Raw genomic sequence first — 57,523 nt, forward strand, 5'->3', positions numbered from 1 at the left:
TTTGGGGCGGTTACTCGCCTTATTTGGGGTCAAACGTATCTAATGATGGACACTTGCCGTCGAGTCTGAAAGCCTATTTCTATGTCGTAACCATGCTGCCTTCTTCTGATCTCACGGTAGACGGAAATATTTCGACGTTTGACGAAACAAATCGTGTCGGGAATCACCTTGGCTCGCTGGATTTAGGGGCTGAGTTCGATATTGGTGATTGTACATTTCTGGTTTATCGGCAAAATCCCTATGATACGGGAGCCATCTGGTACTTGACTACGATTGCCGACGGATTGAACGGGCTAAGTATCCGACGTAAACACAGAGGACGTAGATTTATTTCGGTAGATCGTGGGCTGATTGAATTTCTTTATACCGCCAATCAGGGTGGTAATCAGTTTGTTATTGACAATCCACAGCTTCGGGGCAAAGTAGACTATTTTAATAATTCGCAATATATCGATGGTTGGACAACTCGCGGACATATTATTGGAACGCCTTTTATTACTCCAGAAGGCGACATTCGCCCGAATATGCCGTATGGGCCTATTGCCAACAATCGCGTATCAGTACTTCATGCCGGGCTTAGTGGGCGTATTGGCGAGAGTGGTACCTGGTTAATAAAGTTGTCAGAGAGTCAAAATTTGGGAACCTACAATGCCCCGTTCCCTAGCCCACTAAATCAGTTTTCGGGTTTAGCACAAGTGTCAGCACCGCTACAAATACCGCTGCTTGGCGATACTCGATTGAACATGAGTGTGGCCGTAGATCAGGGAAGCCTACTACCTAATGCTGTAGGATTTTATGCTGGACTCCGCAAAAATTTATCCCTTAAGTCGCCAGCATCTCCCGAGCATCGCTAACGTGTTGTCTCTCTGTTTTTCCGATAGGGCCAACTACCGCTTGATACCGATCTGATACGACTGGAATGTAGCAATTTCGGGTAATTGTGGGCCTGTAAATAGGTGTGGGACAACTTTGAAAATGAGAAAGGGCGTCAATTAATTGACGCCCTTTCTCATTACACAATAACAAACTCAAGTACTATTTAATCGAATCTTTCTTGGTTGTGTCACTCATCATGGTTGACGATGAATCCCCAGCCATTTTGGTTGAGTCACTCATCATTGATGTGGTGTCTGTTACCGTTGTAGACGATTCCGTTGATTCCGTTTTCGTGCTGGAACAAGCTGTAGCCAAAGCCATCATCGAGAGAAAGAAGAATGCAGATTTTGCCATGTTGATGCTGAAATTATAATGGTTAGTATGTTTCTACCCTGTTAATTCATGAACAGTAGAAAAGTAACCCATGTAACTTCTTAAATTTCTAGATTTCGCCAACTATTTTAACACAAATCGTCGAAAATTTAGTTGATGTACTCTATACAAACAGTTTTTTAACCGGGTGTTTTTTTAGCTTAACGCCAACAAGTAATTTTGACTTTGTAGGTTAAATGGCTTAAAAAATAATTGATCTGGTTGACAAGGCAGCACTTAAAATAAGTCTTTTAACTGTTTCGTTAACGCCCGGAATTCACTTATTTCATACCACTCATCGGTACCTAGATTAAGCCATTGACCATCGCGTTTAGGCCGTTTGAGCTGAGCCTCATCGGGGTCGTAATCGTGATCATATACCTGACTCATTAGATGTTGTAGTGTTGACCAGGGTAGTATTTTTGTTTGCTCGCGCTGGTTTTCAACACGCTTTATTTTAACCGTACGCTCCGCAAAGGAAGCTGTTACCTGTAATTCCTGTTCGCCTTGTGGATCGTTGAAATTTAGGTACACTAGCTCAAATGGGCGCTCACGGCCCATAGACTCATAAGAAGCCTGAATCAATTCCTGCATCAAATACTGCCAATCATCACCTTTGGCTGGCTTTCCCTGGATTTTGTTGCCGCCATCGGGGTCAATGGTAATTTCCCAGAAATCATCGTCCTCGTCCAACTCATCTTCTTTGATCGGTTGCAACCGTGTCTTACGCACTAAGTTGGCTATGGTTTTCCACCAGCTTTCGGGTAGTTGGCCCGACCACGAAAAATCATCGTCACGCGTGTAGCCTTCGGCGATTAACTCGTCGTCGTCAATATCGTCCCGGTCTGGATAGGTGATCGCGAGATTTACCGCCACGGCGTTGGTAGCAACTGGATTAATTGTCAGTGTATAAAAATAGGCGTAAGGTGCGGGCAGCGACCGGGCCGTCTGGTAGCGAATCTGAAGACTTTTGAAGGACATAAAACGTCAATTAACAACTCCGGCAAAGTTAGCGGATTTGGGCCACTGTTGCCTTCTGATCAATCTTGCCGGTAGGCGTTTCAGAAAATTGGGTTACTGTAATAAGTTCTTTCGGTACGGCGTATGGCCCCAGCTTCTCCCAAACGGCTTCCTGAACGGCCATCCATTGTTGACTATTAATTGGTAGCTGCTCCGTGAAGACAACGACCCGCTGACCCAGTCGCTCATCCGGCAATCCCGTTACAAAAAGACGTATGCCTGAAATGGTAGAGAATTGATCAACCGTTGTTATTACGTTCTGAATCACCTGCTCAACCTGTTCGGGCTGCACCTTAACTCCGCCACTATTAATAACCCGATCGGCCCGGCCCAATAACCTGAATTGTCTATTTCCCTTCGTAGAACTATCAACTAAGTCAACAACATCGTTGGTCTGAACACGTTCGAAATTCGTTGCGGCTGAGGTAATATGAAGGCAACCCCGCTCGTCGGTACCAAGTTCAGCACCAGTAAGGGCAGTAAATAATTCGCTGGTATTTGGGCCATTGAGCCGCCGGAGGGCAATATGTGAAACGGTCTCGGTCATCCCATAGGTCGCATAGACGGGAGCTGTAATGACTTGCAACGCTCGCTCTAAAGCTGGACTTGTAGCGGCTCCACCAACCAGAATAGCCTTCATGCCATTCAGAATTGGTAACTTATCAACCTGATACGCCGGATTGTTTGACTCTAAAATAGTTTGTAGTTGTAGCGGCACGAAAGCTGTAAAAGCAAAGTGGTCGGTGGCTGGATCAAGATTTAGCAGCGGGTTACCTGATGGCTCAATAATCGTCATTGGCAGACCAAGTTCCAACCCCCTGACAAGCATCATGATACCCGCTACATAACGGATATTCAGGCAAACGAGCGAGGTATCACCGGCCTGTAAACCAAGTGTTTGTCCGGTCAAGTGGGCGCTGGATCGCATTTGCGCCCGTGTAAGCTGAATTGGTTTGGGCGTTCCTGTTGAACCGGATGTGTATAGAGTAAATGTCTGTTGTCCCTTGAGCCAGGCCCGGCAAAAAACCAGTGCATCATCTTCGTAAGGCGTTTGGGGAATTGGCCAGAAGTCAGGACGAGCGGGGTCAAGAATCATATTTTATTGATGAAGTATACAGAAAAATGGGCTGCTTCATCATCAACTATACACGCGTACTGTACCCGCTACAAGGTTTACCTCAACCGAATACTGAGTGAGCGGTTTTGTGGCCGGGCCAATAATTACTTTGCCCGTAGTGTCGAACCGTGACAAGTGAAGTGGACAGTAAAATTGATTTTCGACGGATTTATACACTAATTCTGTGCCCTGATGGGTACAATTTGCCGAAACAGCCACAAACTGTCCAGCTTTCGTTTGGGCAACAATAATATCATTCGTAATCACATAGCCACCTTTCGTAAGTAGGTTTTCGTTGACTTTATCGTCTAAACGAAGTGTAAAATTAATTTTCTGACTAGGATCCGGCGTTGGATCTCCGTTGCCCTGCCCGGCGCAACCCGCCATACAGCGCGTTAACAGAATGGCGCCAATGCTGGTACCCACAAGCCTCAGAAACTCGTGGCGGGGCATTAGAACATTGTCCATTGGGTAAAGGGTGGTTTCCATAACTGTTTTAGCGTACTTTTGCGGGGATACACCCATTTTCGGGTGTAAATATGCGTTATTTTTTGTCATTCAACGACAGCAAACAAAGACGTTTGTCGGGTAGTTACCCAACTAGCACATATGGAAGAAGCGAAAGTATTTATCAATCCGATTTCTCCGGATAAAGTTGCCGAATCACCAGGCCTGCTGGCGTATGCACATACGGCAGGCGGAGCTGTCATTCGGCCTGAAGACAAAGGCAAAATCACTGGTCGGGCTGTAGCCGCGATGCGCGAGCAAACGGATATGCAACTGAGTCAGTTGTATAAACAAATGCAGTTGTTAGCCGAGCAAGCTACGGCTATTCGGCACCGCGTGGAGGTATCGGAGCGGATTTATTCAGCCCACATGAGTTTTGAGCCGGTTATAGGCCATACCTACTATTTCTACCAGCGCAAAGGTACCAACAGCACGGATGTTTTGTCGATGATCGGTCCAACCGAATGGGGACGGAAATTTCCCTTTGAACGCTGTCTGGCCACTGTGCGCATGATGGCCGACCATACATGGGATGTGCAGTATCACGAAACCAATTACGAAATGTAGGCGAATGCCTAATGAATACGAAAAATGTTCATTAAGCATTCGCCTACATTCACCATTTATATGCAAAGCAACTACCCCTGGCAACCAATTAAGGAATACCAGGAAATTCTGTTCAGCTATTACGAAGGCATAGCTAAAATTAGTATCAACCGACCTCATAAGCGCAACGCCTTTACTCCTTTGACCGTTACAGAAATGTCGGAAGCGATGGAATTGGCGCGGCAGGATGAACGCGTGGGCGTTGTTATTCTGACTGGCGAAGGGGGAGAAGCCTTTTGTTCCGGGGGTGATCAGTCTATTCGCGGTCACGGCGGTTACGTGGGCGAAGATAAAGTGCCCCGCCTGAATGTGCTGGACCTGCAAATGCAAATTCGACGTATTCCGAAGCCGGTTATTGCAATGGTAGCGGGTTATGCTATCGGTGGTGGGCACGTACTGCACGTAGTCTGCGACTTGAGCATAGCTGCCGAAAACGCTCGTTTCGGACAAACCGGCCCTAAAGTTGGCTCGTTCGATGGTGGTTTCGGCGCGTCGTATTTAGCAAGGGTAGTAGGTCAGAAAAAAGCTCGGGAAATCTGGCTGCTGTGCGACCAGTACGATGCTCAGGAAGCACTGGACATGGGCTTGGTTAACAAGGTTGTTCCGCTCGATAAACTAGAAGAAGTGACTATCGAATGGTGTCGTAAGATACTTGAAAAAAGTCCGCTGGCGCTTCGAATGCTCAAAGCTTCCTTCAATGCGGAACTGGACGGTCAGGCAGGTATTCAGCAATTAGCTGGTGATGCGACTTTGCTCTATTATTTAACCGAAGAAGCGAAGGAAGGAAAGGATGCCTTTCTGGAGAAGCGCAAGCCGGATTTTAGCAAGTTTCCAAGGTTGCCATAAGCTATCTAAATATTACTTTTCAATCGACTTAAAAATGCCGGTTGCGGACACTTAAACGCCTGAAGGTTGAGTGTCCGCAACCGGCATTTTTGGCTAGCTACTTACGTGTTCTAAGTCACAGGTTGACTGTATGGATAGGGATAGGCTATGGTTTAGGCAGGGCTTCTAACTCATATTTAATCCGGAAACACACATAATTTTGGGCTTGTCTTCGTTAGCTGTTAGCGTGCTTATCCTTATCGCTGCATAAGGGGCAATTACCGTATACGCTATGAAAACGACCATTACCATTGGCTTACTGGCGACTATAGCTTTGGGGCTAGCCGTTTTTTCCTGTGATACGAAAGATACCGATACCTCATTTAACCCGATCCTAACGGGCAAAATGCGTATTGCATTCGATAATATAGTCGGTACGACAGACCTGAAATTAAACACAGATACGTACCAAAATGCAGTCGGCGAATCATTTGTTGTGACAAAATTCAATTATTTTGTAAGCAACATCCGGCTTCGAAAAGCTGACGGTAGCGAGTACGTTGTCCCGCAGGATAGTAGTTATTTCCTGATTCAGGAAGAAAAACCAGCCTCACAAACAATTACATTGGCGAACGTACCGACGGGTAATTATACCGGAGTGACTTTTATGATTGGCGTCGATAGTCTACGCAGCCTGGCCGACATTAGTAAACGAACGGGTGTACTCGATCCTGGTCTTAACGATGGTATGTATTGGGAGTGGAATTCGGGCTATATTTTCCTGAAACTGGAAGGCACATCTGCTGTAGCACCTGCTTTACAAAATAATGCCTTTTTCTATCACATTGGTGGTTTCGGGGGTGGCTACAACGGCAAGAAAACGATTAATAACCTACGCACCATTACGATTCCGTTCAAAACCGACGTGGCACAGGTACAGGCCAATGCCATTCCATCGGTGCGGCTCACTGCCAACGTGTTGTCCTTGTTTAATGGCGCAACGAAACTAAGCATTGCCCAGAACTCATCGGTGATGTTTGATCCATATTCGACCAATATTGCTGACAATTACGCGCAGATGTTTAGTTATGACCGGATTCAGGCCAACCAATGATGTCGCTTCGTACGATATCGCCAAAACGGATTGGGTTGGCCGTGAGTGTGCTTCTATTTGCGCTGGCGGTTTCGTGCCAATCCAATAAGGGCAACGATCCCGTACCTGACCCTACGATACCCCCGCCGGGCGGTGGAGTAACGTATCAGACAACGCCTGTAACACTTCGGAAGCCTGCTAATTTTCCGGATATAGCGTATAATTTGAGTCAGAATCCACTAACGGTTGAAGGTGTGGCCCTCGGTAAAACGTTGTTTTATGATGCCCAACTCTCGCGCGATACGACCATTAGCTGTGGATTTTGCCACCAGCAGTTCGCCGGTTTTGGTCACTCCGATCACCCGTTGAGCCACGGTATTGGCGGAAAATTTGGAACCCGAAACGTACCGGGTTTGCAAAATCTGGCCTGGAGCCGCGAGTTCTTTTGGGATGGGGGCGTTACGAGCCTGGACGAGTTGCCAATTTCGCCAATTCAGAATGTAGTTGAGATGGATTTAAAATTTTCTGATGCCCTGAGCCGGGTACAGAAAAGTCCTACATATCCGGCCCTGTTCAAAGCCGCTTTTGGCTCCGATACCGTTACAACTGCCCGTTTTCTGAAAGCTATTTCGCAGTTTTTACTGACGCTTGTATCAGCCGATTCACGCTATGATAAATACGTCAGGAAAGAATCTGGAGGAGATTTAACGTCAGATGAATTGGCGGGTCTTACCTTGTTTCAACAAAAATGCGCTACCTGTCACGCTACCGATTTATTTACTGACAAGAGTTACCGAAACAATGGTCTTCCCGTCGGCGCTATAAACGATCAGGGACGCTACACTATAACATTAAACGAAGCTGACCGACTGAAATTTAAGGTACCGAGCCTTCGAAATGTAGAGAAAACATTTCCTTATATGCACGATGGCCGTTTTGCAACGTTAGAGTTCGTACTCAATCACTATACCAGCGGTGTTAAAGACAGCCCATCCCTCGATCCGGCCTTGAAGGGAAACGGACAACTTGGTATTGCCCTAACGGATACTGAGAAGAAGCAGGTCATTGCATTTCTGAAAACGCTGACCGATGACGCATTTATTAACAATCGGGCGTTTAGCGCAAATTAATGCGCGTGGCTTAGTCGGTGTTGCCGGATATTTAGCAAGTGGGTGATTACCAGACCAGCCGAGGCTACGTAAGCCATATACTGGAAAAATGGGGCTGTATCTTCCAGCAGAAGAGAAACGCTAAATAAGCCCAAAAATCCCCAAAGACTTCGTTTGATAGCCAATGGCGCATAATGCCGAGTGGCAAAGTAGACGGCTACGATATTTACCCCGATAAATACATAATCCAGGCTCAGATAACCAACACGAACGGATGAATTTTGGAATAATGAGCTCGTTAGCAGCAGTATAGGCGTAATAAGGCAGTGAATAATGCACAGCACCGAGCCAGTAATGCCGATGTAGTCAGCTTTGCGGGAAAGACTATCTGTTTTCATGAGTACACACAAAAATACGATGCTTTGGGCAAACGTACTTCACCTTAACTCACATTCTTGCAACAAAGTTGCGTAATGGCTGAACTATGATCTACAACACGTAGTCTAGGGTAAATCAATTTGCTTTTGTCAGAAGCGAATATCCCATTAGCTTACCGTTCTTGTTGTAAGTCTCCGATTTGATGTCGAATAGTTGGTTATTAGTCCGATAGCTGACAACCTTCATTGTACTACGAATAGGCATACCCATCACTCTGTTCTCCATATTCATGTCCGACGAAATTTTATAGGCATCGAACGTGCCAGCGGGCGTTGTAATAGGGGCCTGGCTCTCCACCTGCCGGTTCGCCATTGTCATATTCATGGTCATCATAGTGGTACCGTTGTTCGCCATCTCGAGCTCCATCTGACCGTCACTCAATTTTTGTCCCACACTGAGTTTTCCAGGGTACACTAACTTGTTACTTTTAAGTTTCATCTCCATGTCTTTCATGCCGCCACTCTGCATGGCCTGCATCATGCCAGACATATCGGCTATGAGTTCGTTACCCGTGCACGTGTAATGAATGCTATAGGGTGGGCGTTGTTTACCTTTCTCATCCTCAAACTGGGCCGTAATATCCATTATGGTTGAGCCACCCTCTTTATGGACGTCTTTAACCTGATAAACAACTTTGCCCGCAGGCTTATCTTTTGCATTAAAGTGGCTCAATTCAAAATTCATACCTGTCTTAAATGTCATGCCCAAACAATCCTGAGCCTGACTATTGTTTAATGTGGCTGTGGCAAGAAGTAGTGAAAAAATAAGCGTTTTCATATAAATAAACATAAGTTGGTCTGTAGAAACCAAAGGTAACTTATGCCATAAACATATTGCCAAGTCCTTGAGGGAACGGGTAATGATTTATGATAAATGGGCAAATCTGGATGGCTAGGCCCATATCATACTCATTACGCCCATGAGCATGATGAGTTTGCAGAGACCACTGAGATAACCAAAATCGCGCCGGGTGTCGGCCATTATGAGTCGGTAGGTGAGCCAGGCAATGGGGAAAAGCAGTAGCCCAAAAATAAAGGTAAGCCGAACGTTATGGAGCGAATTAGCGATGAAAAAGAGGCTTATAAGAAACACCCCGATCAATACGTAAAGTAAATACTTGGTTCGGCGAAGACCCCAGACAATCGGCAATGTTCGGCAACCGAAGCGAGCATCGCCCCGAATGTCCTGCATATCTTTGATGATTTCACGAACGAGCGAAATGCCAAATGAAAATAAAGCATAAATGAGGAGCATCTCGGTATTTTGGCGGTAATAAACGGCCATAACAACCAGCGACAATGCAGTTAACAGCGAAATAACAACATTACCGATGAGCGGTTGCCGCTTGAACTGAGCCGAGTAAAACCACAATAGCGACACCGACAGAACATCTGCCAGAAAAACCCACCGGCTTAGGTAAAGCCCAAGTAAACAGCCCACTACATTAAGTACCTGATGTACACCCATGGCTACCCGTCGTTTGAGGTAACGCCCAATAACAACCCGTTCGGGCTTATTGATGAGGTCAATCTTGATATCAAAATAGTCGTTAATAATATAGCCGGCGGCTGCAATACAAACGGTTGACAATGAAAGAATCCAGATGGTTGGATCGGTGAGCGATTTTATGATCTCTGACTTTGGCCCAACAAGAAACAGCCGCGCCAGAAGCTGCGTCAACACAACAATTAGCAGATTCTGTACTCGAATGAGCCGCAGAAAGCCGGATGTGAACGCCGAGAAAGGAATGGACTGCCGAGCAACCATAACCGTTTTTTTACAAAAATAGGTTTTTTAGAGGGAGGAGGAAAACAGGGAGACAGAAGAATCCAACAATAAAAAAGTATTTCCTTCTTTCTCTCCTTCTTTTTTAGGGATTCTTTTTGCTCTTGTTTGTTGTTGAAAGACAAACTCGTTCTCTCACGCATGAAAATTGGCATTGTGTGCTACCCGACCTTTGGGGGCAGTGGTGTTGTAGCCACTGAGCTTGGCAAAGGGTTGGCCAAAAATGGTCACCAAGTTCATTTTATTACCTATCAACAACCACCCCGACTCGATTTTTTTAACGAGAACGTCTTTTATCACGAAGTAAATATACCAACATATCCACTCTTTCAGTACGCACCCTACGAGTCGGCGTTAGCCAGCGCAATGGTCAACGTTGTTCTGAATGAAAACGTTGATATACTGCACGTTCACTACGCCATTCCGCACGCATCGGCTGCGTATATGGCTAAAATGATATTGCGTTCGCAAGGCCGTAATGTGCCCGTCGTAACAACGCTGCATGGTACTGATATTACCCTGGTCGGTAAAGATTCTTCCTACGAACCCGTGGTTACGTTTAGTATCAACGAGTCTGATGGAGTAACGTCGGTGTCGGAAAATTTGCGACAGGATACCTACAAACATTTTAACGTTCATCGGGAGATTGAGGTTATTCCCAATTTCGTCGACTTGAGCCGTTTTAAACGTCAGCAAAAAGAGCACTTCAAAAAAGCTATCTGCCCAAACGGTGAAAAACTGATTGTGCATACCTCAAATTTTCGGCGGGTAAAGCGCATCGACGACGCCGTAATGATGTTTCATCACGTTATACAGCAAACACCGGCAAAACTCCTGCTTGTGGGCGACGGTCCCGAACGGGCTAGAATAGAGCGGCTTGTACGCGACCTCGGTATCTACGATCAGGTGCGTTTCCTGGGTAAATTAGATGCTGTAGAAGAAGTACTGTCTGTCGCTGATTTGTTTGTGATGCCGTCCGAAAATGAGAGTTTTGGCTTGGCCGCACTCGAAGCATTGGCTTGCGAGGTACCACTTATCACGTCAAACGCTGGCGGACTGCCCGAACTGAATATTCAGGGAGTAACAGGCTTTTTGAGTCCCGTTGGCGATGTTGCCGATATGGTTAAAAATGCGCTCTACGTTTTGGATGATGCGCATTTGCCAACCTTCAAAGAAAACGCGCTGGCACGAGCCAAAGAATTTGAGTTATCGCGTATCTTGCCGCTTTACGAAGCTCATTATGAGCGGGTACTACAGGCATCACAGCCGTTGGTATCGTAGCTTTTGGGAAACCCCAGACCTAAGTCCGGCGGTCGGTCGCTGCCAGACAATTCATACCTGTTTATAAAATGCCTGGCAGCGACCGATTGCCGGACTTAATCTGGAAGTTTTGAATGAATCCAAACATACCTCAAACGGACCGCAAGCGTGTAGTTATCGTTGGTGCTGGTTTTGGTGGCCTGAAGTTAGCTACCCACCTGTCGCGCCGGAAAGAGTTTCAGGTAGTATTGTTGAATAAACAGAACTACCATGAGTTTCAACCTCTTTATTATCAGGTTGCTACGGCTGGATTAGAGGCTAACTCTATTTTGTTTCCTCTGCGGGCAGTGTTTGGTAATTGCAAGAACGTACATATCCGGATTACTAACGTAACAAGCATTCGTCCAGCTGATAAAGCTGTTGATACAGAATTGGGCCCTGTTACGTATGATTATCTGGTAATGGCGACGGGGGCCGACACTAATTTCTTCAATCAGCAAAATATCATCGAAAAAGCGCTGCCAATGAAGTCGGTAGCCGAAGCCATTTCCTTGCGGAATCGGATGCTCCAAAACTTCGAGGATGCGCTGAGTGTCGAAACTGTCGACGAACGTGAGGGCCTGATGGATGTAGTTGTAGTAGGCGGTGGACCAACGGGCGTTGAGCTTTGCGGCACACTGGCTGAGATGCGCCGTACCGTACTGCCCAAAGATTATCCTGAACTGGATTTTAAGATGATGGATATTTTCCTCATCGAATCGGGGGCCGAATTACTGGGACCAATGTCGGTACAGTCGCAAGAGCATTCATTGGCCTACTTACAGAAATTAGGTGTTCATGTGCGACTTAACACCCGTGTGAAAGACTTTGATGGCCGCATTGTGACCATGAATGATGGCTCCACACTACGTACCAATAACCTGATTTGGGCGGCTGGCGTCAAGGCTAATCCGCTGGCCGGTTTACCACCGGAAGTAATTGGGCGGGGTGGGCGTGTGCTGGTTAACCGATACAACCAGGTACAGGGTTTCACGGATGTGTTCGCCATTGGCGACGTGGCTATGATGACCGAAGAGAAGTGGCCAAGTGGTCATCCTCAAGTGGCGCAGGTGGCCATCCAGCAGGGTAAGCATCTGGCTAAAAACATGCTTCACTGGGTTCATAACGAACCAGCCGTTGATTTTACTTATCGTGATCTCGGTACAATGGCGACCATTGGCCGCGGGCTGGCTGTGGTTGATTTACCTTTTTTAAAGTTTCAGGGATTCTTTGCGTGGATAACATGGTTATTTGTTCACCTAATGTCGATCGTTGGTGTAAAAAACAGGCTATCAATCTTCCTGAACTGGATGTTTAACTACCTAACCTATAATAACTCATTGCGGCTTATTATTCGTCAAAAATTGCCAAAAGGCAATATTGCCGCTATGCAGGAGAAACTATCCGACCAATTGGAGGTTAGTAAGACGTAAGGAACATAGTAAACCAAATTTACTATGTTGGTCAAAAAATTTGATTTTCGTTGTACTTTTGTACCAATATTATTTTGTCAATGTCTTTTAGTTCTATGGAGTCAACTACTGAAAAGCTACAAACTATGGCCGGTCATGGTAAAACCCGGCCTAAAAATAGCGGAAGTAAAAAGCTATTCGATAATCCGATTCTGGAAGCCCTTTCGCGGACACATATTCTCGTGCCCATTTCGATGTGGCTGGTCTTATCTGTATTTCTAGGTTGGTATGCCTTTACACATACCGATATGGGAACCAGTACCATTGCCGTATTATTCGTAACGGGCTTGCTGGTATTCTCTTTATTTGAGTACGTGTTGCACCGTTATCTGTACCATTTAGCGCCAACGACGCCGAAACGCGCCCAAATACAGTACACATTCCACGGTATTCACCATGAGTATCCGAAAGACAAGACCCGGCTGGCGATGCCTCCGGCTCTGGCTATTTTTGTTGCCGGTGCATTTTTTGGCTTGTTCTTCCTTCTTATGGGCGAAGCTGCTTACGCGTTTTTCCCCGGTTTCCTGGTAGGTTATTCGGGTTATCTGGCTGTGCATTTTATCGTTCACGCCTATGCACCACCAAAGAACTTCTTTAAGACCTTGTGGGTAAATCATAGTGTACACCATTACAAAAATCCTGAGAGCAATTACGGCGTGTCTTCGCCATTCTGGGATTATATTTTTGGGTCGTTTCAGAAATAAATCAGTAAGTTATTCAAGTAAAAAGGCAGTGTCGAACTAATTCGACACCGCCTTTTTACTTATTTATTGCCTGCTACGCTAACAGGATAGGTTACTTTAACTTCTCGTTGTTAAGGTGCCGGGTTGCATCCCGACTATTTTTTTTATCCAGATTCTTCTCAAACGCTTCCGTCAGGTCAACGCCGGTTTGGTTAGCCAGACAAATAAGCACCCATAATACATCGGCAAGTTCATCGCTCAGGTCTTTGTTCTTATCGGATTCTTTTTCAGATTGCTCACCGTAGCGTCGGGCAATGATGCGGGCTACTTCGCCCACCTCTTCGGTCAGCATAGCCATATTCGTCAATTCAGTAAAGTACCGAACGCCAACCGTTTTAATCCAGTCGTCAACGGTGGTTTGGGCGTCTTTGATGGTCATGGTAGTGTAGAGGTCAGCCTAGCGAATTATCAACTTATCAGATGGCTCAACCAGAAGGTTAACTCAATCTTTAGTTTTTCTCTGGTATAAATGTTAGTGAACTGAATTGACTCTCGTCAAAAACCTCTTGAGCGAGCGTTTGTAACTGCTCGGCGGTTACGGCTTTTATGTCGTTGAAAATTTCATTCAGGGACTCAACCCGATTAATATCGAGCAGACTTTTGGCCATCATCAACATAAAACTATTGTTGCTTTCTTCAGCCATCGCCAGTTGCCCAATTAACTGCTCTTTGGTCTGGTGTAACTGTAGCGTTGTGAGCGGTTGCTCGCGCAGCCGTTTCAACTCTTTTATAATTAATGCCTGTGCTCTGTCAACTTTTTTAGGATCAGTACCGAAGTAAATGCCTAGAAAACCAGTATCTAAATAAGGCGTATAACTGGCATCAATCGAATAAACGAGACCAAATTTTTCGCGTAGATTCAAATTTAATCGGGAGTTCATGCCGGGTCCGCCAAGAAGATTGACAAGCATGAAAAAAGGAAGCCTTCTCGGGTCGGTTAAGCCGTAGGCTGGTCGGCCGATAGCACACTGAGCTTGCGTAATGGGCCGTTCTACCCGAGTTTGACGCGGTACGTAATTCGTGGGCAGATTACGCTTGCGGTCTGAGTGTTGCGCCGGTATATCACGAAAATATTTCTCAGCTACTTTTACTACCTGTTTAAACGATAGCTTGCTTACCGAAGCAAACACAATGCGGCTGGTATCGTAGTTCTCCGTAATAAATTGCTGGAGGTCTTCACGTTTGAACGAACCGACGGTTTCGATAGTACCCAGAATATTGCCACCGAGGGCGTGATTCGGGAATACAAGTTCGTCGAAATCATCCTGAATAGCATCTTCTGGCGAATCGTAATACATTGCCATTTCTTCGAGAACAACCCCTCGTTCCCGCTCAATTTGTTTTTCAGGAAAAACCGAGTTAAACGTGATGTCGGCTAGTAATTCTGTCGCTTTCTCAAAATGTGCATCCAGAACAGAGGCATGAAAACATACTTTTTCTTTTGTTGTGTACGCATTTAATTCACCACCAACGATTTCTAGGCGAGTAATAATGTGGTAGGATTTTCGTTTCTCCGTACCTTTGAATGCCATATGCTCCCAGAAATGGGCCAATCCCTGCTGATGTGTTTGTTCGTCGCGGCTACCGATGTCGAGCATAATGCCACAGTGGGCAATTTGTGTATGCGGTATTTGTTTGTGCGCAATCCGAATTCCGTTGGGTAAAGTGTATACTTCGTAATCTTCCATTCTTAGCTTTTACGCATTGAGCGTACTAATGATAACCGCTACCAATCCGCCCAGGTTCCTGATTATTCAGACCGCTTTCATCGGCGATGTAATTCTGGCTACAGCCCTGCTTGAACAACTGCACGAAGCGTATCCTGATGCAGTGCTGGATATATTGGTGCGCAAAGGTAATGAGGGTTTACTGGCTAATCATCCCTTTCTGAATGAAGTCCTGATTTGGAATAAAAAGGAATCTAAATATCAAGATTTATGGCGGCTGATGAGCATTATTCGCTTCCGGCATTATGATGTTGTGCTCAATATGCAACGATTCAGCACAATGGGGCTTCTAACGGTTTTGTCGGGCGCAAAATATACTATTGGCTTCAACAAGAACCCACTTTCCCGATTTTTTACCCATCAGGTCGAACACCGGTTTGAGCCGGGTGTACATGAAGTAGACCGCAATGCAGGCTTACTCAGGGCAATGGGAATAACTGGAGGGTTCACACGCCGGCCTAAGCTTTATCCGTCTGTTACTGATTATGAGGCTGTCAGAGACTACAAACATGAACCTTATATATGCATCGCACCGATGTCAGTTTGGTTTACGAAGCAATATCCGTCCGAACGTTGGGTTGAATTGATTCGGACTCTACCAGACGATATTACTGTGTACTTACTGGGTGCGCCAACGGATGCGTCAGCTTGTGATGCCATTAGAGCGCTGGCTGGACCAAGGACGGGCATACTAAATCTGGCGGGCAAATTAAGCTTGTTGCAATCGGCTGCTCTGCAACAAGGTGCCGTAATGAACTATGTCAACGATTCGGCTCCGTTACATCTGTGTTCGGCCATGAACGCGCCAACAACAGCTATTTTTTGCTCAACAGTACCCGAGTTCGGTTTTGGCCCCTTAGCCGATGTATCGCGCGTGGTGCAAACACCGGAACTGCTTGATTGTAAACCCTGCAATTTGCATGGCCGCACTATTTGTCCACTGGGTCATTTTCGGTGTGCGTGGGGAATTCGGGTGGACGAGTTAGCGCGGTTAGACCTATAAAATACCCTTTCAGGAGACGCGTAGATGCAAATTCAGGATTTGGCTCATATTTATTATGTAATGTGCTCATACGCACTCTATGTAAACTAAGAAATTATCTTTTGTCGTGATTATTTATACTTTATATTGAATATATTGTTTTATTGGAATTATATATAAGCAATAAAGGTAATTGACCGAATATTGTTTGATGATAAAGGTTTCTTGCTATATATTTGATCTGTCAGCTCTGGCAGTACAACAAAACAACTCAATTACGACTCATCTACCCACTTTTTTGAGCCGTAAACTCATCAATAGTTATTCTTCACTTATTTATTGATACGGTAAGACCAACGTTCTGCTATGTCTATCAATCGTCGTGACTGGCTACGGGCCAGTATGTTGTCTGGCTTAACTCTAGCCGCTGCTCCATCTGCCTTCTGTGAGCCAGAACCAGAAATGCCAAAAGGTTATGACGTTCCGAAAGGAGCGTTGAAAGCCCGGTTATCGGCTAACGAAAACCCTTACGGCCCTTCCCCTAAAGCGCTTAAAACCATTACGGAGGCTGCGCCCGATGGCTATCTTTACGCAATGGAATATGCCAAACAGTTTCGCAAATTAGTTGCCGATACTGAGGGCGTTCCGGAAGACCATGTGTTGCTGGGTGCTGGTTCGGGTGAGTTACTAACGGCGGCTTCGCTTTGGGCCGCTTACCGGGCCAATGCTGGTCGGACGATTGTTGCCCCTGACCCAACATTTGACGCATTACCGCGTACGGCTGTTAAGCACGGCATCACGATGGACCGTGTTCCGCTGGTAGCAGCCGACGGTTATGACATTAATTTGAATAAACTTAACGAGCGCGTTGGCAGTCAGACGGGGATGGTTTATTTGTGCAACCCCAATAATCCAACGGCTATAACGGTTGATCCAGCTAAACTTCGCGCCTTCTGCGAAGCCGTCGGTGCGAAGACGCCAATTCTGGTTGACGAAGCTTATATCGACTACACCCCCGACCCAAAAGCCTACTCAATGGTAGATTTGGTTAAAAAGGGCAGTAACGTTATTGTCACCAAGACATTCTCGAAAGTACATGGTTTTGCTGGTCTTCGGGCGGGCTATATGATTGCTAAACCGGAATTGCTGGAGCAAATTGCCAAGTTTGCAACTGGTGGCAGCTCAATGAGTATGACCACCTTACGCGCTGCAATTGTTAGTTTACAGGATAAAGACTTCGTTAAATTCTCGCTCGGCAAGACGCAGGAGTCGAAAGACTATTTACACAAAGTACTGAAAGAAACTAACTACGAGCCGCTTCCATCAGGTGCTAACTTCGTGATGTTCCCAATTCGGATGAAGGGCGAAGATTTTGTAGGCCGGATGATGGAGCAGGGTGTGAGCATCCGCCAATGGAAATTTGACGGTCAGTACTGGTGCCGCGTTAGCCTTGGCACAATGCCACAGATGCAGGCATTTGCCGATGGGTTAAAAGTAATTTCGTAATAAACATAATCCGGACCTCTGATTCGGGAAGTCGAAGGGCAACTAGGTAGAATAGAATAGCTGCTACGTTTTTAGCCTTCGACTCTCCGAACCAGAGGTCCGGTTTGTAAATTAATAGTCGTACTTGATACCCATTTTCTTCGCCATATCGGAGAACACTTGTGGATCGAAATCCTCGTCGCCGGGCGCACTTAGTTGGGATTCTTCTTCAAGGTCAGGTACTGGATAACCTGGCATTCCACCCTCAACAACATAGCATTCCTGACCATCGTCGGGGTGCGGACCATTCCAAATAAGACCTGCCTGCTGGTAATCGTCCTGACTGAAAGTATATAACGATAAGTGCTGTTTCTGTTCCATGAATTTTTTGGCTTCAGAGAATGCATTGTTGCTCAGATTAGGAATTGGCAGTAGTTTCGTTACTTCCACACCCGTTAGTTTTTCCAGGGCTTTGGCATAGGCAACTACATGCAAACCTCCACGCACAAGCAGATAGCCAACCATCATGCGGGCCGTTGGGTCCGTCACCATTTCGTACGCCTTTATTTTATTGGCTCGTGCGCCACATTCCAGAAAGAAGTTATGCAGTAAATCTGATTTCAAATTACCGCTGCTGAACACATTCTGACCAGTCCAAAAATTACCCATCGAATCAACGGGCAGTGAGCCCTGCCCACTGGCGATATAATGATACGTATTGCGTGCATTGACCGCATCGGCAAGTGGAGCTGGAACGGGGTCATGTCCGCGCTTAGTAACACCTGTCAGCAAAAGGTTAATAGCGTATGATACCACTTCAATATGCCCATATTCTTCCCCGGCTATGCTGGCTATAATGTCGTAGAATGGACGAATTTTCTTGCGACCCCGGAAATTGAACGACTGAAACGTATAGTTCATTAGGGTTGACATCTCCCCAAACTTGCCACCCAATAGCTCCTGAAGAGCAGCTGCATCGTTATCAGGTGGATTGTTTGGTTTTGGCAACTCAATTGGCAAGCGGTCAATTTTTAATATTATAACCTTAGAGTTTCGTTAGTTGAACTAAGAACGTTTGTTCACTAAATCAACTTAACCCATAGGTAATAAATAGTTAGGAAAAACGATTGAAGGAAGCTAAATGAGAGTAAACGATCTGATCACGCTAAATCAGACCGTTTACCCAAGTCCGTGCCACCGTATTGATAGCACAGCGCACTGTGTTCATTTCTAGTATCATATACACCAAGGCTTTTAATTGAAGCCTTGTAAGCTCAATTTTTTATGGCTACGGGACGGGTTGGGTCAATACGTAGCCACAACAAAGCACTGACCAGCAAACAACCTGCAATCATGAACAGTGGGTAATTGAAGTTATTGGTTTGTTTGACGATGATTCCGAATAGAATCGTAATGAAAAAGCCACCTAACTGACCGGCAAAATTCATTGCGCCCGTCACCGAACCCGCGTTACGCTGCCCAATATCCACGCATACGGCAAACGCAACGGGTAAGGCCAAATCTTTTGATAACACGCACATCGCCAGAAGATAGCCAGCCTGTTCATTGTCGGTGGTTAATCCTGCTAAGAGGAAGAACAAACTCGATAACCCCAGTCCACCCACGCCTACTGCCCGACGGCCTATTTTTAGCCCGTAACGTTTGCTTAGCGAATCACTTAGGACACCGCCGACCAAACAGCCAATGGCACCCAGAAAGTAGGAGAGCGAGATGAAATTTTTCGTTTGATCTTCGGTCATGCCACGCCCTTCCTGAAAATAAACTGACGACCAGTTCGTGAAGAAATACGACCCATAAAAAAAGAGGTGGCACATCAGCATCAACGCCCATAAATCAGGATTACGGATAATAGTTTTCCACGAAATAAGGTGATCTGCGTCTTTTATATTACGCCCCATTTCAATCTCCCGAACTTCTTCATCGCTTATACCCGATTTTGTGGCCGGTTCATCACGGAACCAGATATACCAGCCAAGGGCCCAAACGGCACCCAGCAACCCTAATGCGCCAAAGGCCCAACGCCAGCCTGCCCAGTGCACCAACGGGATAACGAGCAGGGGAGTCAAGGCTCCACCCAGTCGCCCGGCAGCCCAGATAACGGATTGTGCCCGTCCCACCTCAACGGCTGGAAACCAGCGCGCAATAACGATTGATGCGTTTGGATAAGCACCCGCTTCTCCGGCCCCGAATAAGAACCGGACCACCAGCAGATAAATAAAATTGAACGCAGTGCCCGTAAGCATGGTAAAGCCTGACCACCAGAGAACTACACGTGTCAGCACACGCCGGGGGCCAATCTTATCGCCGAGAGAGCCTGTCGGTATCTCAAACAGGGCATAGGCCAATGAGAAGGCACCGAGTATCCAGCCAAACTGCTGATTGTCAAGATTTAAATCCGTTTTTACGTATTTGCTAACCACGTTCATACAAACGCGGTCGAGGTAGGTGATGGTTGAGAGTAGAAATAAACCCGTAAGAACACGGTAGCGAACTTTCATAGAGAGCGGGGGAATTTAGAGTACAAGAGAACACGTAGGTACAAAGCTATAATTTCAATCAAACTTAAAAATACTTATCCTGTCATTACGTACAGATTGATGGTGGCCGTACTTTTACAATATGTCAACTGTAACCATTTCTCCCCTCGCCGAAAGCCTTCCTGCTTTTCTGGATTCCTACGATTTTTCGTCCGTCGCCGTCATTGCCGATAACCATACATTCCGTTTCTGCTACCCCGATTTAAAAGCGTTTCTGCCGAAACATACGCTTGTGAGGATTAAGTCAGGGGAGGAGCAGAAGCACATCGCCACCTGCGAAATGATTTGGGATGCCCTGACGCGGGCTAATTTTGACCGTCATGCACTGGTATTGAACCTTGGCGGTGGCGTTATCGGCGATATGGGCGGCTTTTGTGCGGCTACATTCAAGCGTGGTATTGCCTTCGCGCAACTGCCTACTACGTTGCTCGCGCAGGTGGATGCCAGTGTTGGTGGTAAACTCGGCATAGATTTTAGGGGCTTCAAAAATCATATAGGTGTTTTCCAGCAACCAAACGCGGTATTGATTGACCCAACCTTTCTGACCACGCTTCCGGAGCGAGAACTTCGATCCGGCTTCGCAGAGGTAATCAAGCATTGTCTCATTGCCGACGCGGCCATGTGGGATGAAATTCGTCGGCGTGATCTTGACGAGCAGAATTGGTCTGCTCTGGTGGCTCATTCGGTCGCTATCAAACAACATATTGTCGCGCAGGACCCAACGGAGAAAGGGTTGCGTAAGATTCTGAACTTTGGTCACACCCTCGGCCACGCCGTTGAAACATACTACTTAACACAACCTCGCAAACGGCTTTTGCACGGCGAAGCTGTTGCCGTTGGAATGATCGCCGAAGCGTTTATTGCTTTTCATAAAAAGATGATCGATGAAAGGCTATTAACGCAAATCGAAGAATATATTTTTGCCGTATATGGAAATGTACGATTAACGGAAGATGATATCGAACCGATTCTGACGTTGACGTTGCAGGATAAGAAAAACCGGGGTCGTGAGGTGCGGATGTCGTTGCTGGACGGGCCGGGAAGTTGTGCGTTTGATATCGCCACTACAGCTACAGAAATGCGCCGGGGACTTGAGTTTTACCGAGGCATAAATAAGCAATAAAATTTGGCTCTATCTTGTTGTTTACGAAACATTTACGTTTATATTTGAGTTCGACCCAATGTTATCACTACTATTTATTTAATATAAATTATCTATTGAAAATTTTTTACAACCGAGAGTATGAAAAAGTGTGTAGGGATTCTATTTGCGCTGGCTGTTGTCGTTATGGCAGGCTGCTCATCGAATAGGCTGTTCGTAGAGCATGACTATAGCTATGAGGGCCACTTCAAAAACTATGAATCATTTAATTTCTTAGAATGCGAATTTGTCGATTCTACACTTCTCTGCTCCGACATTCAGGATGCTATCCGGCATCAGATGGAAGCTCGGGGCTATCGTGTTAGTAACCGCAGTCCAAATCTGTTAATTTCTTATAATATATTCCGGTCTGACCTACGCTTTCGGGGCTATCAGCAGCCGGTTATTAAAGACTGGGTTGTGCGTGAAGATGACGACGCCACCTACAAGCGTATTGACTACAACCTCGATGAAGGTACACTGATGATTTCGCTGATCGACGCCGAATCTTATCAGGTTATCTGGAAGGGCTACGCATCTAAAATGCTGCGAAACCAGAACTTCAAAAATAACTACTTCAAAGGTATAGTCAGGTCCATATTCGACCAATATCCACTAATGGCTACAGCTCGGTAGGTAATGTGGGTGGGAACAGGACATACATTAATGCAAAAGGCGAGATAAATAGTCTCGTCTTTTGCATTTTATACCAGTTTCAGTTGCGATGTATGTGAATAAGAGGAGGACGAACAAGATCAATAAATACATGCCTACCCGCGTTACTTTGTCAGTTCCTTAAAAATTCCTTCCAGTGAATTTTCCTGTTGACGGAGACCCACAAGTGTTAGATTCTGATCGGCGGCAAGGCGAAATATAGCTGCTCTTAAGTCAGTAGTCAATCCAGCCGTAATTCTATATTGGCCGTGCCCTATGAATTCCACTTCTTCAACGCCTGGCACTGAGGCCAGTACATCAGGATTGACTAACTCACCTTCAAACTCGGCTACGACCACGACGCTCTTTCCCGCTGATGCGCTTCTAAGTTGACTGAGTGGACCATCGGCTACAATTTGGCCCCGATTGATAATGACAACGCGGTCGCAAATGGCTTCAACTTCCTGCATTATGTGGGTTGAAAACAGGACCGTTTTATCTCGCCCGGCATCGCGAATGACTTGTCGGATTTCAGCCAACTGGTTCGGGTCAAGGCCCGTAGTGGGCTCATCCAGAATCAGTACGGGTGGATTATGCAGCAAAGCCTGCGCCAGTCCGACACGTTGCCGGTAGCCTTTGGAAAGTTGCCCGATGCGCTTGTGCTGCTCGCGCCCCAGACCAACCAACTCAATCATATCGGTCATACGGCGGCTCAGATCGGCTCCGCGCATCCCGTGTAGTGATCCGGCAAAGCGTAGATATTCCTTGACGTATAAATCCAGGTATAGCGGATTATGTTCAGGCAGATAGCCAACGCTCCGGCGGACTTCCATTGGCTGTGTTCGAACGTCGAAACCGTTCACCTCCACCGTGCCATCAGTGGGAGGGAGGTAACCCGTTGCAATCTTCATGGTTGTAGACTTACCCGCCCCGTTAGGACCCAGAAAGCCGACGATTTCACCCGGTTGCACCGTTAACGAAATCTGATCAACAGCCCGTTGGTGATTGTATTCTTTCGTAAGATTCTGGACTCGGATGGACATATTTCTGCTGAATGCTAAATGATAAACGATGAATAGAGCTCCAATGGCATGTGCTCTATGTGAATGTAACGAACAAAAAACCGGAAAGAATTTCTATTTTTATCGGTTTAACATCAATAGACACCGTTTTTCTTTAGCTAGCCTATGTCCCTTTTTCGCAAAAAGACCGTAACCCAAATCCTAAGTGATGCCGCCGAAGGTGAATCCAGTAAGTTGGTGAAGACATTAGGGGTCCGCGATTTGACATCGTTTGGCATTGCAGCTATCATTGGAGCCGGTATTTTCAGCACTATTGGTTTGGCAAGCTATAATGGTGGACCGGCGGTATCCCTGCTGTTTGTATTTACGGCCATTGCCTGCGTATTTACCGCCCTAAGCTACGCACAATTTGCCAGTACCGTGCCCGTAAGTGGTAGTGCCTATACGTATGCGTACGTCGCTTTTGGAGAGATATTTGCCTGGATTATTGGCTGGGCGCTTATTCTCGAATATGCCGTTAGTAACATGGTCGTTGCCATTTCGTGGTCGGAATATTTCACCTCCATGCTTAGCGGCTTTGGTGTTACCTTCCCTAAATACCTTGCTACAGATTACGGTTCGGCCTCACGCGCATTCCAACTGGTACAAGAAACTAAACAGGCGGGCATTGCTCTGACTACCTTACCGGACAACACGCGTTTGCTGGCTGATGCATATGCCAATGCGCCCGTGGTTGGCAATCTTCATTTGATTGCTAATCTTCCCGCTGGGGCCATTACAGTGCTGATTACCGCGTTGGTGTATATTGGCATTAAGGAATCACGGGCGGCAAGTAATATTTTGGTTGTGCTCAAATTAGCCGTAATCGCTTTGGTAATCGGTGTAGGGGCTTTTTATGTAAAACCGGCTAACTGGTCGCCATTCGCGCCTAATGGAATGTCGGGCGTGCTGAGTGGAGTGGCTTCCGTATTCTTTGCCTTTATCGGGTTTGACTCCATTTCAACTACTGCCGAAGAGTGCAAAAATCCCCAACGCGATCTTCCCCGCGCCATGCTTTATTGCCTGGGCATCTGTACCGTTCTATACGTGCTGATTACACTCGTGCTGACGGGTATGGTCAACTACAAAGAATTAGGTGTGAGCGATCCACTGGCCTACGTATTTCAAAAGGTAAATCTTGATTTTGTGGCTGGAGTTATTTCGGTAAGTGCGGTCGTCGCTATCACGAGTGCGCTGTTAGTGTATCAACTTGGGCAGCCGCGTATCTGGATGACTATGAGTCGCGATGGACTCCTCTGGAAACGCTTTTCGACTATTCACCCCAAATACAAAACGCCTTCGTTTGCCACTATCGTCACGGGATTTCTGGTAGCCATTCCGTCTTTATTCATGGATTTGAAATTCTTTGTTGATCTGACCAGCGTAGGAACATTCTTCGCCTTTATTCTAGTCTGCGCTGGCATTTTGTTCTTAGACGCCAAAGGGCTGACAGCGCAATCGAAATTCAAAGTGCCCTATATAAACGGTAAATACATTATTGGTGCGATATTACTGGCCGTAGTAACTTATGCGCTGACGAATGATAATCTACTGCAAACGCTGGAAAATAAACCATTGCTGGTGGTATTCTGGGGTGTCTGGATCGTGCTAGCTGTGCAAGGCTTTCGGCATAATTTCTCATTGTTACCAGTAATCGGCGTGCTAACGAACCTGTATCTGATGACTGAATTAGGGGCCAGTAACTGGAAGATTTTTGGTATCTGGCTGATTATTGGCTTAGTGATTTACTTCTCGTATGGATTCAGGAAGAGCAAGCTGGCTATACGAGAACGGGAGGACGCTGCAGGAATATAACAAGGCTAATTCAGGCAGGCTACTACTTATAGAAAACGATTTACGCTACTTCCCAAAGAACATAATGTGTTGCTGCGGCAAGCGGTCGTCGTTTTTTAGTAGTTTCAGCCCTACAGCTTTCATTTCTTTCGTTGCCTGTACGACGCTTAACTTGTGAAGCTCTTTGATCGGTACAGTTGGGTCTTCGGCACGGTATTCAACCAGCACAACACGTCCGCCCGGTTTTAACGCTGACACAATGTGTGCCATCATCTCGCGGGGATATGAAAACTCGTGATACGCATCAATCAAAATAGCCATGTCAATACTAGTGGCTGCCAGTTTTGGGTCCGATTCTGTGCCGAGTACCGGTTGCACATTAGTAATGTGATGCTTGGCTTTTCCTTCATTCAGATACGTGATCATCTCAGGCTGAATGTCCACCGCCAGTACGTTGCCTTTAGGTAGTTTAGGTGCCATTAAAAATGTAAAGAAACCAGTTCCGGCACCAATATCGGCTACTACATCCGTTGGCTTGAGGGTAAGCGCTTTCAGTAATAAGTCGGTGCGTTCTTCGCGTTCGCGCTCCGGACGCTCGAGCCACGATGCGCCAAAATGCCCCATAACCTGGGCAATTTCGCGTCCTTGGTAAACCTTGCCGATACCATCGCGGCTAGCGTTTGTTAATTGGTAGACCGCTGCTGAATCAGCTGGATGTGACGTAGCGGGCTGTTGCTGTGAGGCTCCCCGGCAACAGGCGAAGAGCAGAGCGAAAAGTAGAACCGGGATACGGTGCATGACAAATGAGTTGTGTATAGTAACTAAACCATCCTGGTTCAAAACAGTTGTTCAAAAGAACCAATTACACCCTGTTTATGAATCTTATCCTACATTTACTACTCGATGCAGCCGTAATTTTTGGCTTGGCCTACTTTATGCCCCAGGTTGATGTTAAAAACTTTGGAACGGCTATTTTAATTGCCTTGCTCCTTGGTCTACTCAATTTTTTTGTGGGCTGGGTCATTCGGTTTCCCCTCAATTTAGTCACGTTCTTTCTGCTGACGGGTATCGTCCGAATTATCGTTACGGCTCTCTTATTAAAGCTGATTGATAAGTTTCTAGACAGTTTCACCATCGTTGGTTTTTGGCCTGCCCTCTTAATTGCGCTGGCCGTAGCCGTGGCGGGAATGCTCATTGATCGTTCGGCACCAACGCCCGAAATGATTCAGTCTGGGTACGAGGCTATACTGAATTTGAGGCTACCATTTGCCTAACAATCCTACTTTATAAACAAAAAGAACGCGCCAGCACTGGCGCGTTCTTTTATTATGCTTGCAGACATTAATCCGCCTTTAGCTACTTCGGCGGCCACCCATCAAAATACTACCATAGTACAACAACGTAGCCAGCGAACCTAAAGCCGCCACTACATAGGTCATCGCTGCCCACCAAAGAGCATCTTTGGCAAAAACATACTCGCGTTGGTTTACTATTCCTTTGTCTTGAATCCAGGCCAGCGCCCGACGACTGGCATCAAACTCAACCGGTAGCGTCACGAAGCTAAATAGTGTTGTTAAGGCAAACAGACCAACCCCAACGGCTAGTGGAATAGGTGTTGTTTGAAGCAACAAAATGCCTCCCAGCAGCACCCATTGCATATAGCGCGAGGAAACTGAAAGAACAGGTACCATTGCCGAGCGAAGTTTTAAGGGAGCATAGGCTAGTTGGTGTTGCACCGCATGGCCGCACTCATGAGCAGCAATGGCTGCAGAAGCTACACTACGGCCATAATAAACGTCGCCACTCAGGTTAACGGTTTTTTCCTGTGGATTATAGTTGTCAGTGAGCATACCCTCCACCGATGTAACGCGAACGTCGTAGATGCCGTTTTCATTCAGCATCTTCTGGGCCACTTCGGCACCGCTCAAGCCGTTACTTAGGCCAATTTGGGAGTATTCTTCAAATTTGCTTCGTAACCGCCAGCTCACGAATGCGCTGAGGCCGAAGATGATAATCATAATTAACCAAATCATCGTCAATTAGTCAGGTTTATGGTTTCAATTTGACAGCCAATGTACCTGCTGTCAATAGTAAAACAACTATTAAGCTCAAAAAGTATCCCGGCAATCTAACCATTTATCAAGCCGGAGAGCCATTTAACAGACCAACCACACTTGGGTACAAAGACAGATTTACTGTTTTTCGTAACTCTGCTTAATCCGTTCAATGAGTTTTGTCGTTGAATAACCCGGCACAAGGGCCACCGTTTCAACGCGTCCACCCCGACCCAATACGAAATCTGCACCAACAATGGTGTCAACGGTATAGTCATCCCCTTTAACCAGTACATCGGGTTGCACGGCCTGTATCAGTTCAAGCGGAGTTGGTTCGCCAAAGAGTGTAACAGCGTCGACAAATTCGAGGGCGGCCATGAGTCTGGCGCGGGCATATTCGTTTACAACGGGACGTAGCGGCCCTTTTATACAACTTACCGACGCATCGGTGTTGAGACCCAGAATCAGACGATTGCCGAGGTGACGGGCTTTTTCTAGGTAATCAATATGGCCAAGGTGAACAATGTCGAAGCAGCCATTGGTGAAAACAATTTGCTGGCCTTCCGCTCGCCATTTCTCGGCTTGTTGGATGGCCTGTTCGCGCGTTAAAATTTTGGATTCGGTCATGAAAGAAAAAAGTAGATTACCGCTCCAGTTTTATTGCTTTTGGTCCATCCAGAACGTCAGACCCAGCAGTCGTTTTATTGCGACGGAACAACATAACTAATAGGGAGAGAATACCCAGAATTATAATCATAATTGTTGAAACGCCGTGAATGAACGTGGCCAGTATTTGCCCATCCTGACTTGTAAGCCCGTAAAGTAACGCCACCTGGCCAACCAATAAATGGAATGAACCAATGCCTCCCGGTGTTGGAGCAGCCATTCCCAGCGAACCAACTACCAAGATTGTCAGACCCGCCAGCGGTCCAAGATTAGCCGTTGCGGGCATAGCAAAGAATAGGCAGAACGACATGAAATAATACATTGTCCAGATTAGCAGTGTATGGAGTATAAAAGCCCCCGGCCGATGTAGTTTCCGGATGCTCAGTAATCCTTCAACAAGCCCTTTCCCAAAGGCAGTGACTTTCTGATAGAGTGGATGCCGACCCAAGGCGTCCCGATACCGGTTAAACAAAAACCAACTCAGTAAAGCCAGCCCCACTACTACCGCACCAGCTAGTAGCAATATTCCCGAACCACTGGAATTTTTTGGTAGTTTCCCGCTCAGGAACCCCATGAAAAACTGGCTTAACCGATCAAACTCCAGAACAAAAGTCGCGGCTAATAATAGGAGTAACATCAATACATCGCACAACCGTTCGGCCACGACCGTGCCAAAACTGACGTTGACAGGTACTGGAGCGCCGTCCTGTGCCGACAGGCGATAAAGAGTACCGCAACGGGCAACTTCCCCAGCACGGGGCAGAGCCAGATTAGCCAGATAACCGATTAGTACACTCACTGTTGCATCGAGTGAAGTAGGGCGTTGTGGTACCACAGGTTCCAGCAAAATACGCCACCGTTCGGCCCGGCTCCAATGGGCCACAATTGTCAACACAGCTGATAGTAACACCCACCGATAGTCAGCCCCCTTTATTTTTTGCCATAGATCGGCTGCGTCGAGGTGACTTTGCTGGAATGTAAACCAGAGTAATCCTCCGGCAATAGCCAGCGAGACAAGATACTTAAGACTGTTTTTGAGATTCATATAGTCGTAACGCGGCCAGAAAGCCGTGGTGAGGTAATTACAAGGGCTGAACCTTAGCCGTTTTACAAAAAACTCCGCTACAAAGTAACGGAGTTTCGTTGGAATCGATGATAAACGGTTAGTAAAAGGGTTATTCCTTCACCAGTTGGTTGTTAGTATCCGGGAAAATTACGGTTGGTTTGTACGTTTTGGCTTCTTCGGTGGTCATTATGGCATAAGCAATAATAATGACGATATCGCCAACCTGGGCTCGTCGGGCGGCTGCTCCGTTGAGGCAGATAATGCCAGAACCTCGCTCGCCCTTGATAACGTACGTGATAATCCGTTCGCCATTGTTATTATTGACGATGTGAACCTGTTCATTTTCGAGTAAGCCAGCCGCATCCATGAGGTCTTCATCAATGGTGATACTTCCGACATAATTTAATTCAGCCTGCGTGACTTTGACGCGATGCAGTTTTGATTTTAATACGGTGACAAACATGAGTAGTTAATAATGCAATGTGGGTGCAGCCAAAGAAGTACGGATATACGATTGCTGACCGTCTAAAAACAGTCGCCATATGAGGTTGGTTCCGGCTGATTAAGCACTTCAGATAAGCGATGAGCCGCTTCCCTAATGTCCAAGTTAGGGAAGCGGCTCGTTACTCTTCGTTGAAACAGATATTAATAAACCACCATTTCGGGTTCTATTGTCCGTGCCCAGGCATTAATACCCCCATCCAGATTGTACAGATTTGTTAGGCCTCCCTGAGCATATAGATACTGGACAACGTTATCGGAACGGATGCCGTGGTGACAATAAACGATAACAGGTCGGTCTGTCGGAATACGCTTACGGTTGTTGGGAATCATGCTAACCGGAATCAGCACGGCTCCTTCCAGATGGCAAAGATCATATTCAGGACGTTCCCGTACATCTAAAAGGAATAAATCTTCTCCTAATGCCAGCCGATCAGCCAGTTCCTGAACGGATATTTTCTGTGGTCCCGATGCACCAATGGGTCGAGCTCCCGCTGATACCAGACCTTCGCGAGCGAGTTCTTCCGCATCAATCCGGCGTTTGGTTTTTATTTTCTGCTGGTTCATTGTCAACAAGTCCACCATCAGCAGGTGTTCATGTAGCGGCTGTCCGATGCCCGTAATGAGTTTAATAACTTCATTGGCCTGATAGGTACCAATAACGCCCGGTAGCACGCCCAACACGCCCGTATCGTTACAGTTTGGAATTTCCATTTCGTTTGGATACTCGGGAAACAGACACCGGTACGTTGGTCCCCGCCGACCGTCGCCGAGGTCAGCATTCAGGACCGCTACCTGACCCTCAAACCGGTGAATGGCTCCATACACAAACGGCTTGCCAAGCGTAACGCAAACATCATTCACTAAATACCGAACTTTAAAGTTATCGGTGCAGTCAATCACAATGTCATATCCTTCAATGATGCTGCGGGCGTTGCTGATATCCAGTGCCACCGCATAGGCGTCAAAAGTCAGGTCAGGATTGAGTCGATTCAGATGACTTACCGCAATCTTGGCTTTGGGTTTCCCAACCTCATCGGTCGTATAAAGTACTTGTCGTTGCAGATTACTCAGGTCCACTACATCAGGATCAATGACCCCTATAGTGCCTACGCCCGCTGCTGTCAAATATAGAAGTACCGGACACCCCAGACCACCTGCGCCTATAACCAGAACGCGGGCGTTTTTGAGCCGCAACTGGCCTTTGGTACCAATTTCGGGTAAATTTAAGTGTTTCTGATAGCGTTGCTTTTCGGCAGGCAATAACGTCGTCGCTTCCATAATATCACAATAATATGCAACGCAAGGCAGTGTTGCACTAATCCAACAGATTTGTATCGCCTAAAATTGCATCGAGATAAGCACGAGCGTAAATATTTTGTAAACGTTCTGGGTATGTTTTTTTTTAGTACTATTGCCCCGACAAAATCCTAACGTTTCTTACCTATGAACTATCGTCGCTTTCCAGCAAACGGTCCTGCACTTCGACCACAGTTAGCTGTTGGTCTACTGGCTCTTACGCTGACTCTCAATGTTAATTCGGCCAGTGCTGACAACATAACCCCGCCCAATTTGTCCGTTACTCAAACTGACCTCTCGCTGAATAAAGGCAAGTGGGAAAATCTTTTCGATGGCAAAACATTAACGGGCTGGCATACTTACCTGAAAGCCGGTCAGCCAGTGTCTGATAAATGGACAGTTGATGACGGGGCCATTCATCTGGTATCGGGTGGTAGTGGCGATTTGGTAACTGATAAAGAATACGGCAATTTTGAATTGGAAGTAGAATGGAAAATTGCTGAAGGTGGCAACAGTGGGATTATATTCCACGTTCACGAAGATCCCAAATACACGGCTACCTATCGGACTGGTCCCGAAATGCAGGTACTTGATAATGAACGCCATCCTGATGCTAAGCAGGGGCGGGACAACAATCGTACGGCTGGTGCCCTTTACGATTTGCAGAAGCCCGTTACGCTTGGAGCGGCTAAACCGGCTGGTGAATGGAACAAAGCCCGCCTGGTTATCAACAACGGAAAAGCGGAGCAGTATTTGAACGGAAAGAAAACGGCCGAGTATCCAACCAGTGGTCCTGAATGGGATAAAATGGTAGCCGAGAGTAAATTTAAGGGTTGGGAAGGCTTTGGTAAGTATGACACCGGTCATATTGCCTTACAGGATCACGGCAATAAAGTCTGGTTCCGCAATATTCGGATTCGCGAACTGTAATCTAGTCCATATAGAGACGCAATACGTTGTTAGTACGCGGTTTTATGACCGGGTATGATTGCCGATGCATAGGAGACTGAACCAGTAACGTAATACGTCTTTACCAAACATAACCCTCATGCCATACTCCCGCCGAACGGCTCTGAAAACTCTGACTGGTACCGCACTGGCGTTACCTTTGCTGACTGACTCTTTTGCCCGCTCTATGACTCAATTAGAAAAAGCAGCCCCGATGCTGAAGGGGCATATCAATCACTCAGTTTGCCGGTGGTGTTACAGCAAAATACCGCTTGACGATCTCTGCAAAGCTGCAAAAGAGATGGGCATCAAATCAATTGATTTGACTGGACCTGAAGAATGGCCCGTATTGAAAAAGTATGGTCTGACATCGGCTCTGCCACAAGGCGCGGGAAAAGGCATTGGCGACGGTTTCAATAACCCTAAATTCCACGATGAGCTGGTAGCCAGTTACGAAGCTATTTTTCCGAAATTAAACGCAGCAGGAATGACTACGGTCATCTGTTTCTCGGGTAATCGGCGGGGCATGAGCAACGAAGAAGGCATGGAAAACTGCGCAGTTGGGTTGAAACGCTTAATGCCAAGTGCCGAAAAGCATGGCATTACGATGATAATGGAGTTGCTAAACAGTAAGGTAGATCACAAAGATTATATGTGCGACCATACAGCCTGGGGCGTGGATCTCTGCAAGCGCGTTGGATCCGAAAACTTCAAACTGCTGTACGATATTTACCACATGCAGATCATGGAAGGTGACATTATCCGCACCATCCGCGAGCATAATAAGTACATCGGTCACTACCACACAGGCGGCAACCCCGGTCGTAATGAAATTGATGAATCGCAGGAACTCTACTATCCGGCTATCATGAAAGCCATTGTCGATACCGGTTTTAAAGGCTACGTAGCGCAGGAGTTCATTCCTAAACGCGACCCGCTTACGAGTCTGAAAGAAGCTGTATTATTATGTGATGTTTAAGGTATAGAAACGAAATGCCGCCCCTGCGAATCAGGGGCGGCATTTCGTTTCTACAGTTTGTAATTCTTGTACTCGCCAATTCGCCAGCCGGTTAACTTTTCAATAAATGTCAGAAAGCGTACCCTCAGCGAGTAGCGTTTCTGGCTGGTATCGAATGTGAACGGCCAATTCAGACGGTCAACGCGGGCTTTCATTACACTTGGATGGGTGCCCGTGAAATGCGCCAACGAATCAATCTTGCTGTAATCGAAATGATCGAGCGTAGCGTTGGCCTCGGCGATCTGATTGGCATCGTTCCAAAAATGATTTGTGTGCCGAAGTCGTTTTTTCTGCGTTTCGGGTGGCTTCACCCAACCGTAATGATAGATGTAGGCGTCAATAAGTTTGACTTTCAGCTTCTGATTGTCACGCGTTCGAAAGCCCTGCGCATCCTTGTACGAGACTATGTTACCGGTGTTTCGAATTACCCGAACTTCGCGACGATACCATCGCCGGGAGTCGCCCACGAAGCTATAGGAACCATAGAAGTGCAGATACTTGAATAGCAACGCGTCTACATCCGGATCGTCCAGATACCGCTCCATTGCCTCCCGAACGACTGGAATGTATTGCTCGTGCAGAACCTCATCGCCCTGAATATAAAATGCCCAGTCTACATCTGGCGAAATAGCTGCCAGAGCTTTGTCTGTTTCCTGCGCCAGTACATGACCCCCTACGCGGGCGGTCTGATCCCATGTGGTACGAATAATGCGGATTTTATCCGACGGAATCGCAGCAATTAAACCAAGTGTATCATCATCCGAATCACCGACGGCAATGACAAACTCATCGCACAGCGGCAGAATGGACGTAATAGCCTCCACAATAGGATAATCGAACTGAACGGCATTACGGATAAAACTAAATCCGGCTACTTTCATTGAAAACGGGTTGGATTGGCTACAAACAGCTCAAAGATAGGACCGTTTCTGTATTCATCGCGCTTTAGCGTGGGTTAGGACTTTTTACTCAATAGCGCAGTATTTTCCGGCTGATAGGTTGACCGTCGCCATCCAGTTGCAGAAAATAAATGCCTGGTGCGGTGGGCAAAGAACGGGCGGGCAACGTTTGCTGGTGTTCACCCGCTGGCTGGTTGGGTAAGGCAAGCGTATGAATGGTTCGGCCAGTAGCATCAGTAATTGTCAGACGTAAATCCGCGCGTTGATAGAGTCGGTAGCGCAGAGTAACGTCGCTCGTTGACGGATTTGGACTAACTGTTAAGTTGAAATTATCCGTCGGTTCAGTAGCCAGCAGGTCGGCACCAAAAGGCAGAATAGCATTGTCCATCCACTCTAAGCGATTCTTCACCCAGGTTTTCAAGTAGTCAATTTCCTGCTGGTATGTCTGACCTACATAGCCATTTGGCCAAACATAGACCCCAATAACCGGCCACCGCTGAAAATTGCGGGTGCGGGCTTCGGTAAGTTCGGTAGCAACCGAGTCTACATAGGCCTGCATACGCTCAGTTTTGAGCACATTTTTGCGCAGACCTTGATACTTGTCGCGTACCTTCTTCGCAAATGATTTATCGCTTAATAAACGGTCCCACCAGAATGGAATCTGATAAGAATCGTCCGGGCAAGCGCGGTTAAAACTGTACGCCCAGCCCTGAGATGAGTTGCCATCACAGTAATTAGCATTTCCATACGTCAGATTATAGTCCCAGATGGGTCCCATTGTGAGTTTACCTCCTTTCGTATCGCGGTCTTTATAAAAGAAACTGCTCAGCCGATAGCCGTCTACATTTTTGCAAACTTCAGTCAGTAGCAGATAATCTACGAACGAGTCGTCATTGATGTATTTCCGGTAACCTGCGGTCGAGTCCTGATATTGAGCACCCTTCAATGTAGTCTCAAAGTCGGTTACAAATTTTTTGGCATACTGAAACTGTTCTTCGGCCAGATCTTCGGGTTTTGGACGATCAATCTGAATTTGAATAGGTTGCCTCTGAGCACCCGTATAAGGTGAGTTCCAGGAGCGGGACGTGGAACCTTCTGATTTGTCAATTTTGAAAATATAACCACCTGTCAACGCATCACCCGATATGTCGGTTTTTTTAATATTAGTAATGTTAACCCGATTTTTGTCGCGCTTAATCTTTTCGAACAGGATGTAAATACCGTCATAACTACCATTCAAGATCACTTCACAGTAGCGATAACGTGGCGTGTAATACACGCTCATTTGCCGATTCAGATCGTAGGTCAATGTTTCCCGAATCAGCGTTTTGTCGTTATACGTAGCGTTCAATACCCAATCTGATTCGGATGGCATTCCCAGGAGTGACGAATTGACGGAGTTCACCCCCGACGTGTCGCGGAGTTCGAAGCCGTATGGCTTTTTGGGAAAAAATTGCTGTGAAGATGCCCCCCGCTTTTCGATACCGATTTTACTGGTAAATGAAGGTCGATCGGTTACGTTGTTGCGCTTGCCGGTACCATTATCGATAATGCGAAGCTCAGCCACAATTTTCGGCTCATCCAGAATGACCTGGCCGTTCGTATTGATAACCACAATCGGCAAATGCGATGAAGTAAGCGTTTGGGCGAAGGCCGACGTGTGAAACAGGCTAACACTGAGAAGCAAAAAGAGGGAAAAGATTCGCATAGTCCAAACATTACTTTAACTATAAAAATACGACTATTTTATTGCATTAATTAGCCAACTATACTAGTCGTCTATATTTTGATGAAAATGTATTGACCGTTAATCTGTAATAGGCAGTAGAGACAATTTTTCAGTGGAGAAAACTATAATTATATTAATATAAATACTGTATTCCTATAGATACACTGACGTTTTTGGCCGCTTAAACAGCCTTCGAAACTGTCGCTTATGACCATAATGAGAGATTATAGATTAATAATTATATAGATTGGTAGATATAGTGTTACCTAATAAGTAAATCAGAATCCGTTTTTTTTGATTTTTATTATTTTATGGTTTGAAAACGTCACTGGTAATAACCACATTTGTGCTTGCAGCAAATCTGCGATCTCTACGCACAAGGGTAACTATTTGATAAAAAAAAGATAGTAATCTATTCTTCCTCTTAAAAAAAACACCAATTTATGAAAGTTGTCAAGCGTAGAAATCGCCAGATGACCATGGAGCGTATTTTACGAGCTATGGGCGAAGTAATGGCCGAACGAGGCACTGAAAAAGCTGGTATCAACGCCGTTGCAGACCGTGCTGGGGTAAACAAAGTTCTTATCTATCGTTATTTTGGTGGCTGGAACGGTTTATTGGAAGCATACGTACATCGTGGTTTCTTCCTCTCAATGTTTAATGAGAAATTCCTGGATTCGGTGCCGGATAATGTGCCTCCCGAATCTCGAAGTAAAGCCTGGTCAGAATACACTATTCAGTTCATGCGCGAGTTTCGGACGCGTAAGTCTTCTCAGGAACTGATTCGTTGGGAAATGTCAAATGGTGAGACCGAACTAGCCCGTCGGCTAGCCGATTTTCGGGATCAGTCCTATAAGAATATGGTAGCTAAGCTAGCCCCTTATTCGGACTTTGACCCGCTCGCTATTACCAGCTTAATGGTTGCGGCTGTCACAAATATTGTGCTCACCAGTACCCAGCGGGATCATATTGGCGATATTGACCTTCGATCCGATAGCGGTTGGGAACGTCTGGAAACGGCAATCCGTCGGATTTATTCCAGTTTAAACATTGCCCTCGATCGAGAACAGGCTAAAGCGAAGTGATGTAGGGGATACACAGATATACAGATAGGTAGACAGCGCGGGCGGCTTCGTTACGATGTACGACTGACACATACTGATTCACAACGAGGCCGTCCGTGCGGTCTGATAATTTATTATCTGTTCATCATCTCCTCAATTTCCTCTGCTTCAAGTGGGATGTTGGCCATCAAATCTATATTGCCTGATTCTGTAATAAGTACGTTATTTTCGAGTCGAATGCCCAGCTTTTCATCTCGAATGTAAATGCCCGGTTCAACGGTGAAGACCATGCCGACTTCCATTCTACGGTATTTATTCCCCACATCGTGTACGTCGAGACCAAGGAAGTGGGAGGTACCGTGCATGAAATATCTTTTATATAAAGGCGCATCGGGGTCTTGTTTTTCCACGTCAGTACGGTTCAGTAGGCCCAGTCCTATCAACTCTGACTCCATTACTTTGCCCACTTCACGGTGGTACTCATCCCAAAGATTGCCGGGCCGGAGCATTTGCGTCGCTTCTTTCATTACGCGTAATACAGCGTCGTAAACGGCCCGTTGGCGTGTTGTAAACCGGCCATTGACGGGGACAGAGCGGGTCATATCGGCGTTGTAGTTGGCATATTCGGCACCAATGTCGAGCAGAATCACATCGCCGTCCTGGCACTGCTGACTATTATCAATATAATGCAGTACACAAGCGTTTGCACCCGATGCAATAATGGGTGTATAGGCTGCTCCCCGCGAACGGTTACGTAGGAATTCGTGCATCATTTCGGCTTCGATTTCATACTCCCACACACCTGGTTTGATAAACCTAAGAAGCCGCCGAAACATCTTATCGGTAATGTCAATAGCGGTCTGGATAAGTGGTATTTCCTGCGGTTGTTTAATGGCCCGGAGGTAGTGCATCAGGGGAGCCAGTCGCTCTAACTGATGCAACGGATACTGATGCCGAAACTCTTCGATGTAACGGGCATCTCGGCTCTGAACTTCCACCCCCGCGCGGGTATGCTCATTGGTATTCAGGTAAATGTGTTCGGCTTCGAATACCATCTGCCCAAAAATTTGCTCAAACTGATGCATCCAATAAACCTGTTTTTGTGGTAAACCCGTTACCTGTTCGGCTTCTGCTTTCGTTAGTTTATGGCCCTCCCAAATTTCAATAAGTTCACTGGTTTCGCGCAGAAACAGGACCTCGCGAAATTTTGGGTCAGGGTGGTCAGGAAATAGTACCAGGCGCGTTTCTTCCTGATCTACTCCCGTAAGGTAAAAGAGGTCGTTGTTTTGGCGGAACGGCATGGTGCCATCTGCATTGGTAGGCATACTATCGTTGGCATTCAAAACGACCAACGATTTGGGTTTCAGCAACGTAATAAGCCGCTGGCGGTTTTGGACGAAAAGCTGGTCGTCAATGGGTAAATAACGCATATGGTGGGTGTTGAGGGCGCATTTGTGATTAAGTTTGCAAAGAAACTCAAAAGCCGGAAGAGTTTATGCCTGTTTTTTAGTTTAGAATTTATACGATTCTTACTACAAAGAAACCGCTTATCTAACATCCTAAACTAATCATGACGTTTCGACTATCTCTGTTTCTTTGCTTGTTACCGTTTTTGGTGCAGGGGCAGCCTGACGGGATCCGATCTGGATTAACCCCTCCCGACTTAGCGCGATCAATCCAGAATGGAACAAGCGTGGACGGCCCCAAATATTGGGTTTTACTGCATGATAAGGACAAAACTTCTCCTCTGGCATTGTCGCCGACAGCTATTGCTCAACGGAAGCTGCAAGAATTACCCATAGATGATACCGACCAACCCGTTTCCGCCACGTATCTAAATCAATTAAAACAGATAGGCGTGAAGCCCATTTTCCAGTCACGTTGGCTCAATGCGGTGTCGGTTCGGCTGACTCCTCAGCAGTACGCCCAGGTAGCAAAAATGCCTTTCGTGAACGCTATTCAGGCTATTGATCCGGCTATTGTCATTACGTCGATAGCCAAAACGGCCAATCCTCAGTTAGCGCCGGTTATGTCGCAGATTCAGGCTCCCGACTTTGCGCAGGCAGGTCTGACAGGACGATTTGTGAACATTGGCGTTATTGATGCCGGTTTTTTTGGTGCCGATTCTGCCAACGCGCTCAAACATATATTTGCTCGTCAGGGAGTGAAGTTGGTACGCGATTATGTGAATGAAAAAAAGACGCATAATGACCTGCTCCATACGCTCGAAACCAACGCCGATTTTCACGGGACGGAGGTACTAGCGGCTATTGCGGGTAATGATCCAACCGAAAATATTCAGTTTGGGCTGGCTACCGACGCAACATTTTACCTTGCCCGTACCGATCAGGGAAATCGTGAATACCGGGGAGAAGAAGACAATTGGGTGGCGGCAATGGAGTGGATGGATAGCCTCGGCGTCCGGCTTATAAACACTTCGCTGGGGTATGCTAAAGGCATGAGTAACCCTAAAGATAATTATGAACCTGGTCAGATGGACGGCCATACCAGCCTAATCAGTCAGGCTGCGCAGATAGCCGCTGACAAAAAAGGAATTTTGATTATTGTGTCGGCGGGTAACGAAGGGGAAGACCGCTCGTGGCGCATCATCAGTACCCCCGCCGATGCTCAAGGTGTGCTGGCCATTGGTGCGACAAACGCTCGACTTTGGAACCGCATCGGGTATAGTAGTATTGGGCCTGAAAGCTTGGCGTATTTAAAACCTAATGTATCGTGTTTTTCGCTCTATGGTACATCGCTGTCGGCCCCGGTTATCACTGGTTTTGCGGCCTGTATCATGCAGGCAAATCCGAAGCTAACCAATAAAGAAGTAATGTCAATTATTGAAAAGTCGGCCCACCTGTACCCATACGGTAATAATTATATTGGGTACGGAGTTCCGCAGGCATCGCGCGCACTAGCCTTACTCCGTAATCAGGAATTGCCTACTGTGGCCCGATTGGTGAAAGCTACCGGCAAAACTATAACCCTGCCTATTACAACGACCGAGGTGGTTATATCCGTGTTTCACAAAAAAGACGCTACGCATGTATTGCAGCAGGAGGCTGCCAAAGTTACCAATGGCAAACTGACTTTGCGCCGGTCAGTCGATGAGAAACAGACAACAATAGACTTGAAAAAGGAAGTAATTGAGGTTGTTTGGGAATAAATCCAAGATGAAGAAAAATTAATTTCCAGTTCAGATGGGCTTTAGACGGTAATGATAGCTTTGCTTCCATAATTAACAGTAAACAACAATTGACTTATGGAAACCAGTGCAAAATTAATCGCCCTTGCCGTCTTTGTCTCGACGTTAGCCTCTCCCTTCGCTCATGCACAAAATCCAACTGGGGCGGGTCCCGGAGAACCGGCAATAGCTATGAAAGCCCCTGATGGTAATGCCCCTGATGTGGCTCCTCCTGGTGGTCCTGGTCGTCGGCATGGTCGACCTGGACCTGGATTTGGCCGCGATAATCGGGCTAGCGAACAAGGCCCCGGCAGAAAACACCAAGCTGACGGACTAACTTCTTTAACAACCGTTTCGGGTACAGTTGGTCAGTTAGTCGGTAATGATGATTTTATCCTTGATGGTTTCACGCTCAACGCTGGTTCTGGTTCTGCCACGACGGTGAAGTTCCCACCTCATTTAGGCGCACAAGTTCAGAAAGCAGTCAAACCGGGTAGTAACGTAAGCGTTACGGGTTATTCTGAAACAACACCAACTGGCGAAGTTCGCTTCCACATGAATAGTCTGACGGCTGGGAAAGTGACGGTTTTTGATACGCCCCCAGCTAACCCCGCTGCTACTCCCGACACGCCAACATTGACGACCGCTACGGGGAAAATTGCGGATTATCGACTTGATCGTGGGGGACGAGTCAATGGGTTAATACTGGACGACAAAACAGTTGTGAGTATTCCGTCTCACGTTGCCTATCAACTTACGGATTTGGCCAAAAAAGGAAGTACGATTACTGTGCAGGGATACCCAAGAAGGCTTCGGGATGGACAGGTTCAGCTAGAAAAGGTAAATATCCTAAGGGCTTCGGTATTGACCATCAACGGACAGCAATATTTAGTTCGGTAAACGTAAAGAGTGAAAAACTATCAAATCCGATAGTTTTTCACTCTTTAACTCATTCTCTCTATCTACTTGAAAATCTTAGTTATCGAAGATGAGCGCAAATTAGCTCGGTTCATCAAGCAGGGCCTTGAACAACATGGTCACGTAGCTGATTTAACGCATTCGGGCTCCGAAGGACTCGATCATATTGCCGGTGGGCTGTATGACTTGGTGTTGCTCGACCTGATGCTACCTGGACAGACGGGCTTTGAGGTACTGCAAAATATTCGTGCGTTTGGGTTAACCGTTCCGGTTATGATTCTGTCTGCCCTGAGTGATCCTGATAAAGTAGTACAGGGACTGGATTTAGGTGCTGTAGATTATTTACGAAAACCGTTTGATTTCAATGAGTTACTAGCCCGGATTCGTGTTTTGCAACGTCGAAGTACCACAAGTGATAATGTAGTATTGCGCGTAGCTGATTTGGAAATGCGGCTTGTGTCGCACGAAGTAGTCAAAAATAAAATTACCCTTGACCTGACAAACCGCGAGTTTGCTCTACTCGAATTGCTCATGCGCCGGGCTGGACAGTTAGTTACTAAAAATGAAATTGCGGAGAAGGTCTGGGCTGTGGATTTCGATATGGGTAGTAATGTCATTGAGGTTCACATTTACCAATTACGTAAAAAACTTGATTCCGTTGGTCTTAGTGGATTAATTGAAACACTTATTAGCCGGGGGTATCGGCTCAAAACAACATGAGCCTTCGCAGTCGTATCGTACTGGCCGTTACGGCTGTATTTGCCGGTGTGAGCCTATTGGCGGGTTGGTTGATGCTCAACCATGCCGAAACAAGTTTGCAGACTGCTTTCGATCGGGCCACTCAAACGCGGGCTGACTGGTTGTTGTCATTGGTGAGCGTGGACCCCGTTATTTTGCCACTGCCTACCGACAGGGAGCGAATGCAGGTGCTGTATCAGGCTTACGGCCACACTCGAGAACTGTTTCGAAGTCCTGGCTTTCCTGATAAATATGATCAGCAAAGGATCAAAAATCGATATTCATATCGGGCAATAACCAGTCAAACCACTACAGAGCAGGCACCCGATGGGCAGATTACGCTGACACTGGCCGTACCGGATATAAACTTGCGTCAGGATATAAGTCAGCTACGATGGGTGTTTGGTGTAGGTTGGCTGCTAAGTCTGGCGTTGGCTTTTGGCGCTGGTTATAAGGTGGCAGGTTGGTTACTGCGACCTATTCAAGCAATTGTTGATCAGGCGAGTATGATTAGTAATGCCACAGATAGTAGCCAGATTGCCTTGCCAAAATCCCGCGATGAACTGTACCAATTAACCGACACATTGAATCGTATGCTGGGTCGTATTCGGGAAAATGTTGACTTGCAACGGAATTTTTTTGGTGCTGCTGCCCATGAGCTACGAACGCCGTTGACCGTTATGAAAACCGGCCTCGAAGTAACGCTCAGCAACGAGCAGGTTGATCAAACTATAAAACCGTTTTTGGTTGGCCAACTGGATGAAGTGAGCCGTTTGGCCAGGCTGCTTGATGAGTTTCTGACATTGAGCCGACCCGATGATTCTAGTCAGACGCTTAAAATGGGGGAGGTTGTTATTCCGGATTTAGTTAGGAAATGTTTAACTCAGTTAGCAGGATTAGCCATTGATTATGAAGTGATAGTCTCCTTCAAAATGGATGAGTTACCAACAGAATGGGTATCGACAGACGCTGTCAAACTGGAACACGTTCTACTGAATCTAATTGAAAATGCCATCAAGTATGCCGTGGCGGGCAGTATTGTTCTGGTTCTTGTGACGTATTCGGCTGGCTGGATAATTCGAGTACAAAATCATACGGTTCGAGACAGCGGCCCAACGCTCGATTTAATCCAACCGTACTTCCGGGCTGATCCACTCAAAGAAGGGCATGGGCTGGGTCTCTGGATTAGCCATCGGCTAACAATGTTGCTTGGTGGAACGTTACAACTCAACTGGCAGGCGTATACGTTTACCAGCGAATTAACCTTACCTGTAACTAATAATTAATTTACCAATTATCTCCATTTGCCAATGAAAGGGCTTTACTGTGTATTATTATTAACGTTGTCGAACATTTTTATGACTTTGGCCTGGTATGGTCATCTTCAGGTTAAACAGTATCCAATGCTGGCAAAACTGTCTCTTTTTGGCATAATTATGCTGAGTTGGGGGCTAGCTTTCTTTGAGTATATTTTTCAAGTGCCCGCCAACCGAATAGGATCAGATGAGACAGGTGGACCGTTCTCCCTTTTTCAGCTCAAAACCGTTCAGGAAGCTGTTTCGCTTACGGTATTTACACTCATTACCGTATTTGTTTTTAAAACTGATAAACTAGCCTGGAATCACCTTGTCGGTTTTGTATTCCTTGTGATTGCCGTATTTTTTATCTTCAAAAAATGGTAGGCGTGGCTGGGTTATTTACAAATAGTCTTCCTTACTCAGGTAGTTCGTTACATAATCGGCAATTCCATCTTCCAGCGATGTAAATGGCCGGTCGTAGCCGATGGAGCGCAGCTTGGCCATGTTAGCCTGGGTGAAGTATTGGTATTTGTCGCGAATGTCAGCAGGAGTATCAATAAAGCTGATCTCGGGTTCGAGGCCAAGTGCCTGGAATGTGTTCTTAACTAGGTCGAGAAAAGTGCGGGCCTTACCGCTACCAAGATTGTAAATGCCGGAATTACGCCGGTGGTGCATCAAAAACGAACAAACTTCCACCAGATCTTTTACGTAAACGAAATCGCGCATCTGCTCACCATCGGCAAAGTCGGGGTTGTGCGACCGAAACAACTTCATGGCGCCGGACTCTTTAATCTGTCGGAATGCATGAAAAATTACGGAAGCCATCCGGCCTTTGTGATACTCATTCGGACCGTAAACATTGAAGAATTTCAGTCCAGCCCAGAAAAACGGTTTGCGTTCCTGCTCTAATGCCCAAATGTCGAATTCGTTTTTCGAGTCGCCGTAAGGATTGAGGGGTTTCAACTGCGGAATCAACGATTCGTTATCATCATATCCTAATTCACCCAGGCCATACGTTGCCGCCGATGAGGCATAGACGAGGGGTATCTGATATTGAATGCAGCGATGCCATATCTGCTTGGAATACTCTACGTTTAGATGCTCGAAAATCTGGCGGTCAAACTCGGTTGTATCGGTGCGGGCACCGATATGAAAAATAAATTCGACCTCATGATAATTCTGGTCGAGCCAGTCAAAAAACACCTCTCGATCTACCCGCTCCTGAACCCGCTTTCCGGCTAAGTTGGCTTCTTTTTCAGGATATGAAAAATCATCAACAGCAATGATGAAATTGAAATTTTCCTGATTCAGCTTGCTGATTAAACAGCTTCCAATAAAACCGGCGGCTCCCGTAACGATAATCATAAAGTGGTAGTCGTAAAGGTATTTGTATTGATAATTAGGTAAGTATCAGAGTAAATAAGGCGAAAACGGCTGTAAAGATACGTGTTTTTACTTCGACAAATGAATAGCGTATTTCCTGATTAAATTGCATTTTTTTGATATACGTTTGATCACTCACCAGCTATACGTTTGGCGGTATACATTACTTTTATAGCGTCGGAACTGTTCGTACCTTTGTAGCCAATTTTATCAAATTGGCGTTTCTGGCAACCGCCCCATCTAAACCAGAAAAATGGTATATATCAACAGAATTGAGCATTTTAACGCGGCTCACCGGCTCTATAATCCAGCCTGGTCAGAAGAGCGTAACAAAGAAGTATTTGGTCCCTGTGCGAACATAAACTGGCATGGGCACAACTTCGAATTAATTGTGACGGTGAAGGGTGAACCCGATCCCGACACGGGCTTTGTGATTGACCTGAAGTTGCTGGGTGACATCGTTAAACGAGAGGTTATCGAGAAGGTGGATCACAAAAACCTGAACCTTGATGTGGACTTCATGCAGGGTAAAATGGCTAGTTGCGAAATCTTCATTATGGAAATCTGGAAGATTATCGAACAGGCACTTGAACCCGTCACCGAGGCTCATCTACACCAACTTCGACTCTACGAAACCCCGAAAAATTTTGTGGATTATTTCGGCGAATAACCCATGAACTACTACTTGATTGCTGGTGAGCGTTCCGGCGATTTGCACGGCGCGAACCTTATTCGCGCCATTCGTCAGTACGACCATACGACGGCCCAGCCTGAGGCTACTTTTCGGGCGTATGGGGGTGAGCAAATGGAAGCCGCCGGGGCCGTACTGGTGCGTCATTACCGAGAAATGGCGTTTATGGGTTTCTTGGAAGTGGCGAAAAACCTCGGCACCATTCGTCGGATTTTACGCGAGTGTCAGGCTGATTTGTTGGCTCACCGGCCCGACGTACTCATTTTGATTGACTATGCCGGGTTCAATCTTCGTATGGCTCGTTTTGCCAAAAAGAATGGTATTAAGGTGTTTTATTACATATCGCCGAAGGTGTGGGCCTGGAATCAGCGTCGGGCACTTAAGATAAAGGCGAATGTCGATAAGCTGTTTACAATTCTGCCTTTTGAAACGGAGTTCTTCGCCAAGTACGAGTATGATGTTGAATATGTCGGTAATCCGCTTTTAGATGCCCTCGCTGACTTTCATCCTGCTAATGCATTTAGTGAAAAAATTGGGTTAGACGAGCGTCCTGTTATTGCTTTATTGCCCGGCAGTCGTCGTCAGGAAATTACGTCTATACTTCCGGCTATGTTAAGCGCAACCCGACAGTTTCCCGGTTATCAATTCGTGGTTGGAACAGTAACTAATTTGCCCGATACGCTGTATGATAGCTTGTTAGCTGACTACCCAAATGTGCTTCGTGTTAGCGATGCAGCCTATGATTTATTACATGTGTCCACAGCCGCGCTCGTTACATCTGGCACCGCTACACTCGAAACTGCGCTGTTGAACATCCCGCAGGTAGTTTGTTACAAAACAACAGGTATCACATACGCCATTGCCAAACACCTGATTTCAGTGCCGTTTATTTCGCTTGTGAATCTGATTGCAGGCCATGAAATTGTAACCGAATTGATTCAAAACGACCTTACCCCCGACCGTATCACCGCCGAACTTAGTGTTATCCTGCCGGGGGGAGCACGACGGGATGTACAGTTAGCTGGTTACGCTGATGTGCAGAAAAAGATGGGTGGACCGGGAGCTTCAGAACGAGCCGGCCGACTGATGGTGGAGGAGCTACGTAAGAAAGTAGGATTGGCAGATGCGAAATGAAAGCGGCTTACTCAATCACACCTGTTTCTTCCCACTGCGTTAGCCAGTCTTTTTTAATACCGTGAACCTGGGCGAAAAATTCATAGAAAGGCACCATATCTGTTGAATAATCGCCGGTTACATAGAGCGGTTCACTCAACAGAATTAGTCTGCGGGGCCAGTCGAAGCCAACCAGAATAAGGGGAACGTTGGCTTTTAAGGCGATGTAATAAAATCCCGTTTTCAGCTTATCGACATTGCTGCGTGTACCTTCGGGGGCGATGCAAATATGGAGATGCTCGTTCTGATCGAATACATCAACCATCGCGTCCACTAAATTATGAGACTTATCGCGGTAAACCGGCTTTCCACCCAACGCTCGAAATAACCAGCCTGAATACCAGTTGAATAGCGAACTTTTGGCGAGGAACTGAATCCAGATATGGATAGTTGGACGGATTCCGAGGCCAAGCAAAAAATCCCAATTGGTAGTATGTGGAGCCACTGCCCAAATTGCTTTCGGCACAGTCGGGATGGGTCCAACAACCCGCCATCCCCAACGTTTAAATGACCAACGGGTAAGGGTACCCAGCATATGTAATGATATACCGGGACGCCGGCTCGTTTAACAGTTATCAGTAAACAGTTGCTTTCAGCAGCGTCTGTTTACTGATAACTGCTCACTGAGTTAATACTTCCGGTCGTTGCGCTCTAACCAACGGCCAGTTACAAAAGCAGACGCTAGCAGTACCGCGTAGAAAAGAAGTGTTAAAGGTGTTGATAAATCCATATCGATGTTCAGTTGAATTCTGATGCAAAAGTACGAGGAAAACCCAATGGCTCAAACAAGGTCTGGCTGTTTGTCTGATTTATAAACCAAACACAGGCTGTTTGAGTTATTATAAAACACCTTTTGTGCTCGGTAGGTTATCCAATTCGTTAATATCACGCCGGACAGCCATTTTAATAGCTTTGGCGAACGCCTTAAAAATAGCTTCGATTTTGTGGTGTTCGTTGTCCCCTTCGACCTTAATATTCAGGTTACAGAGGGCGGTGTCAGAGAACGATTTAAAGAAATGATAAAACATCTCGGTTGGCATATCGCCAATTTTCTCTCGCCGAAACTCAGCATCCCAGACTAACCAGGGCCGCCCCGAAAAATCAATGCCCACCTGCGCTAGTGCTTCGTCCATTGGCAGCAGAAAACCGTAGCGGCTAATGCCTCGTTTGTCGCCAAGGGCACGACGGTAGGCTTCACCGAGAGCTAGGGCTGTATCTTCAATGGTGTGGTGTTCGTCAATATGCAGGTCACCATCAACGTTGATGGTGAGGTCGGCACCGGAATGTTTCGCTACCTGATCGAGCATATGGTCAAAAAAGCCAATGCCTGTATGAATATCGGCCCGACCGCGTCCGTCGAGGTTTAATTCGACCCGGATTTGTGTTTCTTTTGTCGTACGCTCAATAGTGGATTGGCGGGCGGGTAAGCGCAAAAACTCGTAAATTTTATCCCAATCGTCGGTTTTAAGGACAATAGCCTTTTGCATAGCCTCAGTTAAGCCCTCAACATCAGCGGCTTGTACCGTATCCAAGCCATTGGGTGGCAGAAACAGAATTGCCTTGGCGCCAAGATTTATAGCTAATTGAACATCGGTTAGCCGGTCACCGATAACGTAACTATCGGCAAGGTCATAAGGAGCCTCGAAATAGCGGGTCAGCATTCCGGTGCCGGGCTTTCGGGTGGTCGAATTGTCGCGCGGGAAATGTCGGTCTATGTGGACGGCTGAGAAATTGATATTTTCGCCCGCAAATGTGTCCATCATCTTAGTATGAGCAGGCCAGAATGTATCTTCAGGAAAGGAATCGGTGCCGAGGCCATCCTGATTGGTGACCATAACGAGTTCATAGTTCGTTTCTTCGGCAATTTTACGCATGGCCGAAATCGCTTTTGGAATATAGTCGAGTTTGGCTAGTGAATCAACCTGCTGATCGGGCTGTGGCTCGGCGATAAGCGTTCCGTCACGGTCAACAAATACTACTTTTTGCATAATTCGTATAAGAGAAATACGACAAAGATACAGTTGGAGCGTATTACAAACGAAATTATACTACTTTTGTAGCAAGAGTTCTCTATAGTTGTCTTTACCGTTTCTATCAGTATCCATATCCTCTCTTTAATTTATTCGTTGCGGCTACAGTTTTTATCGTACTGTTACAATAATCGCCTGTAAATAAAGCTGTTCGTAAACCATAATTTATATAATCTAGATAGCAGTTAAGAGAACAACTATTTATAATCGAATTCCATAATAATACACCTAATAAACTCTTAGTTAGAAACATGCCAGCAGCATCCAGATTAACCCGCGTTGGGGTTTTTTATGACGGAAATTATTTTCTACACGTAAGCAATTATTATAATTATTCTCACGAACGGCGCAGTCGCATAAGTATTTCGGGTTTGCACGCGTTCATTCGGCGACAGGTGGCCGAAGAAGAAGGCGTGAATGAACGTTTATGCCAGATTGTAGATGCACACTATTTCCGGGGGCGGCTAAATGCCCATGAAGCGAATCAGCGGGGTAACCAACTGTTTTATGACCGCTTATTCGACGATATTCTGATGTCGGAGGGTGTTGTAACGCACTATTTGCCTGTAAAGACATACCAGGGTTACCGTCAGGAAAAAGGAATTGATGTATGGTTGGCACTTGAGGCATTCGAGTTGGCTCAGTACAAGAAATTCGATGTAGTGGTACTGATCACATCTGATGGTGACTATGTACCACTCATTCGCAAACTAAACACGCTTGGCTCACGGATTATGGTGCTGAGTTGGGATTTTGAATTCCTGAATGAACAGGGTGAAAAACAGGTGACCCGCACATCACAAGACCTATTGGAGGAGGTTTCCTATCCAGTTGGTATGCATGGACTCATTGATGACCGGAGCCGCCGGAATGATATGGTGATTCAAAATTTATTTGTGAAACAGCAGGCCCGTCCAACCTTCACAGCGGTGCCAAGTAGTACCAGTAGTAGTGGCAGCACTTACAGTAACAGCCATAGCTTTGGAGCCGGTCTTAGTGCGAGTGATGCGTATGAAGAAGCGTACCAACCATCTGACGAGCCAAACTATAACCTTGCTGACACGATAGACGACGACCCCGAAGGCCGAAAAGTTAGTACGATACGCAGCCTGAAAACGGGCTATGGTTTTGTGAATTATCCGCCCAATAACCTGTTTTTTCACTATACAAGTTTAATCGATACCGACTTCAACGAATTACAGGTAGACGATGAAGTTGAATTTACCGTTGGCCGTAATGCCGAAGGAAAAGATATAGCGGTAGATGTCCGACTGCTGCCCGTATAGTGATGAATAGCGTTCGTGTGTCGGTTAAAGACTTGCCGGCCTGGCGTTTGCAGGCGTTGGCCTGGGCAACTGCTCAGGAGGCACACGAAAACGGTTTTGTCGCATTTCTGAACAATAACGAGATTACTTATCCCAATGACCCCTTTCCAAACCGATTGTTTGTCGGAACGAAACGGGTCATTGCCTTTTCAGGTGAGAACGCGGTCGGGTCAAACGCATTTCAGGAATTGCAGAATGCCCATCAAGAGCATCCATCGTTTCTGGTAGGCTATTTTGGCTACGACCTCAAGAATCAACTTGAGACGCTGACTAGCCGAAATCCGAATCGGCTTAATTTTCCAGACTTTTATTTTGCTGAGCCAGAGTGGATTATCGATTTCGAATGGCAAAATGATTTGGAAGGTACAGTAGTGATATGGGGTGAGGGCGATGTGAATGAATTGTTGGAGCAGATAGTAGCCTATGCCCAATTCCATAGGCCAAGCTCTATTCTCCAGGCGACTCCCCACAAAGTTAACTGTCGCGTTACACCAGAAGAGTACCAAGCAACTGTTCGCCGAATTCAGGCGTACATTCTGGCGGGCGACGTGTATGAACTGAATTACTGCATTGAGTTTTTTAGTGAGAATGTTCAACTCGATCCGCTGGCCATTTACCACGCGTTGACCACACGATCGCCCATGCCGTTTTCGAGTTTTCTGAAAATCGGTGACCGTTATGTAATGGGTGCTTCACCAGAGCGGTTTTTAAAGAAAGTAGGCCGAAAAATACTGTCACAACCCATCAAAGGCACTATTCGGCGTGGGCAAACCCCCGAAGAAGACGCCAGCCTACGTGCTCAGCTTTTAAATTCTGAAAAAGAACGGGCCGAAAATCTGATGATTGTTGATCTGGTAAGGAACGACCTCGCCCGAAGTGCCGAAACCGGTTCTGTACATGTCGACGAATTGTTTGGTATTTATGGTTTCCAGCAAGTGTATCAGATGATTTCGACCGTCTCGGCAACGCTGCGAGAAACTGTTTCCTGGGCTGAAGCTATTCGAAATGCCTTCCCGATGGGTAGTATGACAGGAGCGCCGAAAATCCGGGCGATGGAGTTGATAGATGAACTGGAAGTTAGTCGGCGGGGTGTTTATTCAGGGGCAATAGGCTTTGTAACACCTGACGGCGATTTTGATTTCAACGTCGTTATCCGAACGCTACTATACGATGTCCAAAGTCAGTACGCATCCTTTTCAGTAGGAAGTGCCATTACCTATGATGCCGACCCAGCGCAGGAATGGGATGAATGTTTGCTGAAAGCACGAGCTATTCGGGAGGTGCTGGAAGGGTAATACTTTGTTAAACAGAAAGGCAATTTATCATCATTTTATTGATGATAAATCGCCTTTCTGTAACTTAGATAATTAGCGTTGAGGTGGAGTCGTTGGCGTACTGGATGAACCACTACCTGATGTACCGCTGCCTGATGTGCTGTTACCGCCATTCATGCTGCCACTGCCCGACTTTTTCGTACCCTTCGATTGACCTTTCATGGAGCCTTTGCCCATTGAGCCAGAACCCGATGTGCTACCCATTGATCCTGAACCCGACGAACTTGAACCAGAGCCCATCGAGCCAGAACCCATAGAAGATCCTGACGATGATGAGCCTGTTGAACCAGAGCCTGTAGTTGAGCCACTACCTGACCGCTTGCTGTTGCCATTGTTGGTACTACCTCCTTGTTGGGCCATTGCTGAACCGGCCAGAAACAAGGCTACTGATAGCATTGCGATTGTCTTTTTCATAACGAGAATTTATTTTATCTATACTGCTGTATATTCCTAGTGTCAACTTTATGTATTTTTATATGTTCATTAAAATTTGATGAAAATTGTCAAAATAATTATTTAGCACTGTATTAAAAAAAACAGCCTTAGCTGTGTGGAATTATTCACTATTTTTTCTCTTACGTTCTACTGCTTGCAACGATTCAGTCTAGAAATGACTCATTATGAGTGCAGTTAGCCTTTAACTAAATTCGCTACTATAATTTTAGTTAAAAATCGTTAACTAAATAACCAGTGTGTCTTGTTACGATTAGCTTTGCCCTGTCACCATGTTCTCCTTATTCCTAACTTTCCATGAAAAACCTTTTCTTACTGGCCGTACTATGTCTGCTTTCGGCGGCACTTTATGCGCAGAGTCCAGTCAGCCCACCTCGTTTTACATTGCAGGGCCGGGCTGTTGATACCTCAGCCGCTCCGTTGCCTGCTTCGACAGTCATGTTGCTGAGTGCCAAAGATTCATCGCTCGTTAACTTTACCCGCACGGGCGAAAATGGCTCGTTTTCATTCAAAAACCTCAAGGCAGCCAACTATGTGTTAAAAATTTCCTTCGTGGGTCTCATTCCCTATAATCAGGTAATTAAGCCAACAGGCGAGGCTGTAATTGACCTTGGTGCGCTAAAGCTAAAACCCATTACCCGAGAGTTAATGGAGGTTGTGGTTAGAACGGCAAAGGCACCATTGACCATTAAAGGCGATACGATTGAGTATAACGCTAGTTCGTTCAAAGTGCCGCCTGGCTCAACCGTCGAGGATTTATTGCGTAAATTACCTGGTGTGCAGGTCGATCAGGACGGTAACATACGGGCGCAGGGTCAGGATGTAAAGAAAATGACGGTCGATGGTAAGAATTTCTTTGGCAACGATCCGAAGCAAGCGACAAAAAATTTGCAGGCCGAAGCCATCTCGAAAGTGCAGGTTTATAATGACAAAACGGAGCAGGCTAAACTGACGGGCGTTGATGACGGCAAGAAGGAGAAGACCATTAATCTGGAGCTGAAGGAAGAGTTTAAGAAGGGTGGTTTTGGTAAGATAACGGCAGCAGCAGGTCCGGCGTCAAACAATGTATCGACGCGGGCTGAAGTAAAAGGCAGCTATAATAAATTCAACGCCAAGCATCAGTTTTCGCTGGTGGGGTTGGGTAACAATACAAATCAACAGGGCCTGTCGCGTGATGATTACCAGGATTTTCGGGGTAGTAATGCGTATAATTCTAATCAGAATGCTGATTTTGGTTTCAGCGGAGGCAACTACTTTTACTTTTCAGATAGTGGCGATGAAGGGTTGGGGATTCCCGTAAGCGGGCGTCAGGGAGTTGGCTTCTCCAACAATGCGGCTGGTGGTGCCAATTATAACTTTGACACAAAGGAGAAAAAATGGAGTGGTAGTTATTATTACAACCAGACTCGGCTGGAACTCGATGCGCACCGGCTCAGTAATAACACGCTGCCGCAGAGTGAATATACGAGAGACGAAACTAGTAATCAGGTTAATTTCAATGGGAATCACCGGCTCAGCCTGCGCTACGAAAAACAGATTGATTCGCTCAATACGTTGGTGTTTATCAATAACAGCCGCTACGGATCCGGGAACGCCCACCTTTTTCGGATTCAGGATCTGGCCCGCAGTAACGGTGCTACAACACACAATGAAAGCAGCAACAACAGTGATCAGCGTCAGTTTGCTACATCGAACTCGCTGATTTACCGGTTGAAAATGCATAAAAAGGGACGGAGTTTTGCCGCTAGTGCCACCTACGAAGTAAATACGAACAATTCTACACTGTATCTGGACTCTAAAAATACGTATTCTGGTCCCATTAACGCAGCCGACAAATCGCCTGATATTCACCAGGATCAGCGAAATGACATTGTGCGGACTGAATACAAAGCCAGTTTGCAGTACGTGGAACCTTTTGCCAAGCGATTTTTCTGGGAAACATTCTACAATTTTAGTCTACGCTACGACGAGGTAGACCGCGATGTATTTAATCGGGGCGACAATAATTACATCCACAACGACTCATTGAGCCTGTATTATAAAAACAACTATATATACAACCGGCTGGGCAGCAGCGTTCGCTACTCGTTCAAGGGACTAAATGTATCGGCGGGGTTGGCAGTTCAACGCTTCACCCTCAATGGTCGGTTTGCACCTGACCAGACGTCTGCGACATTTACACCTATTAGCCGGGTCTTTACAACCCTAATTCCAAACGTTAACTTAAATTATGATCTGAAAAATAACCGGTACCTGTATGGAGGATATAACGTAAGTGTTCAAATTCCAACCTCACTGCAATTACAACCTGTCAGAAATAACAGCAATCCATTGTTTATCAACCAGGGTAATCCGGATCTGTTGCCGCAGTTGGGACATAATGTAAACGTTGGTTTCAACTACTTTAATCCGGGCAGTTTCATTAACATGTACATCGGTATAAATGGTACCAAGTACGTCAATCAGATTGTTAACAGCCAAAACACGGACCCTCAGACACTAATTACCGTTATCAAACCTGAAAATCTTCCGGGCGGCCAGAACTTTGGTTCGTATATTGGCTTTGGGTTCCCACTCAAGAAAACCAAGGCGACGCTGGATCTTAACGCCGGTACGAATTTGGGTAATAACCCAGCCAGAATCAATAATGTCTTAAATGACACACGCTCTCAGAATTATAATGGAGGAGCACGCTTAAGCCTGACGCCTGTTGAGTGGCTGACATTTTACGGAAATGCCAATCTTAGCGTAACGAATACGCAGTTTTCTATTGGCTCCAATCTTAATCAGGCATTCATTAACAATAATTTCAGTGGCGAATTAACCCTGAAACTGCCGCACGATCTATACATCAATACGAATCTTAACTACAGGATTAGCCGAAATGCGCAGTTAAATTTTGATCAACGAATTCCCATCTGGAACGCATCCATGTATCATATTTTGGGTAAAGCTAAACGGGCCGAAATACGATTAACAGCCGTTGACATGCTCAACCGGAACGTGGCTGTTACGTTAAACCGAGGGGTCAACTACACACAATCGGAGACTATTCAGACGTTGGCGCGGTATTTTACGCTGGGCTTTACGTATAATATGCGGGGCGTTCAGGCTAAAATGCGCCGGGACGGATTTTTCTGATCCACTCATAATGTCAATTCCCTTACCTATCATGAAGAAACTATTTATTGTACTCTGCCTGCTAACCAGCTCGATGGCGGTGGCCCAGAAAACAGAAGGTGTCGCTACCTATGTTCGTAAAGAATACTGGCTGAAGATTACGAACCGAATGACGTTTTTGAGTCAGGAGCAAAAGGACCGCATGGCGCAGACATGGAAAAACTGGGCAGATGATAATAAAGGCATCAAGATGAAACTGGCCTTTAGTACCAACGAAAGCCAGTATACGTATAATAGCGATGAACCTGAAGAAGGCGGGTACTCGTGGCGAAAATCAGAGTTTTTCTTATACCGAAATTTCGAGAAGGACAAAAAGACGGATGTTATCGAAATGTTGGGTAAAACGTATATTGTTGATGATTCACTACACGCACCAGTATGGAAAATTGGGAATCAGATTAAAGACGTAGCGGGCTATATCTGTATGAAAGCTGAAACTGAAGACCCAATCAAAAAACAGAAAATCACGGCTTGGTTTGCGCAGGACATTCCTGTTTTGGCCGGGCCGGAACGGGTGAATGGTCTGCCGGGGTTAATTCTGGAACTGGATATCAACGACGGAGATGTTATCATTGAAGCCATCAACGTAACGTTCAGAAAACTAACGCCCGACGATCTTAAATTGCCCAAACTGAAGGGCAAGAAAATTAACGACGCGGCCTACAATACGCTGATCCGCCAATATATTGGGGAGCAAATGACGGCTCACCAAAACCCATATTGGGAGATTCGGTATTAACGGTTTTCGCTCTAAGCCGTGATGTATCTTAAAGCGAAAACCAGTCGGGTTTAATTTCCCAACGTCAACTTTCCCCCAGTTATATACGTCAGTTTGCCTTTCAGCTCCATCGTTTTTGCATTGACTAGTGCATTAATAGACACAACATGATTCGGCTGAATGACAACCCGATCCGTAAGGGCGGGAGTACGGCCACAAGCCCAGGTAGTTGGGTCATTCCAATTGCCTGACTTCACACTGGTTACTATATCGGTATAACACAACGATTGGGCTAATAAGCGCAAATAAGCCCCCTGCGAATAAATGGCCGGTTCGTTGAGTTGCCATGAATTTTCGGGATAGCTGGTATTCCAGGCTTTATACGATTTCTGAACAGGCTGGTTTTGCGGAGGAGCAATTACTGGTCCGGCATAAGCCGCATCGGGGGCGTAGGTAGGGTTAGCACCGCCCATCAGATAGCCGGGTGGAGGATTGAAATCGAATACTGTGCCATCTCCAAACCAGGAATGATACATGGTTGGAGCCGACATTTCGGCCCCGTATGTTCCCATGTTTGTCAGATAGCAATAAGCGGTGGGATTTACGCCGTGCAGGTAATGGATAAAGCCCATGCCTGCATCCCGGTAGTTATTTTTATTATTCGCATCCTGGTTATAGGTGTTCATACTGAAGAACATATTTCCCTGATGCGCTTTGGTTTCGTTACTGCCCCACGTATAATTATCATCTTTCAAAAAGGCCCGGTACGCATCGGACTGGTTTAGATAGGCGGGTAAGTTGTCGCTGTTATTCGTCTTTAAACTAGCTGTGTATGTTGACAAAATAGCGTTTTTAACACTGCTCGTCGCACCCGGAGCGCGGGCGTAGTACAATAGCGCATCCTGATACGTAGCATCAAACGGATAGGCGAATCCCCATTGAATCAAGTGGATTTGACTGTAATTCGCATCAAAAAAGGTCTTGTATGAATTGTCGCCAGTCAAAACATACAGGAATGCTGATGCTGCTACGCGCCGGGCCAGCCGGTCATGATCTGCATAAGTTGCTGCCACACTCTGGAAACCAGCATTGTTGAACAACACCGCTGGATTGCTATTGGCCCAGGTAAACGCATTTTGGGCGGCTAACCTAAGGGTATCGCTATACAGTTGCATCCGTGGATTATTGAGCGATTTGAACTGGATGGCGGCTAAGGCAAATACAGCAGCTCCCGTGGAAGTAGCATCGGTACTGGCGGCCCCATACCTCCTGATATGCGTATCAGCACTTGGTGGCGACGTAGCACTAAAGTCCGTTACCGAAACTTTGTGAAGTAATGACCCATTGGTTTGCTGCATACGGCGCAGCCAGTCGAGTTCCCATTTCACTTCGTCTAATAAATCAGGTATGCCATTACCCGATTCGGGAATTGCAAAATCATCGGTCCAGGCTACCGGATTTTCCTGATAGGCCAGCAACATATCAACAAGAGGTCCATACGTAAATGGGACGTATTTGTTGTAATCGCCAGCATCGAACCAGCCGCCTTGCAGGTTTTGCGATGTAGCCGAGGATGCGTTACTCACTAATCGGCAGTCTTTATCCTGTTGGGCACCCAAAAAAGCGGCCCCATCTATCCAGGGAGTTTGGGCGTAAGGCGTTTGTTTAGCAAAACCGCTTCGCTGGTAGAAAAAGACTCTGGCAGCCTGTTTAAGCACATTTTTATAAACTGTATTACCAATCTCAAAGGAATAAGACCGCTTTCTCTGGATTGAGTCATACACATAGTACGTACCCGCGGCCTGTACTTGCGAAAAATCGAACCACCAGACCTTGTCGCCCGACTGGGCATGGGTTGCGCCACTATTCCAGGTTTTGGGTGTTCCCCGAAAAACCACCGCGTCGTTAGCCGTTTGCCTGATTTGATAGTAACTGGATGGTGTAAATGGTTCGGCTGAATTGTAACCAGTTTGCGGATTACTAATGACGGCAATTTTGGTAGCCATTGGCAGGTATCCAAACTGGTCAATTTTTAGATGATTGTTTACTTCAGAGAACGTGTTTAACTGGTAATTTTTGAAAAAACTCCAGATCGTTTGCGCCACATTGAATTGTGAACTCCATCCGTGTGTAGCATCTTTAGTCATGAGCAAAACAACCTTTTTTCCGGACCCGCAAAACGTCAATGAATCTACATTTGGGTTAAAAGCGGTCGTTGAATACGTACCCCAATTGTTGCAGTTCAGACCCGCGTATGTTGACAATGGCCAGGCATAAGCGGGTGTTTTGGGATAAGGAACAATGGGTGGAGTAACTGTGGGATCACCTTTGCTATGAATGTGTAGAATAGGTACTGGCGTGTAGTTAGTAGCGGTAAAGTAAGTATTTAGGTATGTGTCGTTACCCCATAAACTGGCTGCAACCGGCGCAAAAGCCGCAATTTTATTGGGTAAAGCCATGCTTAGATAGTAGCACATAAATCCTCCGCCTGAGTGCCCGGTTACGTAGACACGATTTCGATTTATGCGGTAATTCTGGGCAAAGTAATCAATCAAGTCTGATGTAAATAAAACATCGTCGGGGGCCTTGGGATCGGCTGGTGCTGGACCATTAGAATCACCTGTTGTGCCAAATCCGGGGGCCTTGTCAGCATATTTATTAAATTGAATTCCGCCACCAACGCTAACCGCATCGGGATAAACAGTAATAAAGTTTTGTGTATTGGCAAGTACATCCAGGCCAGCGTATGCCTGAAAAGAAGCACCCGTTCCACCGTCACCGTGATAGGCAATAACGAGTGGTAGGTTGTCTTTATACAGATTGCTGGGTAGGTGGTAGGAGAACGTACGAGCACGACCGCCAGAAACTAATTTTCCTGTACTATTTACAGGTATTTGCGACTTAACTACGAACGAAATAAATAAGCTTATAACCGAAAAGGTAACTAGAGAAACTCTCATAATTCCCAATGTTTACGTTAAATAAAATTGGTCGTGTTACGGAAAATAGGCTGACGGCTACGACACCGAAGAAAGCAATACAGTTGATAAGTAGAATTTAATGAAGCCAACTTTTTTGGGTTTTCGCCGTGACAATCGTTTGGTTTACTCCTGACTTTCGACACGATTTATGCCCAGAGTCAAGCTTGATAGCCGCCACATCGTATACACTGTTATAGGTTGTCAGC

54 protein-coding genes (1 of these 54 running past the window's edge) are annotated in these 57,523 nt (G+C 46.2%); 29 read left to right on the top strand and 25 right to left on the bottom strand.

The features are described 5' to 3' along the window. On the top strand, window positions 1-854 hold the 3' portion of the coding sequence (locus tag ACFS25_RS05950) for a capsule assembly Wzi family protein (protein ID WP_381497567.1). The gene continues 655 nt to the left of window position 1, outside the view; the window shows 854 of its 1,509 coding nt (coding positions 656-1,509); its start codon lies beyond the left edge, outside the window; the stop codon is at window positions 852-854. Window positions 855-1,072: 218 nt separating this feature from the next. Next, entirely contained in the window at window positions 1,073-1,249 is a 177-nt protein-coding gene (locus ACFS25_RS05955) for a hypothetical protein (protein ID WP_381497569.1), read from the top strand. Window positions 1,250-1,485: 236 nt separating this feature from the next. Here ACFS25_RS05955 and ACFS25_RS05960 read toward each other — a convergent pair whose 3' ends face one another. From ACFS25_RS05960 to ACFS25_RS05970, 3 genes are read right to left on the bottom strand one after another with little or no spacing between them, the layout of a single operon-like run. Continuing rightward, a complete protein-coding gene (locus tag ACFS25_RS05960) occupies window positions 1,486-2,229 on the bottom strand; it encodes a hypothetical protein (protein ID WP_381497571.1) in 744 nt (247 codons plus the stop codon). A gap of 28 nt (window positions 2,230-2,257) precedes the next feature. After that, window positions 2,258-3,364, bottom strand: a complete 1,107-nt coding sequence (locus ACFS25_RS05965) for an AMP-binding protein (protein ID WP_381497573.1) — start codon at window positions 3,362-3,364, stop codon at window positions 2,258-2,260. 42 nt (window positions 3,365-3,406) lie between these two features. After that, window positions 3,407-3,874: a QcrA and Rieske domain-containing protein gene (locus tag ACFS25_RS05970; RefSeq protein WP_381497575.1), complete on the bottom strand. Its 468-nt coding sequence runs from the start codon at window positions 3,872-3,874 to the stop codon at window positions 3,407-3,409. A 120-nt stretch (window positions 3,875-3,994) separates the two neighbouring features. Here ACFS25_RS05970 and ACFS25_RS05975 point away from each other — a divergent pair, with 120 nt between their 5' ends. The 4 genes from ACFS25_RS05975 (at window position 3,995) to ACFS25_RS05990 (ending at window position 7,546) form a co-directional block, all read left to right on the top strand. Beyond that, window positions 3,995-4,459: a DUF2452 domain-containing protein gene (locus ACFS25_RS05975; RefSeq protein ID WP_381497576.1), complete on the top strand. Its 465-nt coding sequence runs from the start codon at window positions 3,995-3,997 to the stop codon at window positions 4,457-4,459. A 60-nt stretch (window positions 4,460-4,519) separates the two neighbouring features. Next, window positions 4,520-5,344 carry a 1,4-dihydroxy-2-naphthoyl-CoA synthase gene (gene menB, locus ACFS25_RS05980; protein ID WP_381497578.1) on the top strand — a complete coding sequence of 275 codons (825 nt, stop codon included), beginning with the start codon at window positions 4,520-4,522 and terminating at the stop codon, window positions 5,342-5,344. Window positions 5,345-5,615: 271 nt separating this feature from the next. Next, window positions 5,616-6,437, top strand: a complete 822-nt coding sequence (locus ACFS25_RS05985) for an MbnP family protein (RefSeq protein ID WP_381497579.1) — start codon at window positions 5,616-5,618, stop codon at window positions 6,435-6,437. Beyond that, window positions 6,434-7,546 (top strand): cytochrome-c peroxidase, encoded by a 1,113-nt coding sequence (locus ACFS25_RS05990; protein WP_381497580.1) that lies wholly within the window; start codon window positions 6,434-6,436, stop codon window positions 7,544-7,546. The genes ACFS25_RS05985 and ACFS25_RS05990 overlap by 4 nt, the downstream gene beginning before the upstream one ends. Here ACFS25_RS05990 and ACFS25_RS05995 read toward each other — a convergent pair. The 3 genes from ACFS25_RS05995 to ACFS25_RS06005 all read right to left on the bottom strand — a co-directional run bounded on the left by ACFS25_RS05995 (window position 7,543) and on the right by ACFS25_RS06005 (window position 9,730). Next, the gene (locus ACFS25_RS05995) at window positions 7,543-7,923 is read right to left on the bottom strand and encodes a MerC domain-containing protein (protein ID WP_381497581.1); all 381 of its coding nucleotides are present in this window, start codon (window positions 7,921-7,923) and stop codon (window positions 7,543-7,545) included. The two genes, ACFS25_RS05990 and ACFS25_RS05995, sit on opposite strands and share 4 nt — an antisense overlap. Window positions 7,924-8,038: 115 nt before the next feature. Further along, window positions 8,039-8,740, bottom strand: a complete 702-nt coding sequence (locus ACFS25_RS06000) for a TapB family protein (RefSeq protein ID WP_381497583.1) — start codon at window positions 8,738-8,740, stop codon at window positions 8,039-8,041. A 114-nt stretch (window positions 8,741-8,854) separates the two neighbouring features. After that, window positions 8,855-9,730 (bottom strand): geranylgeranylglycerol-phosphate geranylgeranyltransferase, encoded by an 876-nt coding sequence (locus ACFS25_RS06005; protein WP_381497586.1) that lies wholly within the window; start codon window positions 9,728-9,730, stop codon window positions 8,855-8,857. 159 nt (window positions 9,731-9,889) lie between these two features. Here ACFS25_RS06005 and bshA point away from each other — a divergent pair, with 159 nt between their 5' ends. The 3 genes from bshA (at window position 9,890) to ACFS25_RS06020 (ending at window position 13,223) form a co-directional block, all read left to right on the top strand. After that, the gene (bshA, locus tag ACFS25_RS06010) at window positions 9,890-11,029 is read left to right on the top strand and encodes an N-acetyl-alpha-D-glucosaminyl L-malate synthase BshA (RefSeq protein WP_381497588.1); all 1,140 of its coding nucleotides are present in this window, start codon (window positions 9,890-9,892) and stop codon (window positions 11,027-11,029) included. 113 nt (window positions 11,030-11,142) lie between these two features. Further along, complete coding sequence (locus tag ACFS25_RS06015; protein WP_381497589.1) at window positions 11,143-12,480, top strand: NAD(P)/FAD-dependent oxidoreductase; 1,338 nt, start codon at window positions 11,143-11,145, stop codon at window positions 12,478-12,480. Window positions 12,481-12,575: 95 nt separating this feature from the next. After that, complete coding sequence (locus ACFS25_RS06020; RefSeq protein WP_381497591.1) at window positions 12,576-13,223, top strand: sterol desaturase family protein; 648 nt, start codon at window positions 12,576-12,578, stop codon at window positions 13,221-13,223. Window positions 13,224-13,314: 91 nt separating this feature from the next. Here the strand turns inward: ACFS25_RS06020 and ACFS25_RS06025 are convergent, their stop codons facing one another. Beyond that, complete coding sequence (locus ACFS25_RS06025) at window positions 13,315-13,641, bottom strand: nucleotide pyrophosphohydrolase (RefSeq protein WP_381497593.1); 327 nt, start codon at window positions 13,639-13,641, stop codon at window positions 13,315-13,317. Between the two features lie 70 nt (window positions 13,642-13,711). Beyond that, window positions 13,712-14,950, bottom strand: coding sequence for a M16 family metallopeptidase (locus tag ACFS25_RS06030; protein WP_381497595.1), 1,239 nt, complete (start codon window positions 14,948-14,950; stop codon window positions 13,712-13,714). Window positions 14,951-14,978: 28 nt separating this feature from the next. On the opposite strand from ACFS25_RS06030, the gene ACFS25_RS06035 reads away from it, so the two are divergent. Both ACFS25_RS06035 and ACFS25_RS06040 read left to right on the top strand, forming a co-directional pair. Beyond that, a complete protein-coding gene (locus tag ACFS25_RS06035) occupies window positions 14,979-15,992 on the top strand; it encodes a glycosyltransferase family 9 protein (RefSeq protein ID WP_381497597.1) in 1,014 nt (337 codons plus the stop codon). A 345-nt stretch (window positions 15,993-16,337) separates the two neighbouring features. Beyond that, the gene (locus ACFS25_RS06040; RefSeq protein WP_381497598.1) at window positions 16,338-17,477 is read left to right on the top strand and encodes a pyridoxal phosphate-dependent aminotransferase; all 1,140 of its coding nucleotides are present in this window, start codon (window positions 16,338-16,340) and stop codon (window positions 17,475-17,477) included. Between the two features lie 111 nt (window positions 17,478-17,588). Here ACFS25_RS06040 and ACFS25_RS06045 read toward each other — a convergent pair whose 3' ends face one another. Both ACFS25_RS06045 and ACFS25_RS06050 read right to left on the bottom strand, forming a co-directional pair. Beyond that, the gene (locus ACFS25_RS06045) at window positions 17,589-18,476 is read right to left on the bottom strand and encodes a manganese catalase family protein (RefSeq protein WP_381497599.1); all 888 of its coding nucleotides are present in this window, start codon (window positions 18,474-18,476) and stop codon (window positions 17,589-17,591) included. A gap of 254 nt (window positions 18,477-18,730) precedes the next feature. Next, the gene (locus ACFS25_RS06050) at window positions 18,731-19,975 is read right to left on the bottom strand and encodes an MFS transporter (RefSeq protein WP_381497601.1); all 1,245 of its coding nucleotides are present in this window, start codon (window positions 19,973-19,975) and stop codon (window positions 18,731-18,733) included. A 121-nt stretch (window positions 19,976-20,096) separates the two neighbouring features. On the opposite strand from ACFS25_RS06050, the gene aroB reads away from it, so the two are divergent. Further along, window positions 20,097-21,137, top strand: a complete 1,041-nt coding sequence (gene aroB, locus ACFS25_RS06055) for a 3-dehydroquinate synthase (RefSeq protein WP_381497602.1) — start codon at window positions 20,097-20,099, stop codon at window positions 21,135-21,137. Window positions 21,138-21,257: 120 nt separating this feature from the next. Further along, window positions 21,258-21,791 carry a DUF4136 domain-containing protein gene (locus tag ACFS25_RS06060; protein WP_381497604.1) on the top strand — a complete coding sequence of 178 codons (534 nt, stop codon included), beginning with the start codon at window positions 21,258-21,260 and terminating at the stop codon, window positions 21,789-21,791. A gap of 143 nt (window positions 21,792-21,934) precedes the next feature. On the opposite strand, the gene gldA is transcribed toward ACFS25_RS06060, so the two are convergent. After that, a complete protein-coding gene (gene gldA / locus ACFS25_RS06065; RefSeq protein WP_381497607.1) occupies window positions 21,935-22,852 on the bottom strand; it encodes a gliding motility-associated ABC transporter ATP-binding subunit GldA in 918 nt (305 codons plus the stop codon). A 144-nt stretch (window positions 22,853-22,996) separates the two neighbouring features. Between gldA and ACFS25_RS06070 the strand changes: the two genes are divergently transcribed. Further along, a complete protein-coding gene (locus ACFS25_RS06070) occupies window positions 22,997-24,685 on the top strand; it encodes an amino acid permease (protein WP_381497610.1) in 1,689 nt (562 codons plus the stop codon). Between the two features lie 45 nt (window positions 24,686-24,730). Here ACFS25_RS06070 and ACFS25_RS06075 read toward each other — a convergent pair whose 3' ends face one another. After that, the gene (locus tag ACFS25_RS06075; protein ID WP_381497612.1) at window positions 24,731-25,462 is read right to left on the bottom strand and encodes a class I SAM-dependent methyltransferase; all 732 of its coding nucleotides are present in this window, start codon (window positions 25,460-25,462) and stop codon (window positions 24,731-24,733) included. A 77-nt stretch (window positions 25,463-25,539) separates the two neighbouring features. On the opposite strand from ACFS25_RS06075, the gene ACFS25_RS06080 reads away from it, so the two are divergent. Then, complete coding sequence (locus ACFS25_RS06080) at window positions 25,540-25,938, top strand: phage holin family protein (RefSeq protein WP_381497614.1); 399 nt, start codon at window positions 25,540-25,542, stop codon at window positions 25,936-25,938. 78 nt (window positions 25,939-26,016) lie between these two features. On the opposite strand, the gene ACFS25_RS06085 is transcribed toward ACFS25_RS06080, so the two are convergent. From ACFS25_RS06085 to moeB, 5 genes are all read right to left on the bottom strand, one after another. Continuing rightward, the gene (locus ACFS25_RS06085; RefSeq protein WP_381500767.1) at window positions 26,017-26,682 is read right to left on the bottom strand and encodes a zinc metallopeptidase; all 666 of its coding nucleotides are present in this window, start codon (window positions 26,680-26,682) and stop codon (window positions 26,017-26,019) included. A 174-nt stretch (window positions 26,683-26,856) separates the two neighbouring features. After that, window positions 26,857-27,345: a D-glycero-beta-D-manno-heptose 1-phosphate adenylyltransferase gene (rfaE2, locus tag ACFS25_RS06090; protein WP_381497615.1), complete on the bottom strand. Its 489-nt coding sequence runs from the start codon at window positions 27,343-27,345 to the stop codon at window positions 26,857-26,859. Window positions 27,346-27,361: 16 nt separating this feature from the next. Beyond that, entirely contained in the window at window positions 27,362-28,429 is a 1,068-nt protein-coding gene (locus ACFS25_RS06095) for a lysylphosphatidylglycerol synthase transmembrane domain-containing protein (protein WP_381497617.1), read from the bottom strand. A gap of 130 nt (window positions 28,430-28,559) precedes the next feature. Next, the gene (gene panD, locus ACFS25_RS06100) at window positions 28,560-28,913 is read right to left on the bottom strand and encodes an aspartate 1-decarboxylase (protein WP_381497619.1); all 354 of its coding nucleotides are present in this window, start codon (window positions 28,911-28,913) and stop codon (window positions 28,560-28,562) included. A 182-nt stretch (window positions 28,914-29,095) separates the two neighbouring features. Next, window positions 29,096-30,232 carry a molybdopterin-synthase adenylyltransferase MoeB gene (gene moeB, locus ACFS25_RS06105; protein WP_381497621.1) on the bottom strand — a complete coding sequence of 379 codons (1,137 nt, stop codon included), beginning with the start codon at window positions 30,230-30,232 and terminating at the stop codon, window positions 29,096-29,098. Between the two features lie 165 nt (window positions 30,233-30,397). On the opposite strand from moeB, the gene ACFS25_RS06110 reads away from it, so the two are divergent. Further along, entirely contained in the window at window positions 30,398-31,180 is a 783-nt protein-coding gene (locus ACFS25_RS06110) for a 3-keto-disaccharide hydrolase (protein WP_381497623.1), read from the top strand. A gap of 118 nt (window positions 31,181-31,298) precedes the next feature. Beyond that, window positions 31,299-32,177 (top strand): hydroxypyruvate isomerase family protein, encoded by an 879-nt coding sequence (locus ACFS25_RS06115; protein ID WP_381497625.1) that lies wholly within the window; start codon window positions 31,299-31,301, stop codon window positions 32,175-32,177. A 50-nt stretch (window positions 32,178-32,227) separates the two neighbouring features. Here ACFS25_RS06115 and ACFS25_RS06120 read toward each other — a convergent pair whose 3' ends face one another. Both ACFS25_RS06120 and ACFS25_RS06125 read right to left on the bottom strand, forming a co-directional pair. Continuing rightward, a complete protein-coding gene (locus ACFS25_RS06120; protein WP_381497626.1) occupies window positions 32,228-33,097 on the bottom strand; it encodes a glycosyltransferase family protein in 870 nt (289 codons plus the stop codon). Between the two features lie 88 nt (window positions 33,098-33,185). Continuing rightward, window positions 33,186-34,823 (bottom strand): CotH kinase family protein, encoded by a 1,638-nt coding sequence (locus ACFS25_RS06125; protein ID WP_381497628.1) that lies wholly within the window; start codon window positions 34,821-34,823, stop codon window positions 33,186-33,188. A 464-nt stretch (window positions 34,824-35,287) separates the two neighbouring features. On the opposite strand from ACFS25_RS06125, the gene ACFS25_RS06130 reads away from it, so the two are divergent. Further along, a complete protein-coding gene (locus ACFS25_RS06130) occupies window positions 35,288-35,929 on the top strand; it encodes a TetR/AcrR family transcriptional regulator (protein WP_381497630.1) in 642 nt (213 codons plus the stop codon). Window positions 35,930-36,042: 113 nt separating this feature from the next. Here the strand turns inward: ACFS25_RS06130 and ACFS25_RS06135 are convergent, their stop codons facing one another. Then, on the bottom strand, window positions 36,043-37,338 hold the full coding sequence (locus ACFS25_RS06135; RefSeq protein WP_381497632.1) for an aminopeptidase P family protein: 1,296 nt from the start codon (window positions 37,336-37,338) through the stop codon (window positions 36,043-36,045). 140 nt (window positions 37,339-37,478) lie between these two features. Between ACFS25_RS06135 and ACFS25_RS06140 the strand changes: the two genes are divergently transcribed. The 5 genes from ACFS25_RS06140 to ACFS25_RS06160 all read left to right on the top strand — a co-directional run bounded on the left by ACFS25_RS06140 (window position 37,479) and on the right by ACFS25_RS06160 (window position 42,433). Then, the gene (locus tag ACFS25_RS06140) at window positions 37,479-39,077 is read left to right on the top strand and encodes a S8 family serine peptidase (RefSeq protein WP_381497633.1); all 1,599 of its coding nucleotides are present in this window, start codon (window positions 37,479-37,481) and stop codon (window positions 39,075-39,077) included. Between the two features lie 96 nt (window positions 39,078-39,173). Then, entirely contained in the window at window positions 39,174-39,995 is an 822-nt protein-coding gene (locus ACFS25_RS06145; protein WP_381497634.1) for a hypothetical protein, read from the top strand. Between the two features lie 66 nt (window positions 39,996-40,061). Then, window positions 40,062-40,733 carry a response regulator transcription factor gene (locus tag ACFS25_RS06150; RefSeq protein WP_381497635.1) on the top strand — a complete coding sequence of 224 codons (672 nt, stop codon included), beginning with the start codon at window positions 40,062-40,064 and terminating at the stop codon, window positions 40,731-40,733. Further along, a complete protein-coding gene (locus tag ACFS25_RS06155) occupies window positions 40,730-42,037 on the top strand; it encodes a sensor histidine kinase (RefSeq protein WP_381497637.1) in 1,308 nt (435 codons plus the stop codon). Before ACFS25_RS06150 ends, ACFS25_RS06155 begins: the two co-directional genes overlap by 4 nt. A 24-nt stretch (window positions 42,038-42,061) precedes the next feature. Continuing rightward, window positions 42,062-42,433, top strand: a complete 372-nt coding sequence (locus ACFS25_RS06160) for a DMT family protein (protein WP_381497638.1) — start codon at window positions 42,062-42,064, stop codon at window positions 42,431-42,433. A gap of 15 nt (window positions 42,434-42,448) precedes the next feature. Here the strand turns inward: ACFS25_RS06160 and rfaD are convergent, their stop codons facing one another. After that, complete coding sequence (gene rfaD, locus ACFS25_RS06165; RefSeq protein ID WP_381497640.1) at window positions 42,449-43,414, bottom strand: ADP-glyceromanno-heptose 6-epimerase; 966 nt, start codon at window positions 43,412-43,414, stop codon at window positions 42,449-42,451. Between the two features lie 271 nt (window positions 43,415-43,685). Here rfaD and ACFS25_RS06170 point away from each other — a divergent pair, with 271 nt between their 5' ends. Together ACFS25_RS06170 and lpxB are read left to right on the top strand one after the other, a co-directional pair. Beyond that, complete coding sequence (locus ACFS25_RS06170) at window positions 43,686-44,102, top strand: 6-pyruvoyl trahydropterin synthase family protein (RefSeq protein ID WP_381497642.1); 417 nt, start codon at window positions 43,686-43,688, stop codon at window positions 44,100-44,102. A gap of 3 nt (window positions 44,103-44,105) precedes the next feature. Continuing rightward, a complete protein-coding gene (lpxB, locus tag ACFS25_RS06175; protein WP_381497644.1) occupies window positions 44,106-45,257 on the top strand; it encodes a lipid-A-disaccharide synthase in 1,152 nt (383 codons plus the stop codon). Window positions 45,258-45,264: 7 nt separating this feature from the next. Here lpxB and ACFS25_RS06180 read toward each other — a convergent pair whose 3' ends face one another. Together ACFS25_RS06180 and hisB are read right to left on the bottom strand one after the other, a co-directional pair. Further along, on the bottom strand, window positions 45,265-45,831 hold the full coding sequence (locus tag ACFS25_RS06180; RefSeq protein WP_381497646.1) for a 1-acyl-sn-glycerol-3-phosphate acyltransferase: 567 nt from the start codon (window positions 45,829-45,831) through the stop codon (window positions 45,265-45,267). Window positions 45,832-46,135: 304 nt separating this feature from the next. Next, complete coding sequence (hisB, locus tag ACFS25_RS06185) at window positions 46,136-47,284, bottom strand: bifunctional histidinol-phosphatase/imidazoleglycerol-phosphate dehydratase HisB (RefSeq protein ID WP_381497647.1); 1,149 nt, start codon at window positions 47,282-47,284, stop codon at window positions 46,136-46,138. Between the two features lie 293 nt (window positions 47,285-47,577). Between hisB and ACFS25_RS06190 the strand changes: the two genes are divergently transcribed. Together ACFS25_RS06190 and pabB are read left to right on the top strand one after the other, a co-directional pair. After that, complete coding sequence (locus tag ACFS25_RS06190; protein WP_381497649.1) at window positions 47,578-48,612, top strand: NYN domain-containing protein; 1,035 nt, start codon at window positions 47,578-47,580, stop codon at window positions 48,610-48,612. Window positions 48,613-48,614: 2 nt separating this feature from the next. Next, on the top strand, window positions 48,615-49,946 hold the full coding sequence (gene pabB, locus ACFS25_RS06195) for an aminodeoxychorismate synthase component I (RefSeq protein ID WP_381497651.1): 1,332 nt from the start codon (window positions 48,615-48,617) through the stop codon (window positions 49,944-49,946). A 72-nt stretch (window positions 49,947-50,018) separates the two neighbouring features. On the opposite strand, the gene ACFS25_RS06200 is transcribed toward pabB, so the two are convergent. Further along, window positions 50,019-50,399 (bottom strand): hypothetical protein, encoded by a 381-nt coding sequence (locus ACFS25_RS06200; RefSeq protein ID WP_381497653.1) that lies wholly within the window; start codon window positions 50,397-50,399, stop codon window positions 50,019-50,021. Between the two features lie 336 nt (window positions 50,400-50,735). On the opposite strand from ACFS25_RS06200, the gene ACFS25_RS06205 reads away from it, so the two are divergent. Both ACFS25_RS06205 and ACFS25_RS06210 read left to right on the top strand, forming a co-directional pair. Then, entirely contained in the window at window positions 50,736-53,579 is a 2,844-nt protein-coding gene (locus ACFS25_RS06205) for a TonB-dependent receptor domain-containing protein (protein ID WP_381497655.1), read from the top strand. 31 nt (window positions 53,580-53,610) lie between these two features. Then, on the top strand, window positions 53,611-54,357 hold the full coding sequence (locus ACFS25_RS06210) for a GLPGLI family protein (RefSeq protein ID WP_381497657.1): 747 nt from the start codon (window positions 53,611-53,613) through the stop codon (window positions 54,355-54,357). Between the two features lie 50 nt (window positions 54,358-54,407). Here the strand turns inward: ACFS25_RS06210 and ACFS25_RS06215 are convergent, their stop codons facing one another. Then, window positions 54,408-57,296, bottom strand: a complete 2,889-nt coding sequence (locus tag ACFS25_RS06215) for a glycoside hydrolase family 9 protein (RefSeq protein ID WP_381497658.1) — start codon at window positions 57,294-57,296, stop codon at window positions 54,408-54,410. Window positions 57,297-57,523: the final 227 nt, after the last annotated feature.

Source organism: Spirosoma flavum (assembly GCF_042686045.1).
GTDB lineage: Bacteria > Bacteroidota > Bacteroidia > Cytophagales > Spirosomataceae > Spirosoma > Spirosoma flavum.

What these genes read in the sequence shown, in the direction of transcription:
- ACFS25_RS05955 (WP_381497569.1), top strand. Translation starts at nt 1,073, where the DNA reads ATGGTTGACGATGAATCCCCAGCCATTTTGGTTGAGTCACTCATCATT.
- ACFS25_RS05960 (WP_381497571.1), bottom strand. Translation starts at nt 2,229, where the DNA reads ATGTCCTTCAAAAGTCTTCAGATTCGCTACCAGACGGCCCGGTCGCTG.
- ACFS25_RS05965 (WP_381497573.1), bottom strand. Translation starts at nt 3,364, where the DNA reads ATGATTCTTGACCCCGCTCGTCCTGACTTCTGGCCAATTCCCCAAACG.
- ACFS25_RS05970 (WP_381497575.1), bottom strand. Translation starts at nt 3,874, where the DNA reads ATGGAAACCACCCTTTACCCAATGGACAATGTTCTAATGCCCCGCCAC.
- ACFS25_RS05975 (WP_381497576.1), top strand. Translation starts at nt 3,995, where the DNA reads ATGGAAGAAGCGAAAGTATTTATCAATCCGATTTCTCCGGATAAAGTT.
- menB (WP_381497578.1), top strand. Translation starts at nt 4,520, where the DNA reads ATGCAAAGCAACTACCCCTGGCAACCAATTAAGGAATACCAGGAAATT.
- ACFS25_RS05985 (WP_381497579.1), top strand. Translation starts at nt 5,616, where the DNA reads ATGAAAACGACCATTACCATTGGCTTACTGGCGACTATAGCTTTGGGG.
- ACFS25_RS05990 (WP_381497580.1), top strand. Translation starts at nt 6,434, where the DNA reads ATGATGTCGCTTCGTACGATATCGCCAAAACGGATTGGGTTGGCCGTG.
- ACFS25_RS05995 (WP_381497581.1), bottom strand. Translation starts at nt 7,923, where the DNA reads ATGAAAACAGATAGTCTTTCCCGCAAAGCTGACTACATCGGCATTACT.
- ACFS25_RS06000 (WP_381497583.1), bottom strand. Translation starts at nt 8,740, where the DNA reads ATGAAAACGCTTATTTTTTCACTACTTCTTGCCACAGCCACATTAAAC.
- ACFS25_RS06005 (WP_381497586.1), bottom strand. Translation starts at nt 9,730, where the DNA reads ATGGTTGCTCGGCAGTCCATTCCTTTCTCGGCGTTCACATCCGGCTTT.
- bshA (WP_381497588.1), top strand. Translation starts at nt 9,890, where the DNA reads ATGAAAATTGGCATTGTGTGCTACCCGACCTTTGGGGGCAGTGGTGTT.
- ACFS25_RS06015 (WP_381497589.1), top strand. Translation starts at nt 11,143, where the DNA reads ATGAATCCAAACATACCTCAAACGGACCGCAAGCGTGTAGTTATCGTT.
- ACFS25_RS06020 (WP_381497591.1), top strand. Translation starts at nt 12,576, where the DNA reads ATGGAGTCAACTACTGAAAAGCTACAAACTATGGCCGGTCATGGTAAA.
- ACFS25_RS06025 (WP_381497593.1), bottom strand. Translation starts at nt 13,641, where the DNA reads ATGACCATCAAAGACGCCCAAACCACCGTTGACGACTGGATTAAAACG.
- ACFS25_RS06030 (WP_381497595.1), bottom strand. Translation starts at nt 14,950, where the DNA reads ATGGAAGATTACGAAGTATACACTTTACCCAACGGAATTCGGATTGCG.
- ACFS25_RS06035 (WP_381497597.1), top strand. Translation starts at nt 14,979, where the DNA reads ATGATAACCGCTACCAATCCGCCCAGGTTCCTGATTATTCAGACCGCT.
- ACFS25_RS06040 (WP_381497598.1), top strand. Translation starts at nt 16,338, where the DNA reads ATGTCTATCAATCGTCGTGACTGGCTACGGGCCAGTATGTTGTCTGGC.
- ACFS25_RS06050 (WP_381497601.1), bottom strand. Translation starts at nt 19,975, where the DNA reads ATGAAAGTTCGCTACCGTGTTCTTACGGGTTTATTTCTACTCTCAACC.
- aroB (WP_381497602.1), top strand. Translation starts at nt 20,097, where the DNA reads ATGTCAACTGTAACCATTTCTCCCCTCGCCGAAAGCCTTCCTGCTTTT.
- ACFS25_RS06060 (WP_381497604.1), top strand. Translation starts at nt 21,258, where the DNA reads ATGAAAAAGTGTGTAGGGATTCTATTTGCGCTGGCTGTTGTCGTTATG.
- gldA (WP_381497607.1), bottom strand. Translation starts at nt 22,852, where the DNA reads ATGTCCATCCGAGTCCAGAATCTTACGAAAGAATACAATCACCAACGG.
- ACFS25_RS06070 (WP_381497610.1), top strand. Translation starts at nt 22,997, where the DNA reads ATGTCCCTTTTTCGCAAAAAGACCGTAACCCAAATCCTAAGTGATGCC.
- ACFS25_RS06075 (WP_381497612.1), bottom strand. Translation starts at nt 25,462, where the DNA reads ATGCACCGTATCCCGGTTCTACTTTTCGCTCTGCTCTTCGCCTGTTGC.
- ACFS25_RS06080 (WP_381497614.1), top strand. Translation starts at nt 25,540, where the DNA reads ATGAATCTTATCCTACATTTACTACTCGATGCAGCCGTAATTTTTGGC.
- ACFS25_RS06085 (WP_381500767.1), bottom strand. Translation starts at nt 26,682, where the DNA reads ATGATTATCATCTTCGGCCTCAGCGCATTCGTGAGCTGGCGGTTACGA.
- rfaE2 (WP_381497615.1), bottom strand. Translation starts at nt 27,345, where the DNA reads ATGACCGAATCCAAAATTTTAACGCGCGAACAGGCCATCCAACAAGCC.
- ACFS25_RS06095 (WP_381497617.1), bottom strand. Translation starts at nt 28,429, where the DNA reads ATGAATCTCAAAAACAGTCTTAAGTATCTTGTCTCGCTGGCTATTGCC.
- panD (WP_381497619.1), bottom strand. Translation starts at nt 28,913, where the DNA reads ATGTTTGTCACCGTATTAAAATCAAAACTGCATCGCGTCAAAGTCACG.
- moeB (WP_381497621.1), bottom strand. Translation starts at nt 30,232, where the DNA reads ATGGAAGCGACGACGTTATTGCCTGCCGAAAAGCAACGCTATCAGAAA.
- ACFS25_RS06110 (WP_381497623.1), top strand. Translation starts at nt 30,398, where the DNA reads ATGAACTATCGTCGCTTTCCAGCAAACGGTCCTGCACTTCGACCACAG.
- ACFS25_RS06115 (WP_381497625.1), top strand. Translation starts at nt 31,299, where the DNA reads ATGCCATACTCCCGCCGAACGGCTCTGAAAACTCTGACTGGTACCGCA.
- ACFS25_RS06120 (WP_381497626.1), bottom strand. Translation starts at nt 33,097, where the DNA reads ATGAAAGTAGCCGGATTTAGTTTTATCCGTAATGCCGTTCAGTTCGAT.
- ACFS25_RS06125 (WP_381497628.1), bottom strand. Translation starts at nt 34,823, where the DNA reads ATGCGAATCTTTTCCCTCTTTTTGCTTCTCAGTGTTAGCCTGTTTCAC.
- ACFS25_RS06130 (WP_381497630.1), top strand. Translation starts at nt 35,288, where the DNA reads ATGAAAGTTGTCAAGCGTAGAAATCGCCAGATGACCATGGAGCGTATT.
- ACFS25_RS06135 (WP_381497632.1), bottom strand. Translation starts at nt 37,338, where the DNA reads ATGCGTTATTTACCCATTGACGACCAGCTTTTCGTCCAAAACCGCCAG.
- ACFS25_RS06140 (WP_381497633.1), top strand. Translation starts at nt 37,479, where the DNA reads ATGACGTTTCGACTATCTCTGTTTCTTTGCTTGTTACCGTTTTTGGTG.
- ACFS25_RS06145 (WP_381497634.1), top strand. Translation starts at nt 39,174, where the DNA reads ATGGAAACCAGTGCAAAATTAATCGCCCTTGCCGTCTTTGTCTCGACG.
- ACFS25_RS06155 (WP_381497637.1), top strand. Translation starts at nt 40,730, where the DNA reads ATGAGCCTTCGCAGTCGTATCGTACTGGCCGTTACGGCTGTATTTGCC.
- ACFS25_RS06160 (WP_381497638.1), top strand. Translation starts at nt 42,062, where the DNA reads ATGAAAGGGCTTTACTGTGTATTATTATTAACGTTGTCGAACATTTTT.
- rfaD (WP_381497640.1), bottom strand. Translation starts at nt 43,414, where the DNA reads ATGATTATCGTTACGGGAGCCGCCGGTTTTATTGGAAGCTGTTTAATC.
- ACFS25_RS06170 (WP_381497642.1), top strand. Translation starts at nt 43,686, where the DNA reads ATGGTATATATCAACAGAATTGAGCATTTTAACGCGGCTCACCGGCTC.
- lpxB (WP_381497644.1), top strand. Translation starts at nt 44,106, where the DNA reads ATGAACTACTACTTGATTGCTGGTGAGCGTTCCGGCGATTTGCACGGC.
- ACFS25_RS06180 (WP_381497646.1), bottom strand. Translation starts at nt 45,831, where the DNA reads ATGCTGGGTACCCTTACCCGTTGGTCATTTAAACGTTGGGGATGGCGG.
- hisB (WP_381497647.1), bottom strand. Translation starts at nt 47,284, where the DNA reads ATGCAAAAAGTAGTATTTGTTGACCGTGACGGAACGCTTATCGCCGAG.
- ACFS25_RS06190 (WP_381497649.1), top strand. Translation starts at nt 47,578, where the DNA reads ATGCCAGCAGCATCCAGATTAACCCGCGTTGGGGTTTTTTATGACGGA.
- pabB (WP_381497651.1), top strand. Translation starts at nt 48,615, where the DNA reads ATGAATAGCGTTCGTGTGTCGGTTAAAGACTTGCCGGCCTGGCGTTTG.
- ACFS25_RS06200 (WP_381497653.1), bottom strand. Translation starts at nt 50,399, where the DNA reads ATGAAAAAGACAATCGCAATGCTATCAGTAGCCTTGTTTCTGGCCGGT.
- ACFS25_RS06205 (WP_381497655.1), top strand. Translation starts at nt 50,736, where the DNA reads ATGAAAAACCTTTTCTTACTGGCCGTACTATGTCTGCTTTCGGCGGCA.
- ACFS25_RS06210 (WP_381497657.1), top strand. Translation starts at nt 53,611, where the DNA reads ATGAAGAAACTATTTATTGTACTCTGCCTGCTAACCAGCTCGATGGCG.
- ACFS25_RS06215 (WP_381497658.1), bottom strand. Translation starts at nt 57,296, where the DNA reads ATGAGAGTTTCTCTAGTTACCTTTTCGGTTATAAGCTTATTTATTTCG.